Origin of the sequence: Thiothrix fructosivorans (assembly GCF_017349355.1) — a bacterium.
Taxonomy (GTDB): Bacteria; Pseudomonadota; Gammaproteobacteria; order Thiotrichales; family Thiotrichaceae; genus Thiothrix; species Thiothrix fructosivorans.
On record NZ_JAFMPM010000007.1, the window covers coordinates 173,015 to 230,685 of the forward strand.

The 57,671-nt window shown below is 51.0% G+C and carries 45 protein-coding genes, 1 tRNA gene and 2 CRISPR repeat arrays (2 of these 48 running past the window's edge); of the genes, 21 read left to right on the plus strand and 25 right to left on the minus strand.

The window, feature by feature from the left end; translation table 11 throughout:
- The 4 genes from J1836_RS13610 to J1836_RS13625 all read right to left on the minus strand — a co-directional run.
- On the minus strand, positions 1 to 567 hold the beginning of the coding sequence (locus J1836_RS13610; protein ID WP_207251670.1) for a DUF1800 domain-containing protein. 723 nt of this gene lie to the left of the window's left edge; 567 of the gene's 1,290 nt are visible here — the first part of the coding sequence; it begins with the start codon at positions 565 to 567; its stop codon lies beyond the left edge, outside the window.
- A gap of 90 nt (positions 568 to 657) precedes the next feature.
- Positions 658 to 1,677: a hypothetical protein gene (locus tag J1836_RS13615; protein WP_207251671.1), complete on the minus strand. Its 1,020-nt coding sequence runs from the start codon at positions 1,675 to 1,677 to the stop codon at positions 658 to 660.
- 4 nt (positions 1,678 to 1,681) lie between these two features.
- The gene (gene metA, locus J1836_RS13620) at positions 1,682 to 2,764 is read right to left on the minus strand and encodes a homoserine O-succinyltransferase MetA (protein WP_207251672.1); all 1,083 of its coding nucleotides are present in this window, start codon (positions 2,762 to 2,764) and stop codon (positions 1,682 to 1,684) included.
- A 21-nt stretch (positions 2,765 to 2,785) separates the two neighbouring features.
- Positions 2,786 to 3,634 (minus strand): ATPase, encoded by an 849-nt coding sequence (locus J1836_RS13625; RefSeq protein ID WP_207251673.1) that lies wholly within the window; start codon positions 3,632 to 3,634, stop codon positions 2,786 to 2,788.
- A gap of 103 nt (positions 3,635 to 3,737) precedes the next feature.
- Here J1836_RS13625 and dusB point away from each other — a divergent pair, with 103 nt between their 5' ends.
- Positions 3,738 to 4,730: a tRNA dihydrouridine synthase DusB gene (gene dusB / locus J1836_RS13630; RefSeq protein WP_242632852.1), complete on the plus strand. Its 993-nt coding sequence runs from the start codon at positions 3,738 to 3,740 to the stop codon at positions 4,728 to 4,730.
- Between the two features lie 18 nt (positions 4,731 to 4,748).
- Here dusB and J1836_RS13635 read toward each other — a convergent pair whose 3' ends face one another.
- From J1836_RS13635 to dnaG, 6 genes are all read right to left on the minus strand, one after another.
- Positions 4,749 to 6,302: a PD-(D/E)XK nuclease domain-containing ATP-binding protein gene (locus tag J1836_RS13635; RefSeq protein ID WP_207251674.1), complete on the minus strand. Its 1,554-nt coding sequence runs from the start codon at positions 6,300 to 6,302 to the stop codon at positions 4,749 to 4,751.
- 51 nt (positions 6,303 to 6,353) lie between these two features.
- A complete protein-coding gene (locus J1836_RS13640; RefSeq protein ID WP_207251675.1) occupies positions 6,354 to 7,529 on the minus strand; it encodes an Lcl domain-containing protein in 1,176 nt (391 codons plus the stop codon).
- 35 nt (positions 7,530 to 7,564) lie between these two features.
- Positions 7,565 to 10,321 (minus strand): 2-oxoglutarate dehydrogenase E1 component, encoded by a 2,757-nt coding sequence (locus J1836_RS13645; RefSeq protein ID WP_242632853.1) that lies wholly within the window; start codon positions 10,319 to 10,321, stop codon positions 7,565 to 7,567.
- Between the two features lie 76 nt (positions 10,322 to 10,397).
- Positions 10,398 to 10,473, minus strand: a tRNA-Ile gene (locus tag J1836_RS13650).
- A gap of 21 nt (positions 10,474 to 10,494) precedes the next feature.
- Positions 10,495 to 12,369, minus strand: coding sequence for an RNA polymerase sigma factor RpoD (gene rpoD / locus J1836_RS13655; RefSeq protein WP_207251677.1), 1,875 nt, complete (start codon positions 12,367 to 12,369; stop codon positions 10,495 to 10,497).
- A 71-nt stretch (positions 12,370 to 12,440) separates the two neighbouring features.
- The gene (dnaG, locus tag J1836_RS13660; protein WP_207251678.1) at positions 12,441 to 14,204 is read right to left on the minus strand and encodes a DNA primase; all 1,764 of its coding nucleotides are present in this window, start codon (positions 14,202 to 14,204) and stop codon (positions 12,441 to 12,443) included.
- A 156-nt stretch (positions 14,205 to 14,360) separates the two neighbouring features.
- Here dnaG and gltB point away from each other — a divergent pair, with 156 nt between their 5' ends.
- From gltB to tnpC (J1836_RS13680), 4 genes are all read left to right on the plus strand, one after another.
- Positions 14,361 to 18,953, plus strand: a complete 4,593-nt coding sequence (gene gltB, locus J1836_RS13665; RefSeq protein ID WP_207251679.1) for a glutamate synthase large subunit — start codon at positions 14,361 to 14,363, stop codon at positions 18,951 to 18,953.
- Positions 18,954 to 18,971: 18 nt separating this feature from the next.
- Positions 18,972 to 20,462 carry a glutamate synthase subunit beta gene (locus J1836_RS13670; RefSeq protein ID WP_207251680.1) on the plus strand — a complete coding sequence of 497 codons (1,491 nt, stop codon included), beginning with the start codon at positions 18,972 to 18,974 and terminating at the stop codon, positions 20,460 to 20,462.
- A gap of 77 nt (positions 20,463 to 20,539) precedes the next feature.
- A complete protein-coding gene (locus J1836_RS13675; RefSeq protein ID WP_207251681.1) occupies positions 20,540 to 21,097 on the plus strand; it encodes a YqiA/YcfP family alpha/beta fold hydrolase in 558 nt (185 codons plus the stop codon).
- Between the two features lie 276 nt (positions 21,098 to 21,373).
- Positions 21,374 to 23,496: direct repeats of the CRISPR family, unit length 37 nt; unit sequence ATTCTCCCGGCTTTATTAGTCGGGAGTGGATTGAAAC.
- Between the two features lie 101 nt (positions 23,497 to 23,597).
- On the plus strand, positions 23,598 to 25,175 hold the full coding sequence (gene tnpC / locus J1836_RS13680) for an IS66 family transposase (RefSeq protein WP_242632653.1): 1,578 nt from the start codon (positions 23,598 to 23,600) through the stop codon (positions 25,173 to 25,175).
- Between the two features lie 5 nt (positions 25,176 to 25,180).
- Positions 25,181 to 28,506: a CRISPR direct-repeat array (repeat unit 37 nt; unit sequence ATTCTCCCGGCTTTATTAGTCGGGAGTGGATTGAAAC).
- Between the two features lie 47 nt (positions 28,507 to 28,553).
- Here tnpC (J1836_RS13680) and J1836_RS13685 read toward each other — a convergent pair.
- Positions 28,554 to 30,848: a GumC family protein gene (locus tag J1836_RS13685; RefSeq protein WP_207251682.1), complete on the minus strand. Its 2,295-nt coding sequence runs from the start codon at positions 30,846 to 30,848 to the stop codon at positions 28,554 to 28,556.
- A gap of 195 nt (positions 30,849 to 31,043) precedes the next feature.
- Between J1836_RS13685 and J1836_RS13690 the strand changes: the two genes are divergently transcribed.
- The 3 genes from J1836_RS13690 to J1836_RS13700 are packed head-to-tail and all read left to right on the plus strand — an operon-like array spanning position 31,044 to position 34,017.
- The gene (locus tag J1836_RS13690; protein WP_207251683.1) at positions 31,044 to 32,042 is read left to right on the plus strand and encodes a GNAT family N-acetyltransferase; all 999 of its coding nucleotides are present in this window, start codon (positions 31,044 to 31,046) and stop codon (positions 32,040 to 32,042) included.
- 8 nt (positions 32,043 to 32,050) lie between these two features.
- A complete protein-coding gene (locus J1836_RS13695; RefSeq protein WP_207251684.1) occupies positions 32,051 to 33,187 on the plus strand; it encodes a glycosyltransferase family 4 protein in 1,137 nt (378 codons plus the stop codon).
- Positions 33,184 to 34,017, plus strand: a complete 834-nt coding sequence (locus tag J1836_RS13700) for a polysaccharide deacetylase family protein (RefSeq protein ID WP_207251685.1) — start codon at positions 33,184 to 33,186, stop codon at positions 34,015 to 34,017. The genes J1836_RS13695 and J1836_RS13700 overlap by 4 nt, the downstream gene beginning before the upstream one ends.
- Here J1836_RS13700 and J1836_RS13705 read toward each other — a convergent pair.
- The 4 genes from J1836_RS13705 to alaC are packed head-to-tail and all read right to left on the minus strand — an operon-like array spanning position 33,992 to position 38,638.
- Positions 33,992 to 34,684 carry a metal-dependent hydrolase gene (locus tag J1836_RS13705; RefSeq protein WP_207251686.1) on the minus strand — a complete coding sequence of 231 codons (693 nt, stop codon included), beginning with the start codon at positions 34,682 to 34,684 and terminating at the stop codon, positions 33,992 to 33,994. The genes J1836_RS13700 and J1836_RS13705 overlap by 26 nt on opposite strands.
- A 12-nt stretch (positions 34,685 to 34,696) precedes the next feature.
- Positions 34,697 to 36,127, minus strand: a complete 1,431-nt coding sequence (gene thrC, locus J1836_RS13710; protein ID WP_207251687.1) for a threonine synthase — start codon at positions 36,125 to 36,127, stop codon at positions 34,697 to 34,699.
- Positions 36,128 to 36,131: 4 nt separating this feature from the next.
- Entirely contained in the window at positions 36,132 to 37,442 is a 1,311-nt protein-coding gene (locus J1836_RS13715) for a homoserine dehydrogenase (protein WP_207251688.1), read from the minus strand.
- 2 nt (positions 37,443 to 37,444) lie between these two features.
- Positions 37,445 to 38,638 carry an alanine transaminase gene (gene alaC, locus J1836_RS13720; RefSeq protein WP_207251689.1) on the minus strand — a complete coding sequence of 398 codons (1,194 nt, stop codon included), beginning with the start codon at positions 38,636 to 38,638 and terminating at the stop codon, positions 37,445 to 37,447.
- An 86-nt stretch (positions 38,639 to 38,724) separates the two neighbouring features.
- Here alaC and J1836_RS13725 point away from each other — a divergent pair, with 86 nt between their 5' ends.
- A complete protein-coding gene (locus tag J1836_RS13725; RefSeq protein WP_207251690.1) occupies positions 38,725 to 39,096 on the plus strand; it encodes an Mth938-like domain-containing protein in 372 nt (123 codons plus the stop codon).
- Here J1836_RS13725 and rpoS read toward each other — a convergent pair.
- The 7 genes from rpoS to J1836_RS13760 all read right to left on the minus strand — a co-directional run bounded on the left by rpoS (position 39,093) and on the right by J1836_RS13760 (position 43,708).
- The gene (gene rpoS / locus J1836_RS13730; RefSeq protein ID WP_207251691.1) at positions 39,093 to 40,109 is read right to left on the minus strand and encodes an RNA polymerase sigma factor RpoS; all 1,017 of its coding nucleotides are present in this window, start codon (positions 40,107 to 40,109) and stop codon (positions 39,093 to 39,095) included. The two genes, J1836_RS13725 and rpoS, sit on opposite strands and share 4 nt — an antisense overlap.
- Before the next feature lie 253 nt (positions 40,110 to 40,362).
- Positions 40,363 to 40,848, minus strand: coding sequence for a DUF3106 domain-containing protein (locus J1836_RS13735; RefSeq protein ID WP_207251692.1), 486 nt, complete (start codon positions 40,846 to 40,848; stop codon positions 40,363 to 40,365).
- Complete coding sequence (locus J1836_RS13740) at positions 40,826 to 41,062, minus strand: hypothetical protein (RefSeq protein ID WP_207251693.1); 237 nt, start codon at positions 41,060 to 41,062, stop codon at positions 40,826 to 40,828. The genes J1836_RS13735 and J1836_RS13740 overlap by 23 nt, the downstream gene beginning before the upstream one ends.
- 21 nt (positions 41,063 to 41,083) lie before the next feature.
- On the minus strand, positions 41,084 to 41,236 hold the full coding sequence (locus tag J1836_RS13745; protein WP_207251694.1) for a hypothetical protein: 153 nt from the start codon (positions 41,234 to 41,236) through the stop codon (positions 41,084 to 41,086).
- Positions 41,199 to 42,776, minus strand: coding sequence for an IS66 family transposase (gene tnpC, locus J1836_RS13750; protein ID WP_242632653.1), 1,578 nt, complete (start codon positions 42,774 to 42,776; stop codon positions 41,199 to 41,201). The genes J1836_RS13745 and tnpC (J1836_RS13750) overlap by 38 nt, the downstream gene beginning before the upstream one ends.
- An 18-nt stretch (positions 42,777 to 42,794) precedes the next feature.
- Positions 42,795 to 43,112, minus strand: coding sequence for a hypothetical protein (locus J1836_RS13755; protein ID WP_207251695.1), 318 nt, complete (start codon positions 43,110 to 43,112; stop codon positions 42,795 to 42,797).
- Positions 43,112 to 43,708 (minus strand): RNA polymerase sigma factor, encoded by a 597-nt coding sequence (locus tag J1836_RS13760; RefSeq protein ID WP_242632854.1) that lies wholly within the window; start codon positions 43,706 to 43,708, stop codon positions 43,112 to 43,114. Before J1836_RS13760 ends, J1836_RS13755 begins: the two co-directional genes overlap by 1 nt.
- A gap of 162 nt (positions 43,709 to 43,870) precedes the next feature.
- Between J1836_RS13760 and ypfJ the strand changes: the two genes are divergently transcribed.
- The gene (ypfJ, locus tag J1836_RS13765; RefSeq protein ID WP_207251696.1) at positions 43,871 to 44,740 is read left to right on the plus strand and encodes a KPN_02809 family neutral zinc metallopeptidase; all 870 of its coding nucleotides are present in this window, start codon (positions 43,871 to 43,873) and stop codon (positions 44,738 to 44,740) included.
- 1 nt (position 44,741) lies between these two features.
- Here the strand turns inward: ypfJ and J1836_RS13770 are convergent, their stop codons facing one another.
- The gene (locus tag J1836_RS13770) at positions 44,742 to 45,911 is read right to left on the minus strand and encodes a pyridoxal phosphate-dependent aminotransferase (protein WP_207251697.1); all 1,170 of its coding nucleotides are present in this window, start codon (positions 45,909 to 45,911) and stop codon (positions 44,742 to 44,744) included.
- Between the two features lie 37 nt (positions 45,912 to 45,948).
- Between J1836_RS13770 and J1836_RS13775 the strand changes: the two genes are divergently transcribed.
- The 5 genes from J1836_RS13775 to J1836_RS13795 all read left to right on the plus strand — a co-directional run bounded on the left by J1836_RS13775 (position 45,949) and on the right by J1836_RS13795 (position 51,810).
- Positions 45,949 to 46,752 (plus strand): M23 family metallopeptidase, encoded by an 804-nt coding sequence (locus J1836_RS13775; protein WP_207251698.1) that lies wholly within the window; start codon positions 45,949 to 45,951, stop codon positions 46,750 to 46,752.
- A 634-nt stretch (positions 46,753 to 47,386) separates the two neighbouring features.
- Entirely contained in the window at positions 47,387 to 48,253 is an 867-nt protein-coding gene (locus tag J1836_RS13780) for a 5-bromo-4-chloroindolyl phosphate hydrolysis family protein (protein ID WP_207251699.1), read from the plus strand.
- Between the two features lie 30 nt (positions 48,254 to 48,283).
- Positions 48,284 to 49,453: a toxic anion resistance protein gene (locus J1836_RS13785; protein WP_207251700.1), complete on the plus strand. Its 1,170-nt coding sequence runs from the start codon at positions 48,284 to 48,286 to the stop codon at positions 49,451 to 49,453.
- A gap of 3 nt (positions 49,454 to 49,456) precedes the next feature.
- Positions 49,457 to 50,554, plus strand: coding sequence for an SPFH domain-containing protein (locus tag J1836_RS13790; protein WP_207251701.1), 1,098 nt, complete (start codon positions 49,457 to 49,459; stop codon positions 50,552 to 50,554).
- Between the two features lie 23 nt (positions 50,555 to 50,577).
- Positions 50,578 to 51,810 carry a TFIIB-type zinc ribbon-containing protein gene (locus tag J1836_RS13795; RefSeq protein WP_207251702.1) on the plus strand — a complete coding sequence of 411 codons (1,233 nt, stop codon included), beginning with the start codon at positions 50,578 to 50,580 and terminating at the stop codon, positions 51,808 to 51,810.
- A 2-nt stretch (positions 51,811 to 51,812) separates the two neighbouring features.
- Here J1836_RS13795 and J1836_RS13800 read toward each other — a convergent pair whose 3' ends face one another.
- Positions 51,813 to 52,412 (minus strand): DUF72 domain-containing protein, encoded by a 600-nt coding sequence (locus J1836_RS13800; protein WP_207251703.1) that lies wholly within the window; start codon positions 52,410 to 52,412, stop codon positions 51,813 to 51,815.
- A 148-nt stretch (positions 52,413 to 52,560) separates the two neighbouring features.
- Between J1836_RS13800 and J1836_RS13805 the strand changes: the two genes are divergently transcribed.
- From J1836_RS13805 to J1836_RS13830, 6 genes are all read left to right on the plus strand, one after another.
- Complete coding sequence (locus J1836_RS13805; protein WP_207251704.1) at positions 52,561 to 52,932, plus strand: TusE/DsrC/DsvC family sulfur relay protein; 372 nt, start codon at positions 52,561 to 52,563, stop codon at positions 52,930 to 52,932.
- A gap of 131 nt (positions 52,933 to 53,063) precedes the next feature.
- Positions 53,064 to 53,693 carry a C40 family peptidase gene (locus J1836_RS13810; RefSeq protein WP_207251705.1) on the plus strand — a complete coding sequence of 210 codons (630 nt, stop codon included), beginning with the start codon at positions 53,064 to 53,066 and terminating at the stop codon, positions 53,691 to 53,693.
- Between the two features lie 131 nt (positions 53,694 to 53,824).
- The gene (gene lysM / locus J1836_RS13815) at positions 53,825 to 54,268 is read left to right on the plus strand and encodes a peptidoglycan-binding protein LysM (RefSeq protein WP_207251706.1); all 444 of its coding nucleotides are present in this window, start codon (positions 53,825 to 53,827) and stop codon (positions 54,266 to 54,268) included.
- An 18-nt stretch (positions 54,269 to 54,286) separates the two neighbouring features.
- Positions 54,287 to 54,757, plus strand: coding sequence for a YidB family protein (locus J1836_RS13820; protein WP_207251707.1), 471 nt, complete (start codon positions 54,287 to 54,289; stop codon positions 54,755 to 54,757).
- Positions 54,758 to 54,912: 155 nt separating this feature from the next.
- On the plus strand, positions 54,913 to 55,842 hold the full coding sequence (locus J1836_RS13825; RefSeq protein ID WP_207251708.1) for a MerR family transcriptional regulator: 930 nt from the start codon (positions 54,913 to 54,915) through the stop codon (positions 55,840 to 55,842).
- Entirely contained in the window at positions 55,839 to 57,242 is a 1,404-nt protein-coding gene (locus tag J1836_RS13830) for a cryptochrome/photolyase family protein (protein WP_207251709.1), read from the plus strand. Before J1836_RS13825 ends, J1836_RS13830 begins: the two co-directional genes overlap by 4 nt.
- A gap of 60 nt (positions 57,243 to 57,302) precedes the next feature.
- Here the strand turns inward: J1836_RS13830 and J1836_RS13835 are convergent, their stop codons facing one another.
- A protein-coding gene (locus J1836_RS13835; protein ID WP_207251710.1) for a pyruvate carboxylase crosses the window boundary here: on the minus strand, positions 57,303 to 57,671 show its end. The gene runs 3,075 nt beyond the window's last position; only the last 369 of its 3,444 coding nucleotides appear in the window; the start codon falls outside the window, past its right edge; it ends in the stop codon at positions 57,303 to 57,305.

A 57,671-nucleotide genomic window follows, 5' to 3' on the forward strand; every position in this document is an offset into this window, starting at 1 on the left:
CGACTCACGGTAATGCCCACGCCCGATGGTAAACAGCTCCAGCAATTCGCGGGCAAAATTTTCGTTGGGTTGCTCTTTGGTATTCTGGTAGCCATCCAAATACACCAACATGGCAGGATCGCGAGCCATCCCGCGCAATAATTCCGCAAAATTGCCCACAGCATGGCGGCGTAACAGCAAGTTTTGCTGGTACAACAAGCTCGGTTGCAAGGTTTTTTGGATGGATGAGGTGAAGTGATTATGCCAAAATAGCGTCATGCGTTCGACAAACGGTGTACGGGTTGTCAGCATCTGTTCCACCCACCACGCTTGCAGTAACTTGCCTTCACGTTGTGAAATTGACCACGCCGAATTACGGCTTTTCATGTCATTCAAACGCATTGGCTCTAGTTTTAACCAAGGTGTCAGGCGGGGTACGGGCTTCAAGGCAGAAGCAGCAGGATGCAATACCCACGCAACGGCTGCTTGCTGAGTACGTCCTTCCAATTGTTTGACAGCCGCCCACTCCGCACCCAAGCCAGTACGGGCGACGAGGTGAACAGCATCCTTAAAAGCAAGTAATCCCATAACCTTACTGCGCTAGAAATAATATTAATAGTAACGTAACTGGGTGTTAAGTTTAGCTTAAGTTTTGCACTTATCAGCAGATTTAAAAGATTATTTTTTCAATCTTATACTGCCAAACGAAACCAAAGAGGCGACGAACGAGACAAACGAAGCAAGCAGACTAATCAACCATTCCGTTGACTTGCGCAATATTCGCACTGTCCCAATCGCGCCTTTTCCCAGCAACTTCATAATTGCTTTGGTTTGCGTGCCGTATTTAAGACTGAGTTTTTCCAGTCTCACTAAATCATCAGCGTTTTCCACATACTGAAGCAAATGCACCACATCCGCCGTCGAACTGACCTTGCGGATATTATTAACTTGTTCAGCAGTGCGCTGAATCGCCTGCGTCGCGTTCGGATTATAGGCCCGTACAGCGGCTTTACTGATGCCATCTAAACTTTTCTCGGCACGCGCTGCCAATAGAAATGATTTATAATCGAAGACCTCTGAACCCTGCCTGAGCAAGAATGTCTGAAAACGCGGTGTCAACCGCCCGCCGCGTGCTGCCAACTTCGTGGTGGAAACCCCAGCCTTCGCAGGCGTTGCTGCCCCCGCACTCGCCACGCTAGCCGCTGTCAAGCCCACTCCCACCCCTGCCAACGTCACCAGCAACTCATTGACCGGCTCACCTTTGGCATACAATTGGTATTGCTCCCACAGATCCCGCGCATCGCCAATCACCGTAAAATCGGAGGTAAACGCCCCCGCCACACCCGCGCTGCTGGTCGCATTACCGTCGATAAAACCGCTAGCAAAATCGTTCACATTGCGCCTTGCCGTATTCAATGGTGATTCCAACCGCTGCAATTCCGACTCAAATTCGGCAGGTTGCAGCGCGTAACCAAAGGTCGTTGCCAGGCTCAAATACATCCGCGCTTCCGCCGGATTATTGTTGGCAATCGCATCCTGCACCTGCTGGCGCACTTGTTCTGCACTGACTTGATGCAACATCATTTGCCCGACATCTGCCGCCAATTCATCGTATTGCCAATAATCCAGCAACGCTTTAAGGCTTCCTACCAACAGCATCGCAGAAACCAGCAACATCGTCCAATTCCAAAATTTCATGATGTTACATCCTCATCTGTTTACGCAACCCCAACGGATCGTTAGGGTCAACGCCTTCCATAAACGGCTTACGGCGGTCGTTATTGGTGATCTGATAAACCTTACCGATCCAATTGCTATAGAACACTTTCGCCGTATCGCGCCACGTATTGTGCAACATTGGTAACAGCAAGGTTTCGGGGAAATCCGGCAAAGGCTTGCCTTGACGTTTTGCTATTTCCTGCGCCAAGCGGTATTCGGTAAGAATCGCCTTGGCTTTCGGGCGCAAATAATTTTCAGGAAACGGCGGATAATCGTTGCGCACGCCCGTGAACCAGCGCAGGGTTTCGCGGCGGTATTCCTTCAGCAAACTCACCTGATCGTATTCGGGATGCCCTTGCATAAAAATCATACGGAACATGTCAGGGCTGACCGCCATGTGGACACCCGCTTCGTCACTTTCCACCAATACGTGGACACCGACCGCTTTCAGTTCAGCGCGATCCATTTGATTGAAGCGCGAATGCGGCACATCAAAGCGGGTATTGAGGTCGTTGACCAACGGGTGTTCCGGCAGGGTCACGGCATGGCTGTACACGCCCCAACGCTTGAAACCCAGTGGGCGACGGCGGACACCCCACAAATGTTGCACCAGTGCATGACTTGCCAGACACGAACACAAAGTCGAGGTCACGTTTTCCTTTGCCCACGCGACCACTTCACACAAGCCATCCCAAAACGGTTCGTCTTCCAGATGCTGTGCGGCAGGGTTTGCGCCGGTAATAATCAGCGCATCCAACCCCTGCTTTTTCAAATTCTCGAACGTGTCGTAATACTGGTCGATGTAGGCTTGCGCCTTCTCACCACGCGGCAAACCATCCAAGGTAAAGGGGTGGATGTGAAATTGCGCAATCAGATTCGACTCGCCCACCAACCGGAAAAACTGCCGTTCGGTTGCAGCCAGCGCCGCATCCGGCATCATATTGAGGAAACCGATATGCAGCTCGCGAATATCCTGATTGAAGGCGTAATCTTCACTCAGGATCGTTTGACCTTCTTGGCGCAGGCGCTCGAAGGTTGGTAACGCAGTGTGGGCGACTAATGGCATGGATTCCCTTCACCTCCAACATTAAGCATGGCGGGCAATCGCCATTTCGATCAGTGCATTGAAATCGTCTTCGGTACGGACTTGCGCGGCTTCCTCAGACGTAACCGTGTAGCCGTAGTCATGCGCAATCGCTTCGTAACGCGGCAAACGCGAATGGAACAAGCGCGGGAATACCCAGCGCGTGAAATCATCCGGGATCATTTCGGCGGCATATTGCAGCCCTTGTTCTTGCAAGTACACCGCTAAATGTTCGCGCAGGAAATTAGGGCGGTAATACAATGGTTTCGGGTCACTACGCGCACGGTCAATGAGCTTTTGCTCTTCGTCTTTGGTGGTGACTTTGATATACAAAATCAGGGTATTTTCTGCTAATACATCAAACACCGATGGCTCTTCCAATTCGCACAAGCTGCCGCCTGCGTCATTGACGAAGTGCGAATAGCCGTAAATCGTTTGCGCTTTGCGGATGAATTCGGGTACGTCACGCATCGCCGCAATTTCGGCTTCACGGTATTGCGCTTGGCGTTGAATGAACGCATCCAGCGGTACGCCGCCGAGTTCTGGATTACCTAATTTACCGACGAATGACAGCACCGGGCCGAGATCATCCACGCGGATATTGTTGCGAATGTAGATCCAATCATTGCGCAATAATTCACGCAAAAACGGCACTTTCATCGCCTGTTCTTTGATTAAATCGAGAATATCTTCATCCAGATAGCACGTACCAATGCGGTAGTCACCGGAATAATGAAACCAGTCATGCTCACGTAACATGCTGGAAATATGGGTTTTACCAACACCAGACATGCCCAGCAGCGTGACTTTTTTGTGTTCCCATTGGCGGTATTCTTCTACGGTTAAACGCACACTCAATCTCCGTACAGGTAGTTTCTTATAGGGCGGATACTTTACCACAACCGGACTGTTTTGCCGTGCTAAACTGCACGCCCGCGATACGTTTCTGAACACGATGAAGATTGGCTCTTACACACTCGATAACAACCTGATTGTTGCCCCAATGGCAGGCGTGACCGATCGCCCGTTCCGTACCTTATGCAAACATTTTGGCGCAGGTCATGCCGTCAGCGAAATGATGTCAGTGGATGCGACCTTGTATGCCCAGAAAAAATCCTTGTACCGCGCCGATTTCGACGGGGAACTTACACCGATTTCAGCACAAATTGCAGGTTCTGAACCGGAGATGTTGGCGGAAGCGGCGCGTTATCAGGTCGCGAATGGGGCGCAGATTGTGGACATTAATATGGGCTGCCCTGCCCGCAAGGTTTGCCGCAAGCTGGCGGGTTCGGCGTTGTTGCAAGATGAGGATTTGGTCAAGCGGATTCTGGAGGCGGTGGTGTCTGCGGTGGATGTGCCAGTGACGTTGAAAACCCGTTTGGGGTATGTCAATGGCGAGGAGAATATTTTGCGGGTTGCGGACATGGCGCAACAGGCAGGCATTGCGGCACTGGCGATTCATGGGCGCACTCGCGAGCAAATGTACACGGGCGAGGCGCGTTATGAGCTGATCCGCGAAGTGAAACGTCATGTCACGATTCCCATCATTGCCAATGGCGATATTGATAGCCCGCAAAAAGCCAAAGCGGTGTTGGAAGCAACTGGCGCAGATGCGATTATGATCGGGAGGGCGGCACAGGGGCGACCGTGGATTTTTCGGGAAATCGCGCATTATTTGCAAACGGGCGAGTTGTTACCGCCGCCGAGCGTTGCCGAAATCCACGCGGTATTGCTGGGGCATTTGGATGATCTGTATCAGTTTTACGGGGAATATTCGGGGTGTCGCATCGCCCGCAAGCATATTGCTTGGTATACCAATGGGCTGCATGACAGTAATGCGTTTCGGCAGGCGATGTATGCGCAGGATAGTACGGCGGGACAGGAGCGGGCGGTAGATGCTTATTTCCAGATGCTGTTGGCGCGTGACGAGCGCTTGAGTTATGAATAGGCAACATGAGCAGAATCGCTATGCCTGTTCCCATTCAAACCCAACAATGTTACGAGTCATTTTGCTGAATTCAATGCCAATCAAGAAGATACGGTTTTGCCCGTCGCGGTATTTTGCAGCGTAATCTTTGTCCTTAATCTGCTGCATCGCTCTGCCATCAGGTTGGTCGCCATTTAATACCTTGAACTCGAAGATATAAACTTGCCGCTGCCCATCAGGGAGCTTGAAACGCAAGGTCATATCAATCCGCCCCTTGTTGTGGCTATCTTCCACCACCGTATCAATCCCCAAAGCACAGATGAACGCATACATCACCGCTGCATAGTACCCTTCGTAGTGAGCAATGGTATTTTGGGTGTAATTCTGGTGTGCGATGCCATCAAACAGCACCGTGAACCGCTGTTGCATGGCAGCAAAATCATTCTTCAACAATGCCCGCAGAAACGGCAAACGCTCCGGTGCTTGGTCGCTCAAATAACGTTCCAGCACCATCTGGTTGAAGCTGGAACGCACTTCACGGTTGGGGTAACTGAGCAGGAAAATCGGCTCGTCAAACAAGGTTTCGGTGCGTTTGATGGTCAGGTAGCCCGTCTGGAACAGCAGCGTTTCCAGCCGGATATGGTCAAGGTCAAAATCGCCTAACTGGGCTTCACTGGCCTCCAGTTCCTCAAAGTCCGGCAGGTGGTAATAGCGGGTTTTCAACAATTCCACCAAGAAACCCGGCGTACCCGTGTCAAACCAATAGTTACGGAACTGCTTGCCTTTGGCGATAAACAGCAGGATGTCGAACGGGTTGTAGACACTCTCCCCCAACCAGTTGTAGCCGTTATACCATTCCTTCACTTCCTGCCTGTCCGCACCGTGCAGGTGTTCGTTGAAATGCAGCTCTAACTCGGTTTGGGTATAGCCGCACAATGCGGAGTAACGCGCATCCAGCGTGATGTCCTCCAGATTGTTCAGGCCGCTGAAGATCGACACTTTGGAGAATTTGCTCACCCCAGTCAGCAGTGCGAAACGGAGATGGGCATCTTGCCCCTTGATCACGGAATACAGGTTCTTCAACCCATCCCGCATTTCATCCACCACCGCTTGCTCGGTGATGTTATCGAGGATCGGCTTATCGTATTCGTCGATCAGGATCACCACGCCCTGCCCGTACTTTTCCTTCGCGGCACGAATTAGCTCGGAAAAACAACTTGCCACATCATTCATGTCCGTACAGGTAATCCCCAGTTGCTGCTGGTTAAAGGCCAGAATGTGCCGGATACGCCGATCCAGTTCCGCACGGCTTTTCAGCGTACCTTCTGCAAAGCTGATGTTAATGACCGGGTATTGCACTGACCAATCCCAATGCGGGTGGATGTGGAGGCCACGGAACAGCGACTCATTCCCGGCGAACAGTTGGTGCAGCGTATCCACCAGCAACGACTTACCGAAGCGGCGCGGACGCGAGAGGAAATAGTACTTGCCGGATTCAGCCAACTGCCGGACGTGGGCGGTTTTGTCCACGTAAACATAACCGCCGTCGATGATGTTGGATAATACACTGATGCCAATGGGGAGTTTTTTCATCGCCTGTTATTCCGCGCCTGCAATGGCTTGAGTATACCCCAAAAGTTAAGATCACTGACCGGAACGGACTAACCTCACATGAGCGGGAGAATCGGAGTGATCCCAGTCGTCTTCGCCTGTACTGAAGTCAACACTCCACGCATAGCGTTTATCCTCCAGGCTAGATGACAAATAAGGCCAGTCACGTGTATTCGGAAAAACATTCAAATCAATTGTCGGTTGTTGGTATTCACCACTCTTGCCACAGCTATCGCGCCACGCCTTCTCTTGCGGTGTACCATTGCTACAGTATACCAAGGTTCTTAATTCCTCATGAGTGGGCATCCTCCAATCAGAAAAACCCGCAAAATTGGTGTTAATGTCGTTTGGCTTAGAAAAATTACCATCCTTCTCAGTCGCAGTCTTGTATAGAGCCACTTCACCAATCAGTGGCCAAACAGTGCAGTTTTTTCCACTTTGACCTTCGCTGCATTGCTTCCACACTAGGTTGGTTTTGGTATCGGTGACAGTGCCATCACCGTTGATATGGTAGCGACCCGACACTGTGGCAATAGGTTGAACGTTCGGCTGAGTTGCTGTAGGAGCTTGCCCTGCAAGCGATTCTTTCTGCACAAGGTTGATTTGTTGTACGGAAGAATCGCCAGCAAGGCTGGCTCCTACAGAAAATTTTCCCGAAACCTGCCAATAATAACCGCCCTCACCAAGGACTCCGGTGGATAGGAATAGTACTGGAAGCCAAGGAAATTTTTTGGGCGGAGGCTGCGGGGGTGGCTGCATCCCTCGCCCCAGCAGTCCGTAAATTTGTGCTGCCAGTTCAATAAAAGCTGGATGGTCGCCTTTACCATTCCAGCCGGTGAAATCGCCCGCCTGCCGCATTCCGAAACCAAACGGCGGCTCCACAGCATCAATCCTGATCGGCAACAACACGTTACGGCTTTTACCCTTGCTCGCTTCCTCCAGCACCCACTCGGAATCAACCGAACTTTTAGACCACACCACCACGACACAACGGCTTTCACGAATGGCTTGATCAATCTTGCGATGCCAATTCTCCCCCGTGTGGATAGACTGATGATCCCAAAATACTGACCAGCCTTGCTGTGCCAGTGCTTGAAACAATGGTTTTAAACGTTCACGATCTTTGGTCGAATAACTGAGAAAAATGTCGTGCATACCGATAACTGATAATGAATCCCCGATAAACGGATAGTAAACGATATTAGGCAACGTAACTCATACAAAATTGGGTGAACAACCGAAAACTAACCCTCGTTCAACCCCAACGCCTCACGCACCAACGCCTGCTGCTGCCGCTGGTGCATATACAACGACCCCACCGCTGGTGCCGCCATCGCGGGGCGGCTCACGCACACGACTTCAAGGCAAGGCATCGGCTCAAAACGGTGTTTGATACCGTTCCACGCACCTTGATTCACTGGCTCTTCCTGACACCACACCACGCGCTTGGCATTCGGGTAACGCGCAATCAATTCCACCAATTCTTCAGCAGGGAACGGGTACAATTGCTCAAGCCGCACAATCGCCACGTCGGTTAACGCCTGCTTGCGACGCTCATCCAACAGATCGTAGTAAACCTTGCCGCTGCACATAATCAGCCGCTTAACTTGTTGTTTGGCGCTAGTCTCCAAAATATCCACGTCATCCAACACCACTTCAAACTTGCCGTGCGTGAAATCGTCAAGCGGACTGACTGCGAGCGGATGGCGCAACAAGCTTTTCGGCGTGAACACAATCAACGGCTTGCGATACTTACGCATCATCTGCCGCCGCAGCATGTGGAATACCTGCGCGGGGTTGGATGGGATGCAGATGTGCATATTTTCCTGCGCCGCCAACTGCACGAAGCGTTCCAACCGCGCCGAGGAATGTTCGGGGCCTTGCCCTTCCAAGCCATGCGGCAAAAACATCACCAGCCCGCACAACCGCTGCCATTTCTGTTCGCCAGAACTGATGAACTGGTCAATCACCACCTGCGCCCCGTTCACGAAGTCGCCGAACTGCGCCTCCCAAATCACCAACGTTTCCGGCTCGGCCGTCGCATAACCGTATTCAAACGCCAGCACTGCCTCTTCCGAGAGCACTGAGTCGATCACAGTAAATTTAGCCTGAAAATCAGCGGTATGTTGCAGCGGAATCCACTGCTCGCGCCGCCCCTGATGATGCAGCACCGCATGACGGTGTGAAAACGTGCCGCGTCCGCAATCCTGCCCCGACAAACGCACATCAAAACCTTCTTCCACCAAGGTCGCATACGCCAGCGTTTCACCGAAACCCCAATCCGCAGGCTGTTCGCCGCGCCCCATCGCCGCCCGTGTTTCTAACACCTTCATGACACGCGGATGCACCACGAAATCGGCAGGAATATTACTGATCCAACGTTCGCTGATGCTGCGTACCCGTTCAGCGGGACAAGCAGTATCAATCGCTTGCCGCCACGGTTTGCCGATAAAGGCTTTCCAATGCGTCTCCAATTCAGCGGGTAAACCCGAACGGGTTTGGCTATTGCAACAGGTAATGCCACCGTTCGACAATTTAGTGCGGTAAGCATCCACCAAACCTTTCGCGCCACCCTCACTCACCACGCCCGCTTCCGCTAAACGCCGCGCATACTTGGCACGGGTAGACGGCAGGCTACGGATAATCCCGTACATGACGGGCTGGGTCATATTGGGTTCGTCGGCTTCGTTATGCCCCAAACGGCGGTAACACACCAAATCAATCACCACATCTTTCTGGAACACTTGGCGGTATTCGAGCGCCACTTGCGTGGCATACACCACCGCTTCGGGGTCGTCGCCATTGACGTGGAAAATCGGCGCATTGATCATTTTCGCCACGTCCGTCGGGTAATAGGTCGAACGGCTATCCGACACCGTGCTGGTGGTAAACCCAATCTGGTTATTGATAACGATGTGAATCGTGCCACGCGTGCGGTAGCCACGGGTTTGCGCCATATTGAAGGTTTCCATGACCACGCCCTGCCCTGCAAACGCCGCATCACCGTGGATGGAAATGCCGAGCACTTGGTCGCCATCTTTGTCTTCACGACGGTCTTGACGGGCACGGACTGAACCTTCCATCACCGGGCTGACGATTTCCAGATGCGACGGGTTGAACGCCAGCACCAAGTGCATCGGGCCACCTTCGGTGCTGACATCGCAGGAAAAACCTTTGTGGTATTTCACATCACCCGTGTACAGCTCATCGAATTTGCCCTCAAACTCGCTGAACAAATCGCCAGCCGGTTTACACAGCACATTGGTGAGCACGTTAAGACGCCCGCGATGTGCCATGCCGATGACCATTTCCTGCAAGCCTTGTTTGCCGCCCTCGTGGATCAGGGTTTGCAAGAGTGGAATCAGGCTTTCGCCACCTTCTAGCCCGAAGCGTTTTTGCCCAACGTAGCGGCGATGCAAATATTGCTCAAAACCTTCCGCTGCGGTGAGTTGTTCCAGAATCTTGCGGCGTTCGGGGTGGGTGAGTTTCGCCCTGCCCATGTCCAGCTCGATGCGTTTTTGAAGCCAGCGTTTTTCCTGTATATCCAAGATGTGCATGTACTCGAAACCGATAGTACGCACATAGGTTTCACGTAAGGCATGTACAATATTCCCCAGCGTCGGTTTCGCGGTGATATTGAAAGAACCAGGGTCAAACACGGTATCAAGATCAATATTTTCCAACCCGTGATGTTCCAGCATCAATTGCGGCACACCGAGGGTACTCGCGTAATCACCCAGTGGATTGGTGTTGGCTTCCAAATGCCCTAAGTAACGGTAGGCATTGATTAAGCGTGAAACATGCAATTGTTCACTGCGTTGTGCCAACACTTTACCGTTACCATTGGTGGGCAGCGGCGCAGCAGGAGGAATAGTCGCATCCAGCCGTTGGAAATACATTTGCCACTGCGTATCAAGGCTGTACGGATCATGTTGATATTGTGCGTAGAGTTGCTCAAGAAACGCGGCGTGTTCGCCATCGAGGAAGGATTCGTCCGTCATACCCTGATTCTGCATAGGTTTTCCCAAAAAAATGGGCTAGATGAAACACCTAGCCCACTGTGATCGTAGAATAAATTGGTGGGCCCACTAGGACTCGAACCTAGAACCAAAGGATTATGAGTCCTCTGCGCTAACCATTGCGCCATAGGCCCTAAACACTAAAAGCCGAACTATCAGTTGGTTGGCAACACGCCCGGTTCGTATTCAAGGAAGCTGCGAAGCATATCTGAACGGCTCGGATGACGCAACTTGCGCAACGCTTTCGCTTCGATCTGACGAATACGTTCGCGGGTAACGTCGAACTGTTTACCCACTTCTTCCAGTGTATGGTCGGTGTTCATGTCGATACCGAAACGCATCCGCAATACTTTCGCTTCACGCGAGGTTAAGCTCGACAGCACTTCACGGGTGATTTCCGACAAGCTCGACGTGGTTGCTGATTCAATCGGCGACAAAATGTTGCCATCTTCGATGAAATCACCCAAGTGCGAATCTTCGTCATCACCAATCGGTGTTTCCATTGAAATCGGCTCTTTAGCGATTTTCAGCACTTTGCGGATTTTGTCTTCCGGCATATCCATTGCTTCAGCCAATTCTTCTGGCGTGGCTTCACGACCTTTTTCCTGCAACAACTTGCGCGAAATGCGATTGAGCTTGTTGATGGTTTCGATCATGTGTACTGGAATACGGATGGTACGTGCCTGATCCGCAATCGAACGCGTAATCGCCTGACGAATCCACCACGTCGCATACGTTGAAAATTTGTAGCCACGGCGATATTCAAACTTATCCACCGCTTTCATCAAACCGATATTGCCTTCCTGAATCAAATCAAGGAATTGCAAGCCACGATTGGTGTACTTCTTAGCAATGGAAATCACCAAACGTAAGTTAGCTTCGACCATTTCCTTTTTCGCACGCCGTGCTTTGGCTTCACCGACCGACATGCTGCGGTTAATGTCTTTGATTTGCGAAATGGACAAGTTGCACTCACGTTCAATATCCAGCAATTCGCGCTGCGCTTCGTTAATTTTAGGCAGGAACGTTTGCAAACGGGTGTGATCGCCGCGTTTGTCTTTGCAATAACGGTTCAACCATTCCAGATCGGTTTCATTTTGCGGGAAGCTATCAATGAAATCCTGACGACCCATCCCACCTTTTTGGACGCACAACTTCATAATGTGGCGTTCGTTCTGGCGAATACGGTCAACAATTTCGTTCAATTGCACCGTCAACTGCTCAATAATCGGCTGGGCTAAACGAAATTCCATGAATTTGATCGCGACCGCATCACGCGTTGCCGTGTATGCCGAGGCATTAGTCCCTAAACTCGCGGTTTTTGATGCTTCATACAATTCACGTAATTCGGCAAATTTGATGCGTGCTTCTTCAGGATCAGGCCCAGTATCCACCGGATCGGCGACTTCATCGTCGTCTTCCTCTTCGGCAACGGCAACTTCTTCTTCCGCCGCATCAGCAGCTAATTCGCTGTCATCCACCACCGCAACGGGGAAGGCTGTCAAATCTTCGTCTGGATTCACAAAACCATTGATGATGTCGGTGAGACGAATCTCTTCGGAATCAATCAACGAAGCTTTTTCCAGTAACAGTTCGGTAGACGCAGGGTATTGCGCTAACGCCCGTAAAATTTCGTTTAAGCCTTCTTCGATGCGGATCGCAATCTGGATTTCGCCTTCACGCGTCAACAACTCGACTGTACCCATTTCACGCATGTACATACGTACAGGGTCAGTCGTCCGCCCGAAGTCGCCGTCAACGTTAGCCAATGCCGCTGCTGCTTCTTCAGCCGCTTCGTCATCTGCCTGCGGCGCATCATCATTCAGCAACAGGGAATCTGCATCAGGGGCATGTTCAAATACCGTGATGCCCATATCGTTGATCATGGCAACGATGTCTTCAATCTGCTCCGGGTCAACGATGGTATCGGGAAGGTGGTCGTTGACCTCAGCATAGGTGAGGTAGCCCTGCTCCTTACCTTTGGCAATTAACTCTTTCAAGCTGGACTGCTGCTGCTCTTCTTGACTCATGCCCTAAAACTCTCTGGAAAAAAGGTCGGTAAGTATATCACATTTTTATAAAATGCAACCACGGCGGGTTATCACGCCCCCGGACTTTTATAGTCTTGGAGCAGTAAATAAGCCAAATCACTACGTTCTTGCTCACTTAACACCTGAGTTTGACCACGGTGCAGCAGCACTTCTAACTGTTTTTGACGCGATTGACGCCTGATTTGTTGCAGGCAGTCGGAAAATTCGCGCCGTATAACATCTTCATCATCGGTTTCAGGTCGCCAATTCGCCAAACGCTGCACAACACTGTCATGCTCTGTTTGGCGAAAACGCTCCAACAACCCAGCCAAATGTATATGGGGATTCTCTTCTATGTTTTCAATGATCGTTGCGAGCAAACTTGTACCCGGCAAATCATAGCCCAAGATACGCTCTGGGCTATCCGCCAACGCCACCAAAATCGGGTTATGCAATAGCAAAGCTATCGCGTGCCTGATCGGAGTACGCCGCACATCTTGATCGCCGATGCGCACCTGATTATAGATCGGCACAACCTCAACTGCTGAATTTTTTTTCAGGTGACGCTGCACGACTTCTAACGGCGTGTCAGTGAGTGTAGACAATTCCCCGAGAATTTGCTCCCGCAACAAAATAACTGGCATGGTTGCCAATAATTTTAAGCCATCATTGAGCAAACGCGACTTACCCTCTTTGGTACTGAGGTTAAAACGCTCCTTTAACCCCGCTACCAAATAGCCGCTCAAGGTCAATGCTGACGCGACCTGCGCCTCAAAAGCGTCTTTACCAATGCTACGCACTTGCGTATCGGGGTCTTCGCCTTGCGGCAAAAACAGGAAACGGATTTCTTTGTCATCCCGCAATTCGGGCAAGGCATTTTCTAACGCCCGCCATGCCGCCTCACGCCCTGCTCGGTCGCCATCGAAACAAAACACCACTTCTGGCACTAATCGTAATAATTGGCGAATGTGTTCTGGCGTGGTTGCTGTGCCGAGGGTCGCGACCACGTAAGTGATGCCGTATTGTGCCAGCGCGATGACATCCATGTAGCCTTCAACGACCATTAGTCGCTCTAGCTTACGGGTATCGCTACGCGCCTCGAACAACCCGTAAAGTTCCGCCCCCTTATGAAACACTTCGGTTTCTGGCGAATTCAAATACTTCGGCGCACCCTCACCTATAATGCGCCCTCCAAAGCCAATGACGCGCCCACGTTTATCACGGATCGGAAACATCACGCGTTCCCGAAAACGGTCATATACCCGCCCAGTATCATTGCGGATCGACATGCCGCTGGCGACCAATTTGTCTTCGCTGTACTGCCGCAACTCACGCCCCAAGTTACCCTTAGCGGGCGCATAGCCCAACCCAAAGCGGGCAGAAATTTCGCCACTCAGACCGCGTTGCTGTAAATACGCAATGGCACTAGGGTTTTGTTGCAATTGTGCCTGAAACCACGTCGCCGCTTCTTCCAGTAAGTCATACAGATTCGGGTCTTTACGCTTGCGTTTTGGTGCATCCTCTGCACCTTCGCGCGGCACTTGCACTCCAACCGTGCGTGCTAACGCCTCAATCGCCTCTGGATATTCAAGATGTTCATATTCCATCAAAAAAGAGATGGCTGAACCGTGTACCCCACAACCAAAACAATGGTAGAACTGCTTGGTCGGACTCACGGTAAACGAAGGAGTTTTTTCGTTATGGAAAGGACAACACGCCATGTACTCACGCCCTGCCTTTTTCAACGGCACACGCCCTCCAATCACGTCGATAATGTCGACGCGTGCCAGAAGCTGATCAATAAATTCTCTAGGGATGCGACCGGATGTACTCATAACACGTCAAGACTAGGGTTTCGTTGGGTTGGCAACGTAGTATACGCCATATCATCATAAAGCCTTCTGTTCATATCGACAAAAACGCGCTAAGGTTCTAGCCCTAAACTGGCATTTTAGTCCATAATACTCACCCCTTTATCGCCTGAGACTACGATGAGATACACTGAACTACCCCCATCGCAAGGGCTTTACGACCCTGGCTTTGAACACGATGCTTGCGGCATGGGCTTTGTTGCTCACCTGAAAGGTGTTAAGTCACACCAGATCGTCCAACAGGCATTAAAAGTACTGACACACATGGAACACCGTGGCGCGTGCGGCTGCGAGGAGAATACCGGCGATGGCGCGGGCATTTTACTTCAGCTCCCGCACACGTTCCTTGCGGCAGAATGTAAGTCACTCAATATCAAATTGCCTGAACCCGGTCATTATGCCGTGGGCATGGTCTTCTTGCCACAAGATGCCGACGCACGCGCAGATGTTGCCACTCTGTTTGCCCGTATCGTGGAAGAAGAAGGTCAAACCCTGCTTGGCTGGCGCGATGTGCCCACCAATCCGACCCCGATTGGCAAAACCGCTCTCAAAGCCATGCCGTTCATCCGCATGGCTTTTGTCGCCAAATCCGATGATGTCGCCGCTGGTATTGCCTTTGAGCGCAAGCTGTACGTCATCCGTAAGCGCACCGAAAACGCAGTAGCGGCACTGCCGACAGGGCATGTTTACTTCCCTAGCCTGTCCTCGCGCACCCTTGTCTACAAAGGCATGTTGACGACTGAACAGGTGGGACAGTTCTACAAAGATTTAAGTAACCCGCGCATGGAAACCGCTATTGCGATGATCCATTCACGGTTTTCTACCAACACCTTCCCAAGCTGGGAGCGTGCGCACCCGAACCGTTACCTGATTCACAACGGTGAAATCAACACCATGCGCGGTAACGTCAACTGGATGAATGCGCGTCAAGGTGTTATCAAAACCGACGTATTTAACACCGAATTGAACAAACTGTTCCCGATTGTTAATCCGAACGGCAGTGACTCGGCGATGTTTGATAACACGCTGGAATTCATGTATTTGTCAGGCTACTCCCTGCCTCATGCCATGATGATGATGGTACCTGAGCCGTGGTCAAACCATGAAAGCATGAGCGCAGAAAAGAAAGCTTTCTACGAATACCACAGTTGCCTGATGGAACCGTGGGATGGTCCTGCGGCAATGGGTTTCACCGATGGTACGCTGGTGGGTGCAACGCTTGACCGTAACGGTTTGCGCCCTTCACGTTACTACCTCACTAATGATGACATGATCATTCTCGCCTCTGAAGTCGGCGTGCTGGATGATCTCGATCAAAGCACTATCGTTTCCAAACAACGCCTGCAACCGGGACGCATGTTACTGGTCGATACCGCACAAGGTCGCATCATTGCGGATGAAGAAATCAAGCTCCAGATGGCGACAGCCAAGCCTTACCAAGATTGGTTAGCCAGCAACTTGGTAGAAATTGCCGATTTGCCAGAAGCGCCCAATCATATCTTGCCAGAACACGAAACCTTGGTACAACGCCAAAAAATGTTCGGCTACACCTACGAAGACGTGCGCAAAGTACTCGTACCAATGGCATTAACCGGCATTGACCCGCTAGGTGCAATGGGCATCGACTCACCGATTGCGGTGCTCTCTAATCAAGCGCAGCCGCTATTCAACTACTTCAAGCAGTTGTTCGCACAGGTAACGAATCCGCCGATTGACTCTATTCGTGAAGAAATCGTTACCTCGGCGTACACCACATTGGGTTCAGAAGGTGACATTACTGCACCGAATGCGGCCAGTTGCCAACAAATCTTGCTAAAAACCCCTATTTTGGGTAATGAAGAATTAGCCAAGCTCACGCACATTCAACGCGAAGGCTTCCAATGCGTGACCCTACCGATTACGTTCCGTGCGCGTGAAGGTGAAACGGGTCTGGAAACCGCACTCGAACACTTGTTTGCGGCGGCTGACCATGCCATCGACAATGGTGCAAACTTAATCGTGCTTTCTGACCGCTTAGCGGATGCCGATAATGCACCGATTCCGTCGCTGTTGGCGGTCGCAGGCTTGCATCATCATCTGATTCGTGACGGCAAACGTACCCGTGTGAGCTTGATTCTTGAGTCGGGTGAACCGCGTGAAGTGCATCATTTCTGCACGTTGTTGGGTTACGGTGCGCAAGCAATTAACCCGTACTTAGCGTTTGAATCGCTTGGCGACTTGATTCGTGAAGGCTTGTTGCCCAACCTCAAGCACGAATACGCTATCCAAAAATACATCAAAGGTGTCACCAAAGGCGTGATTAAGGTTATGTCGAAAATCGGCATTTCCACGATCCAGTCTTACCGTGGTGCGCAAATCTTTGAAGCGCTGGGTATCAATAAAACGGTCATCGACAAGTATTTCACTGCTACCGCCTCGCGGATCGGTGGGATCGACTTGAATATCATCGCCAAAGAAGCCCTGATGCGTCACCAATTGGCGTATGACCACCACGATGCGGAACAACGCTCGCTAAAAGCGGGTAACGTGTTCCAGTGGCGGAACGAGGAAGAAGAGCATCAGTACAACCCTGCGACCATTTACGCTTTACAAAAAGCCGTAAAATTGGGTGATTACAAGCTGTACAAGCAGTACAGCAAGCTGATGCACGAAGATGCGGAAGTGAAATTCAACCTGCGTAACTTGCTCGACTTTAACTATGCCGAACAGCCGTTGCCACTGAGCGAAGTCGAATCGGCGCAAAGCATCGTGAAGCGTTTCAAATCCGGTGCAATGTCGTTCGGTTCAATCAGCCAAGAAGCGCACGAAGCCTTAGCAATTGCGATGAACCGCATGGGCGGACGTTCCAACTCCGGTGAAGGCGGCGAAGATCCAGCACGCTTTATTCCTGATGCGAACGGCGATTCCCGCAACAGTGCCATTAAGCAAGTCGCATCCGGTCGTTTCGGCGTGACCAGTTACTACCTGAATAACGCCGAAGAAATCCAGATTAAACTGGCACAAGGCGCGAAACCGGGTGAAGGCGGGCAGTTACCGGGTAAGAAAGTTTATCCGTGGGTTGCGCGTGTGCGCGGTACAACACCGGGCGTGGGTTTGATTTCCCCGCCACCGCATCACGACATTTACTCGATTGAAGACTTGTCACAGCTCATTCACGACCTGAAAAACGCCAATAAACGCGCACGGATCAACGTCAAGTTGGTATCTGAAGTCGGTGTTGGCACCATCGCGGCGGGCGTTGCTAAAGGTAAGGCGGATGTCATCCTGATCTCCGGCTACGACGGCGGCACAGGTGCTTCTCCGAAAACCAGCGTACAACACGCCGGTTTGCCGTGGGAATTGGGTCTGGCAGAAACGCATCAAACCTTATTGCTCAACAACCTGCGTAGCCGCGTGCGTCTGGAAACCGACGGCAAGCTGATGACCGGACGTGACGTAGCAGTGGCGGCATTGCTAGGTGCGGAAGAATACGGCTTTGCGACGCTACCATTAGTCGCATTGGGTTGTGTGATGATGCGCGTTTGCCATCAGGACACTTGCCCAGTCGGTATCGCAACCCAAAACCCTGAACTGCGCAAGAAATACGCTGGCGACCCGCAATACGTGGTTAACCTGCTGATGTTCATCGCCGAAGAGTTGCGCGAATACATGGCGAAACTCGGCTTCCGCACCATTGATGACATGGTAGGCCGCGTCGACAAACTGCGCCAAGGCACGGCGGAAGGTCACTGGAAAGCCAGCACGGTGGATTTGAGCAAATTGCTGCACACGCCGGAATTGGAAGAATGCGACGGTATCCGCTGCATCCGTGCCCAAGATCACGGCATTGCGCAATCGTTGGATGAGCAGAAAATCCTGAAAGCGTGCCAACCTGCACTTGATAACGGCACTGCGGTGACGGCTGAGTTCGAGATCAAGAATATTGACCGCGTAGCAGGCACGATTACCGGCTCAGAAGTGACCCGTAAATACGGTGCGGCAGGTTTGCCAGAAGACACCATCCGCTTGAAGTTCAACGGTTCGGCAGGGCAAAGTTTCGGCGCATTCGTTCCAAAAGGCATGACGCTGGAACTGGAAGGCGATTCTAACGACTACATCGGTAAAGGTTTGTCTGGCGGCAAAATCATTGTGTATCCACGTAAAGATGCACAATTTGCGGCTGAAGATAATATCCTGATCGGCAACGTGGCGTTCTTCGGTGCAAGTGACGGCGAAGCCTATGTACGCGGTGTTGCGGGTGAGCGTTTCTGCGTGCGTAACTCCGGGGTACGTGTCGTCGTCGAAGGCACTGGTGACCACGGTTGTGAATACATGACCGGCGGACGTGTGGTGGTGTTAGGCAAAGTCGGGCGTAACTTCGGCGCGGGGATGTCCGGCGGCGTGGCTTACGTTTACGACCCTAGCGGCATTTTGGCAGTGAGCGGCAACACCGAAATGGTGGCTTACAGCCCACTGTCTGACGCTGACGAAAAGCTCGAAGTGAAAGCGATGGTCGAAAAGCACGTCCTGTACACCAGCAGTACACGCGGCAGCATGATCTTGGGCGACTGGGATAAGCACTCTGCTGATTTCGTGCGCGTCATGCCGAATGACTACCAACGGATGTTGGAAGCGATCAAGTCGTTTGAACAGCAAGGTCTGTCTGGCGAAGAAGCCTTGATGGCAGCTTTCACCGCAAACAATAGCGACGCCTCGCGTGTCGGTGGCAACTAAGGAATAAGGGTAACAATCATGGGTAAACCTACTGGTTTCATGGAATACCAGCGCGAGCTGCCAGCCGACCGCGCCCCGTTGGAACGTATCAAAGACTGGCGTGAATTCCACCTGCACTTCGAGCGCGAAGCCGAAAACCGCGAACAGGGCGGACGCTGCATGGAATGCGGCATCCCATTCTGCCAAACCGGCAAAATGTTGCCCGGTGGCGCGAGCGGCTGCCCTGTCCACAACCTGATTCCTGAATGGAACGATATGATTTATCGCGGGTTGTGGAAGGAAGCGTTTGAACGCCTGCGCATGACCAACAACTTCCCAGAATTTACTGGGCGGGTGTGTCCTGCACCGTGCGAAGGTTCTTGCACCCTCGGCATCAGCGAACCACCCGTCACCATCAAATTGAACGAAGTGTCGATTATCGACAAAGCGTTTGAGGAAGGTTGGATCAAAGCTGAACCGCCCAGCGAACGCACTGGCAAAAAAGTTGCCGTCGTTGGTTCAGGGCCTGCGGGTATGGCCTGTGCTGACCAGTTGAATAAAGCGGGTCACGAAGTCACGGTGTACGAACGTGCTGATCGCATAGGCGGCTTGCTGATGTACGGCATCCCCAATATGAAGCTGGATAAACAGGCAATCGTGCAACGCCGTGTCGACTTGATGGCAGCCGAAGGCATCCACTTCGTCACTGGCGTGGAAGTAGGTAAGGATGTATCCGCCGAGCAACTGCGTACCGATTTCGATGCGGTAGTGCTGTGCGCGGGGGCTACCCAACCGCGTGATCTGCCAGTGGAGGGGCGTAACCTCAAGGGCGTGCATTTCGCGATGGAGTTCCTGACAGCGAATACCAAAAGTCTGCTGGATTCCAACTTAGCGGATGGCAATTACACCTCTGCCAAGGACTTGGATGTGATCGTGATCGGCGGCGGTGACACAGGTACTGACTGCGTGGGCACTTCGGTACGGCACGGCTGCAAATCCGTGACGCAACTGGAAATCATGCCGCGTGCGCCGGATGCGCGTGCCGCTAACAACCCTTGGCCGGAATGGCCGCTAGTTCACAAGATTGACTACGGTCAGGAAGAAGCAGCGGCGGTGTTCGGGCGCGATCCGCGTGACTACCTCATTTCCACTAAGAAACTGGTCGGCGATGAGAATGGTCATGTGAAAGAAATCCATACCGTCGGGGTGCGCTGGGAACAAGGTGCAAACGGGCGCATGAATTTGATCGAAGTCGAAGGCACGGAAGAAGTGTTGCCTGCGCAATTAGTGTTGCTAGCAATGGGCTTTACTGGCCCTGAAAAGACGCTGATTGACGCGCTGACTTTGGCAACTGATCCGCGTGGCAATGTTCAAGCTGATTATGGCAAGTATGCCACTAACCTGCCGGGTGTGTTTGCTGCGGGCGATATGCGCCGTGGACAAAGCCTCGTGGTGTGGGCGATCAATGAAGGTCGTGAAGCAGCGCGGGAATGTGACCGGTTTTTGATGGGTAAGACTTACTTGCCGTAAGACTACCCCTCACCCCATCCCCTTGCAGGGTCGTCCCTCAAGGGGAGAGGGGGCTAATAATCCCTTAGACGAAATCTATGATTCTCTACATTCACGGCTTCAACTCCTCCTCTGCTGCCGACAAAGCGCAGGATCTGAAACACTGGCTTGCTGCACGCGGGCGAGCATTCGAATGGATTTGCCCTGACCTGCCCCACCACCCTGCTGAAGCCATCGCTTTACTCAGTCACCTTATCGAAACAGCCGACACACCCCCGAAACTCATCGGCAGTTCGCTCGGTGGTTTCTACGCGAGTCATTTGCTGACGCGCTACGACCTGAAAGCCGCATTGATCAACCCCGCCGTGCATCCCGGCTTATTACTGCGCCCAATTGTCGGTACAGTGCAAAAATACTGGCACAGCGACACCACCTACACCTTTACACAACAACATGTGGATGAATTGATTGCACTGGATCAGCTTGCCCCCGCCAAGCCACTCAATCAATTACTGCTCCTAGAAAACGGCGATAAAACCCTCGCTTGGCAAGATGCTGCCAGCTATTATCGTGACGCGCACCAACTGATTTTTCAGGGTGGTAATCACGGTTTCACGCGCTTCAAAGCGGTACTCGATCTGATCGACCAGTTCTAACATTAACCAGTAGGATGTAGAGGCATATATCCCGTTCTTTAACAAATGAGTAAAGAAGCCTTTTTGCAAGTTTATGCTATAATGAACGCTGAAGTGTATTGCGCGAACCCTTAGCTATGGCGAATCTGCTGGGGATTTCGCGGAATCGTAACCCTTTGATTTTACTTGGACTAAAACCATGAACTCTCGCCGCGAACCATTCATCACTCTCCCGCCCTATCGGTTCGCGCAAACACGTCAAAAATCTCTTGTATTTTATGCCCTTACATTTGGGCGATTCTCCCGGCTTTATTAGTCGGGAGTGGATTGAAACGACAACGGCGGCGATTGTTCCGCCCCATGCCGCTATTCTCCCGGCTTTATTAGTCGGGAGTGGATTGAAACTAAAAACTGACCTTGGTTACTATTGAACGCACTGCATTCTCCCGGCTTTATTAGTCGGGAGTGGATTGAAACTGCTTGGAATAATTCCACCGACTGCTTTGCTTCCGATTCTCCCGGCTTTATTAGTCGGGAGTGGATTGAAACATCACCAGATGATGAAGGCGTAGGCAATGGTTTTATTCTCCCGGCTTTATTAGTCGGGAGTGGATTGAAACAAACAGAAAACAGACTTGAAGCAACAATGCTATTATATTCTCCCGGCTTTATTAGTCGGGAGTGGATTGAAACGGTTAGGTTTCGGTCAGCTTCTGGGATGACCTGAAATTCTCCCGGCTTTATTAGTCGGGAGTGGATTGAAACAAAGTGCCGGGTACTGACCTTGCCAGTAGCGGTAAATTCTCCCGGCTTTATTAGTCGGGAGTGGATTGAAACCCCAGTATGAGATCAATGGTCTGCGCAAGCTCTCGATTCTCCCGGCTTTATTAGTCGGGAGTGGATTGAAACAACCCCAATGCCGGGGTGAAACGCAATATTTCCAGATTCTCCCGGCTTTATTAGTCGGGAGTGGATTGAAACACGGTCGGTTTCGACGGCACTTGCGTGCTGGAGCGATTCTCCCGGCTTTATTAGTCGGGAGTGGATTGAAACAGGCAATGCCACGGGAACACTCACCGCAGCGGCTATTCTCCCGGCTTTATTAGTCGGGAGTGGATTGAAACGTCGATGTGGCGGTGATTTGAGCCGCGTGGGCGATTCTCCCGGCTTTATTAGTCGGGAGTGGATTGAAACCTGCAAACGCAATACCTCAATTACGGGATGCGCGATTCTCCCGGCTTTATTAGTCGGGAGTGGATTGAAACTTGATAGTCGCCCCGCAACGGTGTTGGAAGCACCATTCTCCCGGCTTTATTAGTCGGGAGTGGATTGAAACCTATTATTAAGTTGACAGGGTTGTTATGCCCTGATTCTCCCGGCTTTATTAGTCGGGAGTGGATTGAAACCAAATCAACGCCTTTGTGATCGGCGACGACCACGACCATTCTCCCGGCTTTATTAGTCGGGAGTGGATTGAAACTACTGCTACAATCGTAAAAGGGGTAACGACTGTGATATTCTCCCGGCTTTATTAGTCGGGAGTGGATTGAAACGAGTCCATGTCCAAGGCGGCGAAGGTGCTGAACCTGATTCTCCCGGCTTTATTAGTCGGGAGTGGATTGAAACACTGGGCAAACCCACCAGCATGGTTAGTTGCAGCCATTCTCCCGGCTTTATTAGTCGGGAGTGGATTGAAACCTAATCACTAGCTGATTAAAAAACAGCGGTACTCAAATTCTCCCGGCTTTATTAGTCGGGAGTGGATTGAAACACCGCAGACAACCAATACGGCACACCGTAAATGATTCTCCCGGCTTTATTAGTCGGGAGTGGATTGAAACCCCTCAGTTGCATCGCTCGCAGTATGTTGCGCTGTATTCTCCCGGCTTTATTAGTCGGGAGTGGATTGAAACATCTGCGCTCATGGTCAGTTGCCGCGTTTGCAATTATTCTCCCGGCTTTATTAGTCGGGAGTGGATTGAAACCACTTTGCCCGCGAGGCGATTGTTGACGCGCTGAAAAATTCTCCCGGCTTTATTAGTCGGGAGTGGATTGAAACCACGACGGACGACGCGAAAACGCGCCGCCCGTGAATTCTCCCGGCTTTATTAGTCGGGAGTGGATTGAAACCGCCAGATCTTGCCAAGGCCATTAAAGCGGTGTTGGATTCTCCCGGCTTTATTAGTCGGGAGTGGATTGAAACGCATGGAGATAACCGCCCAATGAAACCGGGGAATACTATTCTCCCGGCTTTATTAGTCGGGAGTGGATTGAAACAGCGTAGCGATGGCGCGAGCATCAAGGGTAGGTGATTCTCCCGGCTTTATTAGTCGGGAGTGGATTGAAACCAAGATGCGTCAGCGATGGGCGGCGGTGTTTCCCCATTCTCCCGGCTTTATTAGTCGGGAGTGGATTGAAACAAGCTCTATCGCCCGAACCCGAATGGCACGTTGGACATTCTCCCGGCGTAACTGAACAGTCCCCCCTTACCCAAACGCACTAAATTTGCGACACTCCCCCGATGACCCAACAACTGAAAGACCACAGCCTCAAACAGCTTAACAGCCAGTACCTTGCCAAGCTCACGCCGGAGGAACTGCTGCACCTGTCGACCAAGTTGTTGCATGACCTGAAAGAAGCGCGGGAACAGATCAACCAAAACTCCAACAACTCCTCCAAACCACCCAGCAGCGGTTTCCCGTGGGAAACGTCACCCAAAACGGTGGCTTTGCCCGAAACAGAAGGGGTGGGTGCAGCCAGAGGAAAGCCAACCCCGGAACCAGAAGCTGTGGCGGGCACAAAGCCAGCCCAACCAGCCAAACGCAAAGCGGGTAAACAACCCGGCGCACCGGGTTATGGTCGGGTATGGCATCCGCCCATCAATGCAGACGAACACCATTACCCCAGCCGATGTGAAGCCTGTGGCAGGTCCCTGGATGCGGCTGTCTCCCGTATTTATACCGCCTATGACAGTGTGGACATCCAGTTTGGCACGGATGGGAACCCCGGACTGACCGTCATCACCACCCGCCACCACCTTCACGATAGCGTATGCACCTGCGGTCATGTGAGCCGCCATATCCCGCATCGCCAAGCTCCCGACCCGTTATACCCGGAGGTTGATGTGGGCGAGTGGCGGCTGATTGGGGGCAATCTGGCGGCACTTATTGTCCACCTACGGCTGCGCTCACGCTTGTCACTGCGTGGCACACAAGAACTGTTGCGGGAGGTGTTGGGCATTCCCCTAAGTGTCGGGGTGTTGCAGCAATGTTTTGAGGAAGCAGCCGCGAGTGCTTCTCCATTGGAAGATGCCTTGGTGGAAGGGCTGTTGGCAGAAGCCACCGCTGACGGCGGGGTGCTGTATATTGATGAAACCTCTTGGAAAGAGCGTGGCGAAGCCCTGTGGCTATGGACATTCGTCACCACCCTCAGCGTTTGTTTCTACGTAGGGCAGCGCACCATTGAAATGCTCGACAACGTGATTAGCCCCCACTTTGGGGGCTGGCTGATGAGTGATGGCTATGCCGCTTACCGCCACCACCCCAAACGCTTGCGTTGCTGGGCGCACCTGATCCGCAAAGCCCGTGGGCTGGCAGAATCACTGGACAAAGACGGGCGGACGTTTGGCAACTTCACCCTCGCTTGGCTGAGGGTATTACAGGACGACATTTACGCTTGGCGGGCAGCAGGCGGCACGGTGGGGACGCAAACCGACGTGATCCGTCAACGCCATCAGGCAAAACTCCTGGAATTCAGGGCATTATGCTTGATCCATGCCGTATCTGCCCATGACAAGACGGCGGCACTGGCGAAAGAGTTCATCAATGATTGGGATGCCATTTTCCGAATCCTTGACCACCCGTGGCTTCCCTTGACCAATAATGAGGCTGAGCGGGCGTTGCGCCATTGGGTGATCCTGCGCAAAACCAACCATGGCACAAAGAGTGCTACGGGGAGCCGTGCGTTTGCCATGCTGGCCAGCATCATCGGTACTTGCCGCAAACGTGGACAGTCTGCCTTGGCTTATCTTGCCAGTGTTATTACCGCTGCCCGCGCTGGCTTTGCCCTGCCCGCTTTACCGCAAGGGGTGGGGATGTGATCAATTACCTCCCGGCTTTATTAGTCGGGAGTGGATTGAAACATCGGGCATGTATTCATCATTGACCAGCGTACCGCATTCTCCCGGCTTTATTAGTCGGGAGTGGATTGAAACATACAGCTTTCCTGCAATCTCTGCGCCATTGGCTATTCTCCCGGCTTTATTAGTCGGGAGTGGATTGAAACATTGGCTGTAATTGCGTTAGCCGCAATTTTATCAGTAGATTCTCCCGGCTTTATTAGTCGGGAGTGGATTGAAACCCAAGATTAATTGCCACCATTATCCGACCCTCTTAATTCTCCCGGCTTTATTAGTCGGGAGTGGATTGAAACGCCGAATACCGTCTTGGATGTCCTGAAAAATTTATTCTCCCGGCTTTATTAGTCGGGAGTGGATTGAAACCTGCGCGTGATCATTTCGGGCAGCGGTTTTCCCATTCTCCCGGCTTTATTAGTCGGGAGTGGATTGAAACAGATGGTCTATTACCGCCGCAAGGCAGTATCTGTCATTCTCCCGGCTTTATTAGTCGGGAGTGGATTGAAACATCCAGCAGGATCACACCGCATTCGACCATACCATTCTCCCGGCTTTATTAGTCGGGAGTGGATTGAAACTTCTGTAATTACTCTGTCATTACCTGTCATTACATTCTCCCGGCTTTATTAGTCGGGAGTGGATTGAAACGGCATCAAGAGTTTCATCACTCAAGCGCTCAAGCTGATTCTCCCGGCTTTATTAGTCGGGAGTGGATTGAAACACTAGCCTTTACATATACGTAACTTAATACTAAATATTCTCCCGGCTTTATTAGTCGGGAGTGGATTGAAACATACGGTAACTGGGGAACTAACGCCTGCCCCGCGATTCTCCCGGCTTTATTAGTCGGGAGTGGATTGAAACAACACTTGACCGTCTGTGCCAGCACTGCCAGCGGATTCTCCCGGCTTTATTAGTCGGGAGTGGATTGAAACGGTGAGCAATGCGGACTTGGTGCGGTCGGTTAGCAATTCTCCCGGCTTTATTAGTCGGGAGTGGATTGAAACCGTCTACGCCGCCAGATTGACGACTCGCACGCCGAATTCTCCCGGCTTTATTAGTCGGGAGTGGATTGAAACTTGCACCAGTTGCACGAGGATTGACTGGCGCGACTCATTCTCCCGGCTTTATTAGTCGGGAGTGGATTGAAACATGACCCCTGCCGACCTGTTTGCTGGCGCATCCAACATTCTCCCGGCTTTATTAGTCGGGAGTGGATTGAAACCCATATTGTAATGGCATTTGATCACTACATGGATATTCTCCCGGCTTTATTAGTCGGGAGTGGATTGAAACCAGATCATGGGCAATAACCACGCCGCTTGTGGGTAATTCTCCCGGCTTTATTAGTCGGGAGTGGATTGAAACTTGCCTTCCCTTGAGAATGAAGCGGATACGGCGGGATTCTCCCGGCTTTATTAGTCGGGAGTGGATTGAAACCCGACTACATCACCCACCGCACAAAAGAGGGCGATTCTCCCGGCTTTATTAGTCGGGAGTGGATTGAAACAACTACTAAGCCGGAGCAATACCATGACACCTACAGCATTCTCCCGGCTTTATTAGTCGGGAGTGGATTGAAACCGCCTCCATTTGCATGTGGGGCCAGAAACCCAGATATTCTCCCGGCTTTATTAGTCGGGAGTGGATTGAAACATGATAGCCTGTCTCCTTCAAGTTGTAGGCTGTTGTATTCTCCCGGCTTTATTAGTCGGGAGTGGATTGAAACCTTCAAGGTCGCCATTGGCGCGGCAACCTGTTCCAATTCTCCCGGCTTTATTAGTCGGGAGTGGATTGAAACTCTGCCAACTGATTGGGGTTGTCTATTCCCCTCATTCTCCCGGCTTTATTAGTCGGGAGTGGATTGAAACTCGCTAGCGGTGTCACCGTTGGCATTGTAGAGGCGCATTCTCCCGGCTTTATTAGTCGGGAGTGGATTGAAACGCATATCTCTCTGCTAGCCGTTCCGCCTCTGCTATTCTCCCGGCTTTATTAGTCGGGAGTGGATTGAAACCCAAGTCTTAGTGCGTCCAGCAAAAGCAAAGCAATATTCTCCCGGCTTTATTAGTCGGGAGTGGATTGAAACCTATGTGGAGTATATAGAAGGCTCAGGAACAATAATTCTCCCGGCTTTATTAGTCGGGAGTGGATTGAAACTTAACTTATTAAAGTTCCAGCCTATACCGGGTGACATTCTCCCGGCTTTATTAGTCGGGAGTGGATTGAAACAAGCGTGCAACGGAGTGGATGAAAAGCGAAGTTGTTCTCCCGGCTTTATTAGTCGGGAGTGGATTGAAACCTCTTGGCATAGTTGCGGCAATTGTTAATGAATGTTCTCCCGGCTTTATTAGTCGGGAGTGGATTGAAACCCACCGTGAAATAAACGAAGCCCTTTAGATCGAAATTCTCCCGGCTTTATTAGTCGGGAGTGGATTGAAACGTAAGAGTTTTAAACCTGTGGCGGCGGATAAAATCGTTCTCCCGGCTTTATTAGTCGGGAGTGGATTGAAACCAGTAGCGGCAATCCCACGAAATCCCCCGAAGAATTCTCCCGGCTTTATTAGTCGGGAGTGGATTGAAACACCGAAATTCCAACGCCTCCGATGTAATGACCTTTTCTCCCGGCTTTATTAGTCGGGAGTGGATTGAAACCCCGAATACGCCATGACCGACGACGGGGTAGGGCATTTTCTCCCGGCTTTATTAGTCGGGAGTGGATTGAAACCCTGAGTGGTTAGCAGAAGTTCCAGTCGCGGTGCATTCTCCCGGCTTTATTAGTCGGGAGTGGATTGAAACTTTAAACCACAATGAGGACTAACAACATGGTAGGTTTCTCCCGGCTTTATTAGTCGGGAGTGGATTGAAACCCTTTAACTGAGAGGACTACAACGATGAACCGCGATTCTCCCGGCTTTATTAGTCGGGAGTGGATTGAAACACGAGTAGCAGTGATGGTTACTTTGTCATACGGCTTTCTCCCGGCTTTATTAGTCGGGAGTGGATTGAAACTGAAACCAGTGGCATGACAACTCAACGGCTGCGATTTCTCCCGGCTTTATTAGTCGGGAGTGGATTGAAACACGCTGGTAATCATTGATACCGCTGGCAGGGAATCATTCTCCCGGCTTTATTAGTCGGGAGTGGATTGAAACTTTGGCTATAACCTTTGCGTCATCGAACTCAGTAGATTCTCCCGGCTTTATTAGTCGGGAGTGGATTGAAACTGCTGACTGATGCAGGATGGGAAGACTACTGCGAATTCTCCCGGCTTTATTAGTCGGGAGTGGATTGAAACACCAGCGATAACCGAATTTCCTGCAAAACGCCCCATCCTCATTTATTTTACGCAGGAGCGAGGTTTAAACCCTTGCGTTTGCTTTTCGTGGCTTTCGCAGCAGGTTTACTCGGAATTCGGGTTTGATAACGGTCATGGTAACGGTAATCCATCGCTTCTTCCTGCGATTTAACCATCAGAAAACCCACTACGTTTTGGCGAACGCGCCGCAATTGTTCGATTACCGTTATCAAGCGTTTACGATTAATATGGTCTTCGTCCGCCACGATCACAGTAGCTTCTGCCATTGAAGACAAATAAATAGCATCCGCAAAACCAGCCGTCGGTGGACCATCAATAATAATACTATCAAAGTGTTTGGTCGCAAGGTTCAACAACTGCGCCATTGCAGGGCTAGACACCATCCGCACCGGATCAGAAATCAACGTACCTGCCGTAATCAAATACAAGCCTTTCACTTCGCGAGAAGGGTGCGTCACTCCCGCAATATCGACTTCACCGCTCAAGAAATTGCTTAAACCGCGTGCATTCGGCAAACCTAATTTGGTGTGCACGGAGGGACGACGCAAATCCGCATCAATCAGCAAAACTTTCAAGCCTTGCTGGGCTTGGCTCAAGGCAATGTTCACCGCCGAAGTGGATTTACCTTCAGCGGGATTAACGCTGGTAATCAACGTCACACGCGGCGCCATCCCACCCGGTAACACAAAGCGTAAGTTAGCCGTCATGACCCGATACGATTCGGCTAACAACGACCCCGCATCACGCACCGTCGCCAGTGCCAGATTACTTTCCGATAAATGCCGCACATGCGGAATCGTACCTAATATCGGCAAACCGCTGAGCGCTTGCAATTCTGTCACCGATGCCACGCCTTGATTCAGGGTTTCGCGCAATAATGCTGCTCCAACGCCCAACATCAAACCGACCAACCCACCCAAAATCAGATTCAAAGCTTTTTTCGGGCGAAAAATATTATTATCCGGCGCTGCCGCATCCACTACACGAATATTGCTGCTGGTAACATTGGAAGCAACACTCACTTCCTTCATGCGCTGCAATAAACCATCGTACAAATTACGGCTGGTTTCCACTTCACGCTTGAGTGCATTATATTCAATGCTACGATCACGTAAATCGACTAATTCGCCTTTATAGCTCTCTACTTCTGCCCGCAAATCATCTTCCAACTTCTTCGCGGAAATATAATCAGCTTGCCGAATAGTCGCATCTTCCGCTTGTAAGGACTGTTTCAAACCACCCATTTCACGGTTTAACTGTCCACGCACTTCATCAATACGTTCTTGCAAACTCACCATATCGGGGAAAGCGGGTTTAAAGAGCTTAAGCTTTTCGCGGTATTCTGCTTCCAATGTGGCCAGATTTTGCTTCAGGCTTTCCACCACGGGGCTATTTAGCACTGCATGGGCATTGGTACGTTTACGTCCTTGAATCATTTGGCTTTCTGCTTGAATACGTGCCCGTTCAGCCTCGCCTAACGCAGAATACAACTCGTCTAATTTGCGTTCTTGACTCGACTGACTATTATTGACTTCCAGAATATTATTTTGCTTAGCGTACTCAATTAATTTTGCCTCCTGTAAAGTCAACCGCTGCCGCGCTTTTTCCATTTCTTGCTCTAGAAATTCTTTCGCATAGGTATCCGTTTCACTTTGGGAACTGATATTATCCTTGATAAACGCATTCACCAATGCATTCACAACATCAGCCGACAATACCGGATCAGGACTTTCATAAAACACTTTAACCAAATGCGTTTTTTCAATCGGCTCTACATACAAATGCTGAGAAAATAGGTCGGTATAATCCGCTGCTTCAGTGACTGTCTCAATCTTCGCTGGCAACAAAGGGGCAATCAATCCCTTGATAATGACTTTGAATGAACTCAATAAATTAAACGGTTCTGGACGTTCAAACAAACGGGTCTTTAAATCTAGCCCATCAATCACTTGTGCCGCTAACTTACGGCTTTTCAATTGCTCGTATTGCGTGCGGAAAAACGGGTCTTGCTCACCCATGTCTGGCGAAGCACTGCTCACCGTCCCAAAATTAACGACCTGCATACCCTCTTTTTCGATTTGGATCGTCGCACCCGCCCGGTATGTCGGTGGTGTTGTCCACGTCACATACGCGGTTAAGAGTAAAATAGACAGGGCGGTTAATAACAGCGTCCATTTTTGTCGCAGCAAACGCCGCCAAATATCCTCAAGCGTCAACGCATGAGGAGTAACCCCCATTACGGGCGCAGCAAAATACGGGGTAGGTACGCTGGCATGTAGGGGAGAATTCGTGACACTTTTTTTACTATTAACGGTTAACATAATTCTCTGCTGGAGATAATTGTTAGTATGGCTTTCATTCTCCACCAGCCACCGCCAGACCGCAAAGTTTAGCCTGCATTCGCGGAGGTTTTCTAGATAAGCGGATGTATCCTACCGTCGGTCTGCCGACACTAGCGTGTCTTTTCGCAAAACCATACAAATAGTGGATCATAAAAACAAAGACCCCTGTTGAACATGAGCATAACCATTACAACGGAGCACTCACCCACCTCAGTGGCGGTTGTGAGCGACATTTTTTCCAGCGCAACCTTTCGAGCCATTCTTGCCCGCGAATTTCGCTTGGAAGCCGTCAACGTGCTCATGCAAACGGATCAACAAACCTTTACTATTCCTGCGTTTCGCCGCACCACTATTCTCGGTAAACAAACCCTCATCATCGGTGCAGGTTTCGATAAAACAGGCGTCATACCTGACATCACGGTAGCGCAATATCCGCGTGTTATTGAGCAATTGACGCAAGCATTAGCAGCGACCAGCGTACGCTCCTTAGAAATCCGTACTACCATCCCCATTACTTGCCTGCCAGACACGGCGGATAAAGTGGAACTCAATATTGATATTGCACCCTCTGCCGAAGCGCTCTGGCATACGTTATCGGGCAACACCCGTAAAAACATCCGCCGCCCACTCAAGCAAGGATTTACCTCGGTGATCGGCTTGAACGCGCAATTGTTGGAAGAGTTTTATCAGTTGTATCGCGTGAGCCTGCACGATATTGGCAGCCTCCCGCATTCCAAACAATTTTTTCAAGATTTAACTACTCAGTGCGCCGCGCACATCGAAATTTTCGTGGGGTATATGGATGGTATTCCCGTGGTCTCCTCCGTCAACTTTGTGAATACAGATGAAGTATACGGCGCATGGTCAGGCATCCACACTGCTTACAAAAAGCATAACGTGTTCCTCGCCATGCTCTGGCAAATCGTTGAATATTGTAGCGCAAGTGGGCGTAAAACTTACAACCTAGGGCGCTCTTCCGCAGGCAGTAATCCCCACCAATTCAAGCTCAAACTCGCCACCCGCACCCACAAAATTTACTACTACACCATCGCGATTCAACCACCCCAAAAAGCACGTGCGGGGGTGCAAGATGCTGCGTCGTGGTTGATTCGCAACACGCCCGAAATAGTCATGGATGGCTTATCTCGCGCCCTGCTCCACAAATTTTATTGAAGCACACCATGAAAGATACTCGCTTAAAAATTCTGGAAGTTTGCACCGTCAGCAGTTCAGCCTACGCACTGGTTTTCCACCGGGCGCAAGCGTTAAATCAACGCCATGCGGGACAAATGCGCGTTGACGTCTTGTGCAGCGCGGGTGATGAAGTCGCCCTGATGCAGGCTCAAGGCATGAATGTAATCGTAGAAACGCTGCACCGCAGTTTAAATCCTTTGCAATTACTGCGTTCTGCATGGAATTTGCGCCGTGCCATTAAGCAAGGTGGCTACGATGCTGTACACCTGCACTTTGGCGTACCGGGGTTAGTGGGGCGTTTCCTTGCGTTTTTCGATCATAAAACCGTGTGGATTTATCAAAGCCACGGTTACAGCATTGCTGACAATACCAGCCCATTGGCACGCAAAGCCTATATCCTGATCGAAAAGCTGCTAAAAAAAACCGTGCGCTATTCGCTGTTCCAGTTGCTTGAAGACATGGTATTAGCACGTGAACACCACCTGCTCGATGCTGAACAAATGGTCTTTTTGGGCAACGGCATAGATATGCGCCGCTTTGTACCGGACTTTACCGCACGCCAAACCCCCACCACGTTTGGCATGGTAGCGCGGTTTGAACCCATCAAAAACCATGCTTTACTGCTGGATGCTGTGGAATTGCTGACCAAACAAACCCGTGATTTCAGGGTAAAATTGATTGGGCAAGGGCATTTAAAAGCCAACGTACAGGCAAATATTCAACAAAAAGGGCTGCACGATGTCGTCGAAATTGTCGAATACAGCAACGACATGCCCGCATTTTACCAAAGCATTGATGTCGGCGTACTCACCTCGTTTGCGGAAGGCATCCCGCGTGCATTGATCGAACCGATGGCATCCGGCAAACCCGTCATCTGCACCGATGTCAAAGGCAGTCGCGAAGCGATTATTGATCAGCAAACCGGCTTCAAAACGCCGATTGATTCCCCGCAAGCCCTTGCCGATCAGATGCTCTGGTACATCCAACACCCTGAACAACGTCTAGCAATGGGCAAAGCCGCTCGCGAACACGCCGTCAAACACTTTGCCGAAACCCGCATCCTCGACATTCTCAGCGACATCTACCTCACCTGCCACACGTCTCCTGTAGGAGCAACGGCATGATCTTCACCGCCGACATCGAAGACTGGCAACAATCGGTCTACGACTTTAACCGCGAAGTTTCCAGCCGCGTGGTGCGCAATACCAGCCGCCTGTTGGATATTTTGGACGCACACCACATCACTGGCACATTTTTCGTGCAAGGCATGGTCGCCGAAAAATTCCCGCAACTGATCCAAACTATCGCGCAAGCAGGGCATGAATTAGCCTGCCATTCGCACACACACCGCATGATTTACAACCTAACCGAAGCGCAATTTCGTGCCGAAATGCAGCGTTCTGTCGGCTTATTGGAAGACATCAGCGGTACAAAAGTGATCGGTTTTCGCGCCCCCACGTTTTCAGTGCGCGACGATATTCTCGACTGGTATTGTGATGCGCTGCACGAACAAGGGATTATCTACGACTCGTCGATTATGCTGGCAACCGTGCGAAGCTGTTACGGGTTTAGTGATGATGGCATTTTACAACGCATCGCAGCACGTGGTTTGGATTGTTATCCAATGAGCGTCAGCAAGGTATTCGGAAAAAACTTACCGGTGATGGGCGGCGGTTATTTCCGCATTTACCCGTATTGGCTGTCACGCTGGCTAGCCCGCGATTTGGATCATGCCACCAGCATTTTTTACATGCACCCGTATGAATTGGATACGCATGAATACCGTGAAGTATCACAACAGGTGGACATTCCGTTGAAAATGGCGGTACACCAATTTGCGCGACGCGGCAGCATCCAACCCAAACTGGATAAATTATTGCAGCATTATCCGTTTCATTCGTTTCGACAACAGTATTACGCCGCAAGCACTACGGCAGCAACCGCGCCCCAATAATCCTATACGTTTCAGGGCTGAGGAGCGTATCCCAAAAGGCGCGGGAATCAGGAACGATTGCCCACACAAACAAGGTAGCAATCACTAGTGCCGTGGATTTTTCACGCTTTTTCCAATCAAGGATTTTCAAGGCTGTGCCGAAAGAACGTTTGATTCTGGTATTCATGAAATCCACGCTGTACAACTCATCCAGCACCAAGTGCAGCACGAATCCCAAAAACACAAACAGCCCAAACAGCCACGCCATAAACGGTATTTCCCCCAGAACATGGAAGGCAAATGCCGTCGTCAACAACATGAAAAACAAGGCAGCGACTAGCGAATGGATCGAGCCACGGTGATTGGTATATTGATGAAATACCGTCCAAATCGGGAAACGAATTAACCCGAACGTTGCCAAACCCACACCCCATAATTCCACAATCGACAACGTATTTTTACTGGAAAACACCACCATGAAGGCAGCGATAATCCCAAATAACGCAAACATAATCCGGCTAGGGTAAGCATGTTGCAGGTCAATATCCGGCAAAATACCGCCAATTGTGCCGAGCAACGCCAATAATAAAGCTTCGCGTGGCTCGGCTAAACCGACTTGCAGGCAGAGGACAGACAATAAGCCTGCCCCCGCTGCTGCCACGGTAATGTGGGTGCTAAAATTAGCCATGATCTCGGCAGCTTACGCGGTTTTAGCCACAATAAACTGCTTAATAGCATCCGCATCCGCGCCCATGACTTCGAAACGCTGCGGCAAGCTTTCCAGATCGTTCATGCTGGCGGGTCGCACGGGATCACGCCCCAAGGCTTCGCGGATGGAATCTTCAAACTTCGCAGGCAAAGCCGTTTCCAGCACCAACATCGGCACACCTGCTTCACGTTGTTCCAACGCGACTTTCAAACCATCAGCGGTATGCGTGTCGATCATCACGCCATAGGTTTCAAAGGTTTGACGAATGGTTTGCATCCGATGCGTATGTGAACTCACCCCCGACTGGAAGCCAAACGCAGGCACTTGTGCAAACACGCCGTCCGCATTCAAATCAAACGCGCCGCCGTTATCCACTTCATTCCACAAACCGCGTACTTTGTCGCCATCACGCCCGACCAAATCGAACACGAAACGCTCAAAATTCGACGCTTTGGAAATATCCATCGACGGGCTGCTGGTATGGTAGGTATTCGCTGAACCACGCGGACGATACACGCCTGTGCGGAAAAACTCATCCAGCACATCGTTTTCATTCGTCGCCACAAGCAAATGCTTGATCGGCAAACCCATCATCCGCGCAATATGCCCCGCGCACACATTTCCGAAATTACCGGATGGCACGGCAAAGCTCACTTGCTGATCGTTTGAATCCGTCGCGGCAAAGTAGCCTTTAAAGTAGTACACAATCTGTGCTGCTACCCGCCCCCAGTTGATCGAGTTGACCGCACCAATCTTATGCGCCGCCTTAAACGCATGATCGTTGGAGACTGCTTTCACAATATCCTGACAATCATCGAACACGCCCTTGACTGCGATATTGAAGATATTTTCGTCTTGCAGGCTAAACATTTGCGCCGTCTGGAAACGGCTCATTTTGCCATGCGGCGACAGCATGAACACGTTCACGCCATGCTTACCACGCATCGCATATTCCGCCGACGAACCCGTATCACCGGAAGTCGCCCCCAGAATATTGATACCCTGCCCGGCTTTTGCCAACACGTATTCAAACAAATTGCCGAGCAATTGCATCGCCATGTCTTTAAACGCAATCGTTGGGCCATTCGACAAGCACAGCAAATGTAGATTCGGCTCAAGCGTATGCAGCGGGGTAATGTCTTCAGCATTTTCGCCGTCACGCACATTGCAATACACCTCAGCGGTGTACGTTTTGTCGATAATCGCCTTCAGATCAGCCGCAGGAATATCCGTCGCAAAGCGCGACAGCACCGCAAACGCCAGTTCGCGGTAATTCATGCCACGCATTTGTGTCAAATCATCCGCACTGAAGTGCGGATAGGTTTCCGGTAAATACAAACCACCATCAGGCGCAAGCCCACCCAGCAGAATTTCACTGAAAGATTGCGCAGGCGATTGCCCGCGAGTCGAAATGTATTTCATGTTATTAGCCCAAAGTCTCTACACGAATGCGCGTCACGCTGCTGCAAATCGTTTCCAACGCTTCAATCGCCGTAATGGCTGCGTCCATATTGCCTTCACGCACACGCTGCGTCAGCATGATAATGTCCACTTTATCCACACCACTGGTCGGCTCTTTCTGGATGAAGGCTTCAATGCTGATTTGACGTTCACCCATAATGCGCGTCACGTCTGCCAAGACACCGGGGCGATCCAGTGCACACATGCGCAGGTAAAAAGCGGTTTCCACTTCTGCAATCGGCAGAATCGCGGTATCCGCAAGCTGCGACGCTTGGAACGCCAAATGCGGTACACGGTTTTCGGGGTCAGCCGTCAACGCACGGGTAATATCCACCAAATCGGCCACCACAGCAGAAGCGGTCGGTTCTGCCCCAGCACCCGCGCCGTAATACAAGGTTGCGCCGACCGCATCGCCCTTCACCAATACCGCATTCATCACGCCATCGACACTCGCAATCAAGCGGCGTTGTGGAATCAAGGTTGGGTGAACCCGCTGTTCAATACCCGCCTCGGTACGTCGTGCAATCCCCAACAGTTTGATGCGATAACCCAATTCAGCCGCGTAGCTCACGTCTTCCGCAGTGATTTTGGAAATGCCTTCAGTGTAGGTTTGCTTGAATTGCAACGGAATCCCAAACGCAATCGACGACAAAATCGTCAGCTTGTGACCCGCATCAATGCCTTCCACGTCAAACGTTGGGTCAGCTTCGGCATAGCCCAAGGCTTGCGCTTCAGCCAGCACATCGCCAAAGCTACGTCCTTTATCACGCATTTCGGTGAGAATAAAGTTACTTGTGCCGTTAATAATACCTGCCAGCCATTCGATACGGTTGGCTGCCAGCCCTTCACGCACCGCTTTGATGACCGGAATACCACCCGCCACTGCCGCTTCAAACGCCACCATGACACCTTTAGCTTGTGCTGCTGCGAAAATCTCATTGCCATGCAACGCAATCAACGCCTTGTTGGCGGTAACAACATGCTTACCATTGTTAATCGCCTGCAACACCAAATCGCGTGCTACGGTATAACCACCGATCAGCTCAACCACGATTTGAATGTCGGGGTCATTCACCACCTCGAACGCGTCATGCGTCAAACGCACACTGCCTAAACCCAATTCTTCAGCACGGCTGAGATCAAGGTTTGCGGCGTAATCAATCACGATGCCGCGACCCGCGCGACGGGCGATTTCTTCCGCATTACGTTTCAATACAACGGCAGTACCGCCACCCACAGTCCCTAGCCCTAGCAGACCAACCTTGACGGGATCCATGCTCACTCCTTTAAACCTTGATCTTTACGAAACATTTGTTTGATATTGCGGATTGCCTGACGGGTACGGTGTTCGTTCTCAATCAGGCTAAAACGCACATGATCATCACCGTATTCACCGAAACCAATCCCCGGCGACACCGCAACTTGCGCATCTTTTAACAATTTCTTAGCGAATTCCAATGAACCCATTGCCGCATAATGTTCAGGGATTTTCGCCCACACGAACATACTGGCTTTCGGACGCTCGACCGCCCAACCGGCAGCATTCAACCCATCACACAACACATTGCGGCGGCTTTCATACATCGCGCTGATTTCTTGGACGCAATCTTGCGGGCCTTCCAATGCCGCAATCGCCGCAATTTGAATCGGCGCAAACATGCCATAATCCAAATACGATTTGATCCGCTCCAACGCTTTCACCAGCACAGGATTACCGCACATGAAGCCGACGCGCCAACCCGGCATATTGTAGGTTTTGGACAGGGAATAGAATTCCACCGCAATGTCTTTCGCCCCTGGCACTTGCAGGATCGACGGTGCTTGGTAGCCATCGAAGCAAATTTCGCCGTAAGCAATGTCGTGAATAACCCAGACATCATGCTCTTTAGCGACTTTGATCACTCGCTCGAAAAAGTCGAGTTCAACGCACTGTCCTGTCGGGTTGCCGGGGAAGTTGATGATCAACATTTTGGGCTTAGGCCACGAATTTTTAATCGCAGCTTCCAACTCCGCAAAGAAGTCCTTGCCTTCCACCAACGGCACATGGCGAATATCCGCATCTGCAATGATGCTACCATACGGATGGATCGGGTAAGCGGGGTTTGGTACAAGCACGGTATCACCACGGCTTAAGGTTGCCAGTGCCAGATGCGCCAAGCCTTCTTTCGAGCCGATGGTGACAATCGCTTCGGTTTCGGGATCAATATCCACGTCAAACTTGCGCTTGTACCAATTGCTGATCGCTTTGCGCAAACGCGGGATGCCACGCGACATCGAATAGCGATGCGTGTCGCCCCGTTGCGCTGCTTCCACCAGTTTGTCTACAATGTGTTTGGGGGTCGGCTGATCGGGATTACCCATCCCGAAATCGATAATGTCCTCGCCCTTGGCACGGGCTTCCCGCTTGAGAGCGTCCGTGATTTTGAAAACGTAGGTCGGAAGCCGGTTTATTCTTTGGAAATCGTCCTGCACGGTTCTATGTCCTGATTGCTAATGCCAGTCACATTACAATTCACCATGCAGGCTGTCAATTACCGATACAGGCTAAGGAAGCGCAAATGAAGTTCAGCGAAGACATGGGTGGGGCAACCTACCGTATTACGGGTTATGGCGAAGCGTGGGTAGCGGTCAATTATGAACGCTTAACCAACAGTTTTCTGATTGGCTCGCAAACCTTGATCAGTGATTGGCAACCGCAAACACTCGCCGAACTGCAACCAGCACACTTGGATGCCTTATTTGCCATCGGTGCTGAGGTTATATTGATTGGAACGGGGAAAAGTCAGCAACTCCCGCCAGCAGAAGTTTGGAAAACCTTGGTGCAACACGGGGTGGGATTTGAAGTGATGACCACCGCCGCTACTTGCCGCACTTATAATGTATTGTTGTCGGAGGCAAGACGCGTCGCAGCAGCATTTTTTGTCGATTAATGCAGACCCAACAGACTCTCACCAGACAAGCCTTTATTTTCCAGAATCCGGCGCAAACGTTTGAGGGCATCCATCTGAATTTGGCGAACCCGTTCGCGGGTCAAGCCCAGCGCTTCACCGACCTGCTCCAGTGTTGCGCGTTCGTGACCATGTAAACCAAAACGGCGCACAATCACTTCTTTTTGCTTGAATTCCAACTGACCTAACCAATTATCGACGGATTGGGTAATGTCTTCATCTTCCAATTTGCTATCCGGCTCATCACTAGTTTCTGCGCTGACGAAATCAACCAGCGGACTATCGCTGTCTTTACCCACGGTAACATCCAACGAGGTAATCCGTTCGTTGAAATCCAACAATTTGCGCAATACTTCGATGGGTTTATCCAACGCTTCGGCGACTTCCGGTAAAGACGGCTCATAACCCAACTTTTGCGTCATTTCCCGCACTTTACGCATATAAGCGTTTAATTCTTTATTAACGTGAATGGGCAAGCGAATCGTGCGTGTCTGGTTCATCAATGCACGTTCAATATTTTGACGAATCCACCACGTGGCATACGTTGAAAACCGGAAACCGCGCTCTGGGTCAAATTTTTCCACCGCATGGATCAAACCTAAATTACCTTCCTCAATCAAATCGGGCAAAGGCAAACCACGTCCCATATAACGACGCGCAATTTTCACGACCAAACGCAAATTACACGTAATCATTTTCTTGCGACCAAACTCATCCCCATCACGGGCAAGACGCCCATACAAAATCTCTTCCTCCGGTGTCAATAACGGCGAGCGTTCAATTTCACGCAAATACATCTGGGTGGCATCCACTTCACCAGCGGAAACGGACGTATTGATATTTTCTTTAAGAATTAATACTTCATCAATATCTACTGCATCATCAGTGATGCTTTCATCTTCAAGATCATCTTCCAATTCAGTGACATCCAATACATCAGCGGACACGAAGGCAGTAACTTCCTGACTATGTACGTGGGTCTGTGGTCTTGACATTCTTGAGACTCCTTTTTCTATAAAGGTCATGAAACCTTTTGGGGTGTTATCAGCATTATGTCGACACATTAGCACAATTCCACATCAACGAGAAGACCTTAACGCAAACTTAACGAAGCATACAAGCAATTGATTTTAAAGGAATCATGCTATCAATAAATAATTTTGATTAAAAGTTAATCTGAACGCAGACTGAACACTAGAATGATATTTTATGTCAAAACCCAATGATTCATTCACTCAACAGAATCAGCTAGTGATTACCATACTGTTTCTGTAAGGCTTTCATATAAGCGCGACGCTCGGCATCATTCATCGTAGACCACTGCTCTCGCAGTTTTTTACGCTCTGCTTCAGGTAACTTTTTAACCCATTCGTGCCATTGCTTAATCCGGGCTTTTTGCTCGGCTGACATGGCTCGGTAACGCGCTAATTGCTTAGCAACCTTCTTTTGCTGGGAGGCAGAAAGTTGTTGCCATTCACTAAAGCGTTGCTTAATACGCGTCCGTTCCGTAGCCGGTTTTGCCGCCCAACGCCGTAAACTGCTTTGGGTTTTATCGGACAACGTTTCCCACTCCTGTTGGAAATCTTTCAGTACTGATTTCTCATTACTGTTTAAATCCTCCCATTTCGCTGTATCTGCCATCACGGGGCTACTGGGTAACAATAATAGTAATGTCGCCAATAACACCATCAACAACCCGATGAAACGCCCTTTATTGCTGCTGTGATTCATCATCGCTCTCCTCGGTGGTGTTATCTGCCAATTGGTACGTTTTTTCTGTACCGGCAAATTCGATGAATGCCTCAGCTTTTTCCCAATCGCTGCCGACTTCATCCCACCAAGTGAGCATTTTCGCAATATCATCTGCCGTTTCATCGGCTGTCACAGGCGTTGCCGCCAGCAATGCCCACAGCATTGCACACACACTTAGGATTCCTTTCCTCGTCATGACCTTCTCCTTAATCACTGTTTAGCCGTATTCGGCCTCCAACCATTCATACATATCCAGATTTTCCAGCAAATCCATGTCTTCACCGGACATCAAGACATCCATCGCATTAACATCCAACTCGGTTGGTAATTGATCACATCCCCACCCCTTGCGGTAAAGCGGGCAGGGCAAAGCCAGCGCGGGCAGCGGTAATAACACTGGCAAGATAAGCCAAGGCAGACTGTCCACGTTTGCGGCAAGTACCGATGATGCTGGCCAGCATGGCAAACGCACGGCTCCCCGTAGCACTCTTTGTGCCATGGTTGGTTTTGCGCAGGATCACCCAATGGCGCAACGCCCGCTCAGCCTCATTATTGGTCAAGGGAAGCCACGGGTGGTCAAGGATTCGGAAAATGGCATCCCAATCATTGATGAACTCTTTCGCCAGTGCCGCCGTCTTGTCATGGGCAGATACGGCATGGATCAAGCATAATGCCCTGAATTCCAGGAGTTTTGCCTGATGGCGTTGACGGATCACGTCGGTTTGCGTCCCCACCGTGCCGCCTGCTGCCCGCCAAGCGTAAATGTCGTCCTGTAATACCCTCAGCCAAGCGAGGGTGAAGTTGCCAAACGTCCGCCCGTCTTTGTCCAGTGATTCTGCCAGCCCACGGGCTTTGCGGATCAGGTGCGCCCAGCAACGCAAGCGTTTGGGGTGGTGGCGGTAAGCGGCATAGCCATCACTCATCAGCCAGCCCCCAAAGTGGGGGCTAATCACGTTGTCGAGCATTTCAATGGTGCGCTGCCCTACGTAGAAACAAACGCTGAGGGTGGTGACGAATGTCCATAGCCACAGGGCTTCGCCACGCTCTTTCCAAGAGGTTTCATCAATATACAGCACCCCGCCGTCAGCGGTGGCTTCTGCCAACAGCCCTTCCACCAAGGCATCTTCCAATGGAGAAGCACTCGCGGCTGCTTCCTCAAAACATTGCTGCAACACCCCGACACTTAGGGGAATGCCCAACACCTCCCGCAACAGTTCTTGTGTGCCACGCAGTGACAAGCGTGAGCGCAGCCGTAGGTGGACAATAAGTGCCGCCAGATTGCCCCCAATCAGCCGCCACTCGCCCACATCAACCTCCGGGTATAACGGGTCGGGAGCTTGGCGATGCGGGATATGGCGGCTCACATGACCGCAGGTGCATACGCTATCGTGAAGGTGGTGGCGGGTGGTGATGACGGTCAGTCCGGGGTTCCCATCCGTGCCAAACTGGATGTCCACACTGTCATAGGCGGTATAAATACGGGAGACAGCCGCATCCAGGGACCTGCCACAGGCTTCACATCGGCTGGGGTAATGGTGTTCGTCTGCATTGATGGGCGGATGCCATACCCGACCATAACCCGGTGCGCCGGGTTGTTTACCCGCTTTGCGTTTGGCTGGTTGGGCTGGCTTTGTGCCCGCCACAGCTTCTGGTTCCGGGGTTGGCTTTCCTCTGGCTGCACCCACCCCTTCTGTTTCGGGCAAAGCCACCGTTTTGGGTGACGTTTCCCACGGGAAACCGCTGCTGGGTGGTTTGGAGGAGTTGTTGGAGTTTTGGTTGATCTGTTCCCGCGCTTCTTTCAGGTCATGCAACAACTTGGTCGACAGGTGCAGCAGTTCCTCCGGCGTGAGCTTGGCAAGGTACTGGCTGTTAAGCTGTTTGAGGCTGTGGTCTTTCAGTTGTTGGGTCATCGGGGGAGTGTCGCAAATTTAGTGCGTTTGGGTAAGGGGGGACTGTTCAGTTACCTCGGTTGTGCTGAGTAACGGTCTCGATGGCATCTCCGTTAGGGTTGGTAACACCCAAAGCGCGACTGTCAATGTGACAGCCGCTGCTACCGCGAATCCCCGTGCAAGCGACGAAAAGCGAAAACCAATGGATCGGCGGTCAAGCTGAGCCAAAGACTGCATCCGTAAGCGCGTCAACGCCGCTTGCGTCTGCCAATCCAAGTGCATGACCGACTGATCCATCCCCTGTTTTACTACCTTCACCACTACCTGTTCTGTTATCTCTATTGTCATGTTTGTCATTAATGATCTCCCAGTTTTTCCCGCAAACTGTGGATAGCCCTTGAATAATGTGTTTTTACACTCCCTTCGGAGCACTGCATGATTTTTGCAGTTTCGGCAATGTCATACCCTTCCCAGCCACGCAATAACAGCGCTTGCTGCTGACGTAATGGCAAGTGCCCCACTGCTGCTTGCACCAAAACACTCATTTCATCCTGCAACAATTGGCGTTCTGGCTCTAAAAACTGGGTTTGCGCAACCTGATCTTCTGGTGTAACGTCATCCTCATCGTCATTTGTGGAAAAAAACACCCGCCAGCGATTACGTACTTTCTGGCGACGATGCCAATCATTCAGCCTACTGTGCAAAATGGTGTGGAATAATGCACCCCACTCCCCCTCGGGATGTCCTGAATATTTTTGCACCAGCTTAAACATTGCATCCTGCACAATGTCCATAGCCTCATCTTCGTCTTGCGTTGCCAGACGTGCGACCACGAACGCACGCCGACTCACTTCCTTCAGGAAGTTATTGAGCCGTGCTGTGCTACCTAAACCATCATCCTTGTGCGAATCTCTCTCCAACCGTTCATTGTGATCGGTTATCAATGCCGCCATTCTCATCATATTCCTTTGAGTGCCCCTATTTCCCCTGCCAATAGCCGGAGACTCCTGTGTATTAACGCTGTAGTCATTTATAAGTTGACAGATTCCACGTAATTGGTTTTAGTTCTCAAAAAGCCGAAATAATTCCGAAGAATATTTTTATGGAGACACAAGATGCGCTGGAGAACAGGACGACAAAGCAGCAACGTGGAAGACCGGCGGGGCGGGAGTGGTGGCGGTGGCGGTGGCGGCTTCCGCATTGGCATGATGGGAACAGTCGCCATTGTCTTGATTGGCTGGTATATGGGCGGTAATCCACTACAACTGCTCGGCTTAGTAGGTGGTGCAAATACCATTTTAGGTGGATTAGGTGGCGGTAGCACCAGCCAAGAAGTCCGTACAGGCACACCCAATGATGACGGTGGCAAATTTGCATCCGCCGTACTCGCCACCACCGAAGATGTATGGAACCCCATTTTTCAACAACACGGTAAGCGTTACGTTGAGCCGAAGCTGGTCTTATTTGAAGATAGCACCGAATCGGCTTGTGGCTATTCGAGTGCTGCCACCGGCCCGTTTTACTGCCCCGGCGATCAAAAAGTGTATATCGACCTTGGCTTTTTCCACGAACTCAAAAACTTGGGCGCATCCGGTGAATTCGCACAGGCCTATGTGCTAGGGCATGAAATTGGTCATCACGTACAAAGTCTGCTCGGCATCACCGACCAAGTGACCCGTTTACAAGCACGTTCCAGCGAACGTGACAGTAACGCCTTATCAGTTGCTCTCGAATTACAGGCAGATTGCTACGCGGGTGTGTGGGCAAATCATTCCCAAACACAGCTCAATATGTTGGAATCCGGCGATATTGAGCAAGCCGTCACCGCCGCCGCATCCATCGGCGATGACCGTTTGCAACGCATGTCTGGGCGCACGATCAACCCCGACTCCTTCACGCACGGCTCATCCAAACAACGGGCTGAATGGTTTCAACGCGGGCAACGCTCCGGCAATATGCAGGACTGCAACACCTTCGGCAGTTAACTCAACGGGGCAGGTGGCGAGCCAAACGCGCAACCGCCTGCTCCAGTCTGGCTACTTCAGTGGTGTAAGCAAAGCGTACATGCGTCGCTGCTTGATGACTACCAAAGTCCAACCCCGGCGTAAACACCACCCCCGTTTGATCCAACATAGCACGGCTTAAGCGTTGCGCATCATCGCAAAAATGTGACGAATTTGCATACACATAAAACGCACCTTGCGGCTCAACCCCGATCACAAAACCCAAATCGCGTAACGCTGGTAGTAAGAAATCACGACGGCGTTGCAATTCCTGACGCTGCATTTCCATCATGCCAAGCGATTCCGGCGTAAAAGCAGCCAACGCGGCATATTGTGCAGGCGTAGACGCTGCCAGAAAAATGTTTTGTGCCAAACGATCCAGCGACTCCACCGCCCATTCGGGAGCAACCACCCATCCCAAACGCCAGCCCGTCATACCAAAGTATTTCGAGAAACTGTTGATCACCCAAGTATTATCCGCATCCACTGCTAACGCCGTAACATCGGGAACGCCATACGTTAACCCCTGATAAATCTCATCGACGATCAATTGCCCGCCACGCGCTTGCACTTCCGCATGAAGCGCTGTCAATTGCGCCATGCTTAATACCGTACCGGTAGGATTCGCGGGTGTTGCCAACATGACGGCACGCGTTTTTGTGCTCCAATGTTGCTGAATATGTACTGGAGTCAATTGATACGCCGTGTCTGCTCCGACCGGCAAAGCGGTGGCAATGCCTTCAAACAGACGGACAAAATGGCGGTTGCATGGATAGCCGGGGTCAGTCATCAGCACCTCATCCCCCGGATTAATCAATGCACCCAACACCAATTGCAACGCACCCGACGCGCCCGGAGTGATCAGAATACGGTCGGGTGAAATATTTACCCCAAAACGGCTGGCGTAGTAATCCGCAATGGCTTCGCGCAACGGCGGCAAACCCCGCGCAGCCGTGTATTTCGTCTGCCCTGCCTGCAAAGCGCGGATACCCGCTTCCACAATCGGCGCGGGTGTCGGAAAATCCGGCTCGCCTACTTCCATGTGGATAATGTCTTGCCCTGCTGCTTCACGCTGCCGCGCCTCCGCCAGCAACGCCATGACGTGAAACGGCTGGATGTCCCGCATTCGGGCGGCGGCTATGCTATGCTTCATCGTATCGTTCGTACCCACTTAATCAGGATTAATAAAAATGAAAAAATGGTTGCTGTTAAGCATGGCTCTCTATTCCGCCAACGCATTGGCATTCCCCCGCGAAAACCCTGTCCCCGGCGGTATTGCCCACGTCACGATTGCCCCACTTTCCAACACTGCCCCAATTGTACAGTATGCGGGGCAGCGGGTAACGGTTGTCCCCGTGGCATCGCAATGGGTCGCTTTGGTCGGCATTCCATTGGATGTGGAAGAAGGTACACAGCAATTAAATACGGCTAGCGGTGAACGTATTGCTTTTGAAATACAACCCAAGCAATACAAAACCCAGCACATTACCATCAGAGACAAAAACAAAGTTGACCCCGATGATGAATCCAGCGAACGCATCGTGCGTGAACTCGCCGTGCAACAACAGGCAAAAACCCACTTTACGGAAGGTGAAACACAACTGGATTTCATCAAGCCTGTACCGGGGCGCGATACAGGGCGGTTTGGTCTGAAACGTTTTATCAATAACCAACCGCGCAATCCGCACAGCGGCATGGACATTGCGGCTGCCACAGGCACACCTGTCGAAGCCACCGCTGCGGGGCGTGTCTTACATACCGACGATTTCTTTTTCAGCGGCAATACGGTATATGTTGATCATGGCGCAGGGGTGATTAGTCTGTACGCACATTTGAGTGAGATTACTGTCAAACCCGGTGACGTGCTCCAACAAGGTGATATTGTTGGAAAAGTGGGCAGCACCGGACGGGCGACTGGCCCACATTTGCATTGGTCGGTGTATTTGAATGGCGAACCTGTAGACCCTGCGCTGTTTTTATCGAGCAAAAAATAAGCCAAAGATTCAGGTTAGATTCATGGATTCGCGCTTAGTATAGTCACAACTTCAGCAGGAATCGCGAACTTGGGGTTTGTGGTAACGATTCTGTCGTCAGATGTATCTGAAATAAAAAAATAAGCTTGTTCCGCCGTTCTGACACTCAATGGCATAAGAGATTCGAGATGACGGCACGCTGAGGTTAACTTTCTCAATCCTACCCTGACAACCGGCCATTTATTGGGGAGCTGGTTGCATGGTTAGCCTTGAGAACCAGAATGCGAGGTCGCAAACAGGGGGTTTGCTTGCATTCACTCCCGACAGCATAACGCTGCGGTGTTCTTAAAGTTCCCTTTACAAAAAGCGAGTCCTAATTACGGCTCGCTTTTTTTTCGTTCTGACACAAACATGCATTCATTATACAGCTTCCGTTCATAAATAAAATCTTTTTCTCAGTACCATGCTTGAATAGAATAGGCTATATCCCCACATACACGCTACACTTAGCCTTGATTATAAAAAGGAGGATCGGCACAGTGGCCTATGCACTAAAAAAGACAATTGGCTTTATTCTGTTGGTGGTGACTATTGGCGGCGTTAGTGCGTCATCTATCTTTCACCTCTTCCCTCCCCTATTCTAATAGGACACACCATGACGACAACGGTCAAAACGGCTGCCAAACGCTACGAACCTGCCATTCACAATGTCCGCTATGGCATTAAGGGCATCTTGCTTTACGTACTTCCTCTCCCTGCATTGATTACCGCCATCGGCTCATTAATGCGCGGCGACGTCATGGATACACTGGTAACGGGGGGAATATTTGCAGCTTTCATGATAGGCGCAAGCATTGCTCGCCACGGCTTCCGCCTGCAAGGTGAATACGAACGCCGTAAAATTGCGCGTGCCCCCACTACCCCCTTCAAAACGGTGGCAGCCCTGATTATCAGCATTGCCACCGGCGCTTTAGAATGGTGGGGGAATGATTTCGCAATGGGTGATATTTTATCCTCAGCTCTGATCGGTGCAGTGACTTTCCTTGGCTTTGCGCTCTACTACGGGCTTGACCCGCGCAAAGATAAAGCGGGCAATATTTCCATCGGTGTCACCATCGAAGAAGTGCTAGAAGCGCTCGATGCCGCCAACGTCAAAATCGACGCGATTGAACAAGCCCGTCGCCAAATCCCCAACCCCGAATTCAATGCGCGTTTGCAGCGTATTACCAGCAAAGCCCGCGAAGTGTTGGAAAGCATTGAAGAAGATCCCACGCGCCTCTCCCGTGCGCGTAAATTCCTCAAAGTTTATCTGGATGGCACACAGCGCGTGACCGAAGGCTACGCTCGCACTCATCAGGGAGAACGGGCAGTTGCTCTGGAAACCAATTTCAGTCGGGTGCTGGATTCGCTAGAACAGACTTTTACCGAGCAACAAACCAAATTGCTGGAAGACAACCATTTTGATTTGGACGTACAAATAGAAGTGCTGGAAACCCAATTAAAGCGCGAAGGCGTCCTCTGATACACCAACAAACCTAAGGAGAAAACTACTATGAATGAAACACAAACAACAACAGCCGTACAAACTGCTCCAGCCATTATCCCCGGTACTGCCCTTGCGCCATTGCCCGAAATGACCACTGAACTGGTTGCCTACGACCAAGCCAATGATGCCAATAAAAGTAAACTCGAAAACATCATCGCTGAAATCGACATGAACGACCGCAGCAGCATTATGTTCTTTGGCACGAAAACCCAAGAGCAGATGACCACTATCTCTGAAAAAATGCTCAACGGTGTTAAAAACAAAGACATCGGTTCAGCAGGAAAATCCCTCACCAACATGGTCACGGCGATTAAAGGCTTTGACATTGACGCACTCAACCCCAACGACGAGCCAAGCTGGTGGGAAAAACTCATTGGCAAAGCCAAGCCTGTGGTCGAATTCCTCAGCCAATACGAGGAAGTCCGCAAGCAAATCGACACCATCACTGATGAGATGGAAGGTCACAAAACCCAGTTGCTGACCGACGTGGTAACGCTCGACAAACTCTACGAAGCCAACTTAGATTTCTTCCACAATCTGGAAGCGTACATTTCTGCTGGTGAAGAAAAACTGCGCCGTCTAGAAAGTACTGACATCCCTGCATTGGTTGCCAAAGTCGAAGCAAACACGGCGGATATGATCCTCGCACAAAACTTACGCGATCTGCGTAGCTCGCGGGACGATCTTGAACGCCGCGTCCACGACCTGCGTTTAACCCGCCAAGTCGCGATGCAAAGCCTGCCCAGCATCCGTTTGGTGCAGGAAAACGACAAAACCCTGATCAATAAGATCAATTCCACCCTGATCAACACTGTACCGTTGTGGAAAAATCAGTTGGCACAAGCGGTCACCATTTTCCGCATGAGCGATGCGGCTGAAGTCGTCAAAAAAGCTTCCGACCTCACCAACGAATTGCTGGAAAAGAACGCTGAAACCCTGCGTTTAGGTAATGCGGAAACCCGCAAACAAATGGAACGCGGCGTGTTCGACATTGAATCCGTGAAAAAAGCCAACCAAAGCCTGATCGACACCATCAACGACTCGCTGCGTATTGCGGACGAAGGCAAAGCCATGCGTGCCAAAGCCGAAGAAGAAATCAAGGTCATGGAAGGCGAACTGCGCCACGCCCTTACCGCAGCGAAATCCAAAGCCGCCAGCCCAAGCCAAGGAGCATAAACCATGGGATTATGGGACAAATTGATGGGTGAATTCGTTGATGTCATCGAATGGACGGATAACAGCAGCGACACGATGGTCTACCGCTTTGAGCGCCACGGCAACGAAATCAAATTCGGCGCGAAGCTCACCGTGCGCGAATCGCAAGTCGCCATTTTCGTCAACGAAGGCGAAGTCGCGGACGTGCTAACACCGGGCATGTACGTGCTGGAAACCCAGAACCTGCCGTTGCTATCCACCCTTCAACACTGGGATCACGGTTTCAGCAGCCCGTTTAAAGCGGAAGTGTATTTCTTCAACACCAAGCAATTCACCAACCTGAAATGGGGTACACGCAACCCCGTGATGATTCGCGATAGTGAATTTGGCGGTGTGCGCATACGTGCTTTTGGTACGTATGGAATGCGCGTTGATGATGCCCGCAAATTCATGCAGGAAATCATGGGGACGGATGGGCATTTCACCGTCGATGAGATCAGTGATCAATTGCGCAACATCATCGTCACCCGTTTCAGCAGCATTGTTGCCAGCGCTAATATTCCGGTGCTGGATATGGCAGCCAACTACGAGCAACTTGGCACGTTTGTCACCCAGAAAATCGCTCCTGAATACGCGGCGTATGGTCTGAAACTGACCTCGATTCTGGTCGAAAATATCTCCCTACCAACGGAAGTGGAAGAAGCACTCGACAAGCGTACCAGCATGGGCATGATCGGCAACCTAGACAAATACTTGCAATACCAAACCGCGCAAGGTGTCGGTAACGGCGGCTCTAATAGCGCGTTGGATATGGGAATGGGCTTTGCTGTTGCTAACAAAATGGCAGAAGTGCTGAATAAACCTGCCACTGCTGCTACCCCGCCACCGTTACCGGACACCAACTGGCATGTGGCGATTGGGCAAGAATCACGGGGGCCGTTGGGTCTTGCGCAATTGCAGCAAATGGTGCAAAACGGGCAAATGACAGCGGCAACCTTGGTCTGGCAAGCGGGGATGGCGAATTGGCAAGCAGCGGGGGAAACGGCTGCCCTCAGTGGATTGTTTGCCACGCAAGCACCACCACCGATTCCACCCTCAGCGCCCCCCCAAAGTACACAATAACAACAACGGCTTAGAAGGCTTCAATGGCGGATAACAAAACTAACCAACAGCACTTTCCCTGTGAACAATGTGGCGCGGATCAGGTGTACCAACCGGGTACGCAGACACTGACTTGCACGTATTGCGGGCATCAAAATGCAATACGCCAAGGTACGCAGGAAATTCGTGAGTACAGTTTCGAGCAAGCATTACGGGCTATCCAACAGGACAAATTACGCCCGTTGGATAACACGCAAGTGGTTAAATGCCCCAACTGTGCCGCCATTTTTGAGCTGAAGCAAAACAATCACGCGGGTGATTGCCCCTTCTGTGGCACACCCGTGGTGACGGGGACGGAACAAACCCGTTTGTTCCAACCCAAATCATTATTACCTTTTCTGATTACCGACAAAAATGCGCACGCCGCGTTTGATCAGTGGATCGGTAGCTTGTGGTTCGCGCCGTCTGCCTTGAAAGACAAAGCGAAGCGTGATGAAAAATTGCTGGGTATTTATATCCCGTATTGGACGTATGACAGCCATACCGATAGCTATTATCGCGGTGAACGCGGCGTGATCTATTACGAACAACAAATGGTCACTGTTATCGTCAACGGTCAACCGCGTCAGCAAATGCAGAGTGTGCCACGGGTACGTTGGACTCCCGTGAGTGGGCGGGTACGGCTGTTTTTCGATGATGTTTTAGTCGGTGCAACCCATACCCTACCCCGCACTATCTTAGACCGTTTAGAACCGTGGGATTTACCGAATCTTATACCTTACAATGAAAGCTATTTGAGCGGTTTCCAAAGCGAAATCTATCAGGTGGATTTGGATGAAGGCTTCGAGCAAGCGCGGGGCGTTATGGATAGTCGCATTTACAACGCGATTATCAGCGACATTGGCGGCGACCAGCAGCGCGTACATAGCCTGCAAACTCAGCATTCTGCCACCACCTTCAAACACGTATTATTGCCGGTGTGGTCAGCCGCGTTCCGCTATAACGGCGCAACCTACCGCTTTGTCATTAACGGGCGCAACGGCAAAACCCAAGGCGAACGCCCGTACAGCGTGGTAAAAATTGTGTTTGCTGCCTTACTCGGCATCACCTTATTGGGTGGCGTGGGGTATTACATGGAAAAAGCGGGAATGTTCGAGCAAATAATGCAACAAGGCGGCAGCTATCAATACCAGCAGTATCAGCCGCCACAACAGCAACGCTTACCTGACCCTTACCGCTATGACCCGTATCGCAGCAAGCCGAACGCTTACCGCTAGCGTTACACGCCGTAGAGCTGTTGCATCAAACGCATCTGTTCCACGGTTGCATACGGCGTATCCAAAAACAGGATGACATCGCGATGTGCTGTGTGTTGCTGAAGTTGTTCAAAAACGTCACGCAAGGCTAGCGGCGCGAAGGCTTGAGGGGAATGCAGCATACCGACTTGCGCCTCCGCTCCATTAGGCATTACCCCCAACCATTGCCCTGTCACGCGCTGATGCACGGCGAAACGTTCCACCCATGCCACAGGTAACAAAGGCATTGCATCGCTATCGACCAGCAATCCCAACACTTTTTCCGCCAAATGCTGCTCTACCGTCATCTGTACTGACTGCCAATGTGCTGCCTGCAAAACATCACGGGTGAGTTCTAGGTAAAACCCAAAATCATCTGCGGTATCCTTTGCCCATGTTGCTACCGCCGCTAATGACACCGCATTCCACAGTGCCGCAGGCAATAGTATTCTACTGAATTCATTAGCATAATAGGCAATATGCCACTCTGCTGGTAGATCATCAGGGTAAAAGACTTGCGCCCAATTGCTCGGCGACCAACCGTAGGCGGCAAGGGTTAGGCTGCTAAAAATAGGTTGCTGCATACTCACTTGTTGCCGTACTCCATACATTAAAATGAAACATACCGTAAAGGTACAACAATTCTTGACTTATGCACTCAAGAATATTACTTTATAGATATAAGAAACGAATAATCATACCCAATCGCCACCCCAATAGGAGGATGAAGCCATGATGTTTAGCGATGTTTCTTTGGATGAAATGTTCCCGCGTGCCCATGCCGTACTGCGAGCCCCCCTTCCTGTCCTCAAAACCCATAAGATCTATGCACTGATTGACCAAAATGCAGCAGAACGCGGCATTACGCTGACAGCAGCACACCGCGATGTCATTGATTTTATCTTAGACTTCTACGAACACTGCGATGATTGCCAAAATGCCCGAATGCTGGCAGATATGCTGCAAGATGAATTCATGCCGCAAGGTGGGCGCAAATATTTATACCAACTGTTCCCCGATGGCCCGTTAAGTACCATTCATGATTTAGCCGATTTACCCAAGCTGGGTAATGAATCTGATAAAAGTTTCGGCACTAATTGGTAGCCATTGATTCAGCTCTGTAAAAACCCCCGCTAAGCGTGCTGTTTAGCGGGGGTTTTTTGTTTGTGTTCAGTTTTGAACTTATAGAATACACGTTAGTTCTAAAGATATAACAAAAAACAGGGCAGATTATAATGGGTAAATTTAACGCAGCACTGCTGACGGGTACAGCAGCGGCATTTTTAGGGGGTTGTGCGCCAGTGACTTACTACCCACAAACCGCGCAATACCCTTATTGGAATCATACTGTACCGGGTGCTTATCAAGGGAATTATCAGGGGGAAGCGCGACCGTATTACACCAGCTATAACCCATCCAACACCTCCCAACCCACTTATTCACAACAATATCAACCGTTTTCTCAGCAAGCTGAACCAGCAGATGCACCCGCTAGACGTGCACTGCTTGCACAAGCCCATCAAGCCTTGGGAGTACGTTACACTTACGGCGGTGAATCACCGGGGACAGGCTTTGATTGCAGTGGTCTTACCCAATATGTTTATAAAAATGCACAAGGTATCAAACTGCCACGCACCGCCGCCGAACAAAGCCAAGCCAGCCGCACTCTCAGTTTTGAAGAAATGCGCCCCGGTGACTTAATCTTCTTCCGTACTAGCGGCAGCACAGTTAACCATGTCGGTATCTATGTTGGGCGCGGTAATTTCATCCATGCCGCCTCCGGTGGCAGCAAAGTCACATTGGATAACCTCAGCAAAACCTATTGGCAGCAACGTCTGGTTAAGTTCGGGGCTTTCCTCGCTTAAAAGTGTTTCCCGAATGAACCTTTTAGTAAAATTTGCCGACTGACTGTCAGGTCAAGCGTTAACTTTGACTGAATAGCGTCTATACTACGTGTGGTGATCAATCCACACGTAAATCATTAGGAGAAAATAAGATGGGACTATTTGATTTTGCCCGTAATATTGGCAAGAAAATTTTCGGCAAGGAAGAAGATGCTCCCGCCGCTCTGGAACAACACATCAACGAAGACAATCCGGGTGTCAGTGGTTTGCAGGTACAAGTCAATGACGGCGTAGCCACGTTGACCGGTCAAGCACAGTCTGCGGAAGCGTTAGAAAAAGCTGTCCTGATGGCAGGCAACGCGATGGGTATCCAAGAAGTCAAAGCGGACGGCATGACCATCTCCGATGGCAGCCAAGTCGGTGGCGATGACGAATTCTACGTGATCGAAAAAGGCGATACCCTGTGGGAAATTGCTGACAAAGCGTATGGCAATGGCGCTAAATATACCAAAATCGTGGAAGTTAACCGTGAAGTCATTAAAGACGCAGACAAAATCTTCCCCGGTCAGAAAATTCGTATTCCAAAAAATATCTAACCAAAGGTACATCCACACATGGATATAATGCAAATCGCTGTCCAAATGTTTAAAAGCCAATTAGACAAAGACCATGACGGTCAATTGGAAATGACTGAAATTGCTTCAGCCATGATGGGTCTAATGGGCAATGGTCAAAATCAAGCACAAGCAGGTGGTTTGGGCGGCTTGGCTTCCATGATTTCTGGTATGCAGGGCGGCGGCGACTCCGGTTTAGCTTCACTGGCAGCTTCATGGTTAGGTAATGGCGCAAATGCACAACCTAGCGGTGGTCAACTGACACAGATGTTTGGTCAAGACAAAATCGCGGCATTCGCACAGCAACTGGGTATTAGCCAAGAACAAGCGCTTAACGGCTTGCAAGCGGCTGTCCCTGAAGCGGTTGACAAAGCTTCTCCAGCAGGTTCTCTGGATTTGAACAGCCTGTTGGAATCTGTCGGTGGCGTTTCTGGCGCAATCGGCTTGGCGAGCAAACTGTTTGGTCGTTAATTCGATCTAGCAGCACATGACGCACAAAAGCCGCCCCTTAACAGGCGGCTTTTTTATGTGCAATCACTAAACCGTAATTTTCATACGCGTATTGTTCTACCTGCCCATAATCACCTATAGTTATATGATTATTGTACAAGGTCATTACAAACCCTATGACATCGACAACTGCGCCCAACAACGCTGATGCAACCGCACTCCTCCCCATCGGCACAGTCTCTGAACAGACTGGCGTGAATAGCGTCACCTTGCGTGCATGGGAACGCCGTTACGGTTTACTCAAACCACGCCGCACCCCGAAAGGTCATCGCCTTTACAGCCAACACGATGTCGAACGAGTCAAGCAAGTGCTCATCCTGCTCGACCAAGGCATTCCTGTCAGCCGCGTCCGTGATGTGCTTGACAGTCATCACCCCTTGCCTTTGCTGCGAACGGCAACCGATGTCAAAACCGATGACCCTTGGCGGCATTATCACACACTGTTTCAACGCTGGATTCGCAAACTCGATGCACGCTCCCTCGACCAAGTATTCAATGAAGCCGTCTCACTCTATTCACTGGAATTAGTCGCCAAAAAGCTACTATTACCGCTGCACCAACAGCTTTGGCAACAGCAAGCGCTGCTCCCCTCGACCTATGCGGATTACGCATTCCTGCATGAATTCCTGTGTGCCAAACTCAGCGCCCGTTATTTGCAGCACAATAGCCGTGCCACAGGCAAGCGCATTTTGCTCGCAAATCAGCACGACAATACGACGCAAGTGGAATTGCTCTTGCTTGCCAATGTGTTAAGCCAACACGGTTATCAGGTCAGTTTACTGGGTGCAAACACGCAACTGGATCACCTGCCCCTAATACTGGAACGCGCTGCACTCGATGCGTTAGTGCTGCCCCAAAGTAGCGGCCTTTCCGCTGCACTGCACGCTTTAGTAGCACTAACGGGTATCCATGTCTTCTTAGCAGGCATTCAAGAGGCGCAAGCGGACGACACAGAACATGCGCGTATTCATTGGCTGCCCGACGAATTAAATGATATTTGCCCGTTGATGGATCAAGTGCTACTCACCGCAGGGCAAACCGCATGACAACCGCTATCGTCTGGTTACGGCAAGATTTGCGCCTTGCCGATAACCCCGCGCTGTACCATGCCTGCCGCAAATGCGCACACATCATCCCCATTTTCATTGATGATCCGCTACCGACCTCCATCAGCCAACTCGGTGCGGCGAGCAAAGTCTGGTTACACCACAGCTTGCAAGCCTTGGATAGCAGTCTGCAAGCGCAAGGCAGTCGTTTGACGTTACGGCATGGCGCAGCACTCGATGTCTTGCGTGACTTAATCGCCAGTACGGGTGCGACACATATTTATTGGAATCGGGTATACGACCCCGCCAGTCTTGCCCGTGATAAGCACATCAAAGAAACACTCAAATCCGTCTGCGAAGTTCACAGCTTCAATGCCAGCCTACTGAACGAGCCGTGGGAAGTGCTCAAAGCGGACGACACCCCCTACAAAGTTTTCACCCCGTTTTGGAAAGCGATGTTGAAGTACGGCATTCAACACTTACCGCTGCCGATGCCAGAACACATCCCTACGCCTGCAAATCTGCCAGAAAGTCTGCCACTTAACGCATTAAAGTTGCTGCCCACCATTCGCTGGGATACCGATATGATGGCGCATTGGCAGGTCGGCGAACACGCGGCGATGCAAGCATTACACAATTTTCTCCCCAATGGTGCAGCTTACAAAGACGACCGCAACCTTCCCGCGCAACAGGGTACAGCACGCCTCTCCCCGCACCTGCATTTCGGCGAAATCAGTCCACGCCAAGCTGTTTACCATACCGAACAATATCTGGCGGAACATCCCGCTGCAGAAAGCGGCTTGCGTCATTTTATGCAGGAAATCGGCTGGCGCGAATTTGGGTATCACCTGCTATACCACTTTCCGCATACCGTGGCTCAAGCACTGGATAGCCGTTTCGATCATTTTCCGTGGGCGGATGACTACGATGCTGTGTTGCAACGTTGGCAACGTGGACAAACTGGCTTCCCCATCATTGATGCCGGAATGCGTGAACTGTGGCAAACGGGCTGGATGCACAACCGTGTACGCATGATCGTGGCATCGTTGCTCACCAAAAACTTGCTCGTGCCCTGGCAAGCAGGCGAACAGTGGTTTCGGGATACACTGGTGGATGCTGATCTTGCTAGCAATGTATTCGGGTGGCAATGGACGGCAGGCTGTGGCGCAGATGCCGCGCCGTATTTCCGTATCTTTAACCCCATCCTCCAAAGCCAGAAATTTGACCCTGACGGTGAATACATTCGTCGTTGGATACCTGAGTTACAGGGGCGTGACAACAAGCAGGTGCATTTGCCGCATGAGTTGGGCGATGGATTGCGGGATTATCCACTGCCTATCGTGGAGTTGGGCGGGAGTCGAGAGCGGGCGTTGGCGATGTTTACGCAGATTAAAAAGTAAGATTTAATGAGTAAAATGCCCTGTCTTGATTAGACAGGGCATTTTTAACGAATGACTAAATCACTCGAATTCAACGACCAAATCGCCTTGCTCGACTAACTCACCCGCGTGCAGATGCAGCTTTTTCACCTTACCCGCTGCTGGCGCAGTAATCGTGGTTTCCATCTTCATGGCTTCGATGACAAATAGTGGCGCATTCTGCTCCACCTCATCGCCTGCTTTGACCATGACGGCAGACAATTTGCCCTGCAATGACGTACCGACTTCATTCGGATCGACCGCTTTCCGGTTAGTCGCACGGGTTGGCTTGACGGACAAATCGCGGATTTGCACCGCACGAATTTGCCCGTTGAAGTCAAACGTCACACCACACATGCCGTTCTCATCCGTTGGTGAACGGTACAGCAAGCGGATAATCAGCACCTTGCC

Excerpts from the sequence above, each read along its gene's own strand:
- J1836_RS13615 (WP_207251671.1), bottom strand. The coding sequence starts at position 1,677 with ATGAAATTTTGGAATTGGACGATGTTGCTGGTTTCTGCGATGCTGTTG.
- metA (WP_207251672.1), bottom strand. The coding sequence starts at position 2,764 with ATGCCATTAGTCGCCCACACTGCGTTACCAACCTTCGAGCGCCTGCGC.
- dusB (WP_242632852.1), top strand. The coding sequence starts at position 3,738 with ATGAAGATTGGCTCTTACACACTCGATAACAACCTGATTGTTGCCCCA.
- J1836_RS13635 (WP_207251674.1), bottom strand. The coding sequence starts at position 6,302 with ATGAAAAAACTCCCCATTGGCATCAGTGTATTATCCAACATCATCGAC.
- J1836_RS13645 (WP_242632853.1), bottom strand. The coding sequence starts at position 10,321 with ATGACGGACGAATCCTTCCTCGATGGCGAACACGCCGCGTTTCTTGAG.
- rpoD (WP_207251677.1), bottom strand. The coding sequence starts at position 12,369 with ATGAGTCAAGAAGAGCAGCAGCAGTCCAGCTTGAAAGAGTTAATTGCC.
- dnaG (WP_207251678.1), bottom strand. The coding sequence starts at position 14,204 with ATGAGTACATCCGGTCGCATCCCTAGAGAATTTATTGATCAGCTTCTG.
- gltB (WP_207251679.1), top strand. The coding sequence starts at position 14,361 with ATGAGATACACTGAACTACCCCCATCGCAAGGGCTTTACGACCCTGGC.
- J1836_RS13670 (WP_207251680.1), top strand. The coding sequence starts at position 18,972 with ATGGGTAAACCTACTGGTTTCATGGAATACCAGCGCGAGCTGCCAGCC.
- J1836_RS13675 (WP_207251681.1), top strand. The coding sequence starts at position 20,540 with ATGATTCTCTACATTCACGGCTTCAACTCCTCCTCTGCTGCCGACAAA.
- tnpC (WP_242632653.1), top strand. The coding sequence starts at position 23,598 with ATGACCCAACAACTGAAAGACCACAGCCTCAAACAGCTTAACAGCCAG.
- J1836_RS13685 (WP_207251682.1), bottom strand. The coding sequence starts at position 30,848 with ATGTTAACCGTTAATAGTAAAAAAAGTGTCACGAATTCTCCCCTACAT.
- J1836_RS13690 (WP_207251683.1), top strand. The coding sequence starts at position 31,044 with ATGAGCATAACCATTACAACGGAGCACTCACCCACCTCAGTGGCGGTT.
- J1836_RS13695 (WP_207251684.1), top strand. The coding sequence starts at position 32,051 with ATGAAAGATACTCGCTTAAAAATTCTGGAAGTTTGCACCGTCAGCAGT.
- J1836_RS13700 (WP_207251685.1), top strand. The coding sequence starts at position 33,184 with ATGATCTTCACCGCCGACATCGAAGACTGGCAACAATCGGTCTACGAC.
- J1836_RS13705 (WP_207251686.1), bottom strand. The coding sequence starts at position 34,684 with ATGGCTAATTTTAGCACCCACATTACCGTGGCAGCAGCGGGGGCAGGC.
- thrC (WP_207251687.1), bottom strand. The coding sequence starts at position 36,127 with ATGAAATACATTTCGACTCGCGGGCAATCGCCTGCGCAATCTTTCAGT.
- J1836_RS13715 (WP_207251688.1), bottom strand. The coding sequence starts at position 37,442 with ATGGATCCCGTCAAGGTTGGTCTGCTAGGGCTAGGGACTGTGGGTGGC.
- J1836_RS13725 (WP_207251690.1), top strand. The coding sequence starts at position 38,725 with ATGAAGTTCAGCGAAGACATGGGTGGGGCAACCTACCGTATTACGGGT.
- rpoS (WP_207251691.1), bottom strand. The coding sequence starts at position 40,109 with ATGTCAAGACCACAGACCCACGTACATAGTCAGGAAGTTACTGCCTTC.
- J1836_RS13735 (WP_207251692.1), bottom strand. The coding sequence starts at position 40,848 with ATGATGAATCACAGCAGCAATAAAGGGCGTTTCATCGGGTTGTTGATG.
- J1836_RS13740 (WP_207251693.1), bottom strand. The coding sequence starts at position 41,062 with ATGACGAGGAAAGGAATCCTAAGTGTGTGTGCAATGCTGTGGGCATTG.
- tnpC (WP_242632653.1), bottom strand. The coding sequence starts at position 42,776 with ATGACCCAACAACTGAAAGACCACAGCCTCAAACAGCTTAACAGCCAG.
- J1836_RS13755 (WP_207251695.1), bottom strand. The coding sequence starts at position 43,112 with ATGACAAACATGACAATAGAGATAACAGAACAGGTAGTGGTGAAGGTA.
- J1836_RS13760 (WP_242632854.1), bottom strand. The coding sequence starts at position 43,708 with ATGGCGGCATTGATAACCGATCACAATGAACGGTTGGAGAGAGATTCG.
- ypfJ (WP_207251696.1), top strand. The coding sequence starts at position 43,871 with ATGCGCTGGAGAACAGGACGACAAAGCAGCAACGTGGAAGACCGGCGG.
- J1836_RS13770 (WP_207251697.1), bottom strand. The coding sequence starts at position 45,911 with ATGAAGCATAGCATAGCCGCCGCCCGAATGCGGGACATCCAGCCGTTT.
- J1836_RS13775 (WP_207251698.1), top strand. The coding sequence starts at position 45,949 with ATGAAAAAATGGTTGCTGTTAAGCATGGCTCTCTATTCCGCCAACGCA.
- J1836_RS13780 (WP_207251699.1), top strand. The coding sequence starts at position 47,387 with ATGACGACAACGGTCAAAACGGCTGCCAAACGCTACGAACCTGCCATT.
- J1836_RS13785 (WP_207251700.1), top strand. The coding sequence starts at position 48,284 with ATGAATGAAACACAAACAACAACAGCCGTACAAACTGCTCCAGCCATT.
- J1836_RS13790 (WP_207251701.1), top strand. The coding sequence starts at position 49,457 with ATGGGATTATGGGACAAATTGATGGGTGAATTCGTTGATGTCATCGAA.
- J1836_RS13795 (WP_207251702.1), top strand. The coding sequence starts at position 50,578 with ATGGCGGATAACAAAACTAACCAACAGCACTTTCCCTGTGAACAATGT.
- J1836_RS13800 (WP_207251703.1), bottom strand. The coding sequence starts at position 52,412 with ATGCAGCAACCTATTTTTAGCAGCCTAACCCTTGCCGCCTACGGTTGG.
- J1836_RS13805 (WP_207251704.1), top strand. The coding sequence starts at position 52,561 with ATGATGTTTAGCGATGTTTCTTTGGATGAAATGTTCCCGCGTGCCCAT.
- J1836_RS13810 (WP_207251705.1), top strand. The coding sequence starts at position 53,064 with ATGGGTAAATTTAACGCAGCACTGCTGACGGGTACAGCAGCGGCATTT.
- lysM (WP_207251706.1), top strand. The coding sequence starts at position 53,825 with ATGGGACTATTTGATTTTGCCCGTAATATTGGCAAGAAAATTTTCGGC.
- J1836_RS13820 (WP_207251707.1), top strand. The coding sequence starts at position 54,287 with ATGGATATAATGCAAATCGCTGTCCAAATGTTTAAAAGCCAATTAGAC.
- J1836_RS13825 (WP_207251708.1), top strand. The coding sequence starts at position 54,913 with ATGACATCGACAACTGCGCCCAACAACGCTGATGCAACCGCACTCCTC.
- J1836_RS13830 (WP_207251709.1), top strand. The coding sequence starts at position 55,839 with ATGACAACCGCTATCGTCTGGTTACGGCAAGATTTGCGCCTTGCCGAT.